This is a genomic window from Nocardia sp. NPDC060259, from assembly GCF_042728775.1.
In the GTDB taxonomy this organism is placed as follows: domain Bacteria; phylum Actinomycetota; class Actinomycetes; order Mycobacteriales; family Mycobacteriaceae; genus Nocardia.
The window spans coordinates 1-55858 of the sequence record NZ_JBHXAY010000013.1 but is presented as its reverse complement, the minus strand read 5'-3'; the positions used below and the strand labels follow the sequence as shown (position 1 = coordinate 55858).

Genomic DNA, 55858 nt, shown 5'->3' with positions numbered 1-55858 from the left:
CCGCGATACCGACCGCCGCGCCCACCTGCCGAGCGGTGGAGGTGATGCCGCCCGCGACTCCGGCCCGGTCGGCGGGCAGTCCGCTCACCGCGGTGTTGGTGATGGGCGCGTTGGCGAATCCGAATCCGATGCCGACGAGACCGAGGGCGACCAGGAGTACCGCCGTGTCCGTCCCTGCCGCGGCGGTCAACAGCCCACTGGCGGTGAGGAATCCGCCCGCCAGCAGCAGTGGCGGCCGGGCACCGACGCGCCCGACGAGCACTCCCGACAGCGGTGCGCACACCGTCGCGGCCACCGCCAACGGCAGCGTGATCGCGCCCGCCGCGACCGCGCTCATGCCCCGCTCGAGCTGCAGATGCCAGGTGCTCAACAGCAAGGTCGTCGTCAGCGCGACGAACACGACGACCGCGCCGGCCACCGCGGCGGTGAACGGCGGCCGCCGGAACAGCCGCAGATCCATCAACGGTTCGGCCGCCCTGCCCTCGACCCACACGAATCCGCCTGCCGCCACACCGATGCCGAGGTAGCCCAGCATCGCCGCGGTCGACGTCCAGCCGATCCGCGGGCCTTCGATGAGCACCGTGATCACCGCGCCGACGACCACGACCAGCAGCACCTGCCCCGCACCGTCGATCCGCCGCGGACGCTGCCCCCGGGATTCGGGCACCACCACCATCGTCAGCGCGAGGGCGACGACCACGACCGGCACCGCGATCCAGAACACCGATCGCCAGCCGAACCAGTCCACCAGCGCGCCACCGAGCGTCGGCCCGACCGCCATACTCAGCCCGAACACCGCTGCCCACACCCCGATCGCCCTGGCGCGCTGCCGCGGATCGGTGATCGTGGCCACCACGATCGCCAGCGCCACCGGGCTCAGCATCGAGCCACCGATGCCCTGGGCGATCCTGGCCGCGATCAGCACCTCGACCGTCGGGGCGATCGCGCACGCCGCCGACGCGACACCGAAGACGACCAGCCCGAGCCGGAATACGCGGCGCCTGCCGAACCGGTCGGCGAGCGCGCCGGAGGTGATGAGGAAGCTCGCCAGCGCCAGGGTGTAGGCGTCGACGATCCATTCCAGCCCCTGGGTGCCGACGCGCACGCCGTCGGCGATCGCGGGCAGGGCGACGGTGACGATGGTCGCGTCGAGCCCGACGACGAACAGGCTCAGCGAGCACACGGCCAGCACCGTCCAGGGGTGAACGGCGCCGACCGTGGCGCGCGTGCGGGTGTCGAGCATGGGCTGTCCTCCTCGGATGAAGGCCCGAGTATCGCCACCGCGCATGCGGATTGACCAGAATCGTTGCCGGAACAGCAAATTCGGCCGAACTTAGGCGGCCGCCGCGGCCACCTTCCCTTCCCGCAACGCCATCCGGTCCCCGGTGAACCGGCGCCGCAACTGCCGGTCGTGGGTGACGATCACCAGGGCGCCCCGAAAGTCGTCGAGCGCCTGCTCGAGTTCCTCGACGAGCGCCGGGGCGAGATGGTTGGTCGGTTCGTCGAGCAGCAGCAGGTCGGCGGGTTCGGTGACCAGGCGGGCGATCTCGATGCGCCTGCGCTGCCCGTGGGACAGCTCACCGACCCGCAGCGCGATTTCGGTGGGACGGAACAGGCCGAGGTCGAGCAGGGTGTCCGCGTGGTCGTCGGGGTGGCCCGGTCTGCCGGTGGCGAACGCGGTGAGGACGGTCGCCGACGCCGGGTAGCGGGGTGGTTCCTGCCGCAGCCAGCCCACCTTGCCGGTGATCCGCGCGGTCCCGGCATCAGGCTGCAAGTCACCGGCGAGTACTCGCAACAGGGTGGTCTTGCCCGCGCCGTTCGGCCCGGTCACGAGCAACCGCGCGCCGGGTTCGACGCGCAGCGCGGGCAGCGTGAGACGATCGTCGACGCGGACGCCGGTCAGCTCGGCGACCGGCCCCGTCGACGCGGCCTCGATCGTGGTCGGCACCGTCGCATGGAATTCCAGCGAATCGATCGGCGCCGGCACCGGATCGGCATGGAGCCGCGCTACCCGCTCTTTGGCATTGCGGATGCGCGACATCGCACCGTGCCCGCGCCCCCGCGCCCGGAACGGTCCGGCGGCGAACACGGCCAGCGGCAGCTTCCGCGGAATCGCTTCGAGCCGGATCACGTTCGATGCGGCCAGTCGCCTGCTGCGGGCCAGTTCGGCCCGCCAGTCCGCGTATTCCTGTGCGGCCCTGCGCCGTTGGGCCGCTTTCGCCGCCAGGTAGCCGGCGTATCCGTCACCGAACCGGGCCACCTGCCCGGCCTCGACTTCGAGGATGGTGCTGGTGATCCGTTCCAGGAACACCCGGTCGTGGGTCACCGCGACGACCGTGCCCCGATGCGCGCGCAGCTGCTGTTCGAGCCAGGCGACCGCGGCGTCGTCGAGGTCGTTGGTCGGTTCGTCGAGCAACAGCAGTTCCGGCGCCGAGGCCAGCGTCGCCGCCAGCGCGAGCCGGGCCTTCTCCCCGCCGGACAGGGTCGAGAGCGGGCGGTCCCGGTCGAGTCCGGGCAGCCCGAGCGCGGCCAGGGCGATGTCGACGCGTGCGTCGGCCAGGTAGCCGTCGCGTGCTTCGAACCGGGCGAGCAATGCCGCGTAGTCGTCGAGCAGTGCCGGATCCCCGTGTGCCAGTTGCTGTTCGGTGCTGCGTAGCTGTGCCTCGAGTGCCCGCAGGTCGGCCAGTGCGTGATCGATGGCCGCGGCGACGGTCGCGGTGCCGGGCAGTTCGAGTACCTGTGGGAGATAGCCGATGCCGCCGGGCGCCGAGACGATCACGCTGCCGTTGTCGGGCTGTTCGGCACCGGCGAGCAGCCGCAGCAGGGTCGACTTGCCTGAACCGTTCTCGCCGATCACGCCGACCGTTTCACCGGGTGCGATCGACAACGACACGGTGTCCAAAACGGTGGTGGCGTCGTAGCGCTTGGTCACGTCGTGGAGGGTGAGTTGGGCGGTGCTGGTCATGTCAGCTCCTGTTCTCGGCCCGCGCGAGGCCGCACGAAAGGCCCCGTGCCGGGGCTGGATCGAGGGAACGCACGCGGCCGAGCGGGGTGGCGTGCGGTGGCGGAACGCGGAGCTCAGCTCTACGCGTTCGGCGCGATCACAAGAACAGGAAACCGATACCCATGAGGTCTCCGACCATAACGACAGTCCGCTCGGTTCGCCATCCCTTTTTCCGTGGCTGGAAACACGAGTGCCGCGCAGCTGTGGAGCTGCGCGGCACTCGGTGAGCAGTCGATCAGTTGTAGGAGTTCGCGACTCCGTCGAGCAGGTGCTCGAGTGTGTCGTAGGCGGGTGCGTCGACCACGTCGATCAGATCGGCGGGCACCGGCACATTCCGTTCGGTGGCGATGGCCGTGAACTGGGCGTTGTCGCCGGTGCGGAAGCCGTGCTCGGCGGCCAGACGCCGCAGCTCGGGGTTCTCGGTGAGCAGCTTGCCGATCACGTCACCGGTGCCGGTCAGCGGGACAAGGGTGTGGCTCGACAGCACCGTCGGGGTCGGGTAGGTCAGCACCATGTCCGGCTTGATCCGGCCCGCACCCGCGGCCTCGACGAACTGGGCTTCGTAGATGCACACCAGCGGTGTCGGGCCCATCCCGTTGGTGAGGTACTGGGTGAACGGCCCTTCGCTGCTGTTGTCGGTGTAGCCCTGGGCGAGAAACAGTTTCGACAGGGCGGGCAGCACATGCTGCTCTGCGGTGGCGCCGCGCACGATGGTGTGGTCGTTGGCGACGTAGCTCGCGATCGACAGGTACATGGCGGCGGAGTTGGAGCTGCGCGGGTCGGTGGTCGAGACCAGGATGTTCTTGGCGACCGGGTAGGTGGTGTTGCCGGGCAGATCGTCCCACTGCACGCCGGTGCCCGCGAGTTCCAGGTACCGGTTCATGTCAAAGGTCGCGACCGGGCCGGGCTTGATCACCCCGGCCGCGGTCAGCAGGTCCGCGATCGGCCGATAGGTGGCGATCGCGATCGGCGAGGAGAACGGCGTGTACTTGGCGGTGATGTTGCGCTGCCGCTGGATCCGTTCGGCGGCGGGGCTGCTCGACGGGAACGCGAAGTCGTAGCGACCGAGGTCGACGGTCGTCGCGATCTGGCGCGACCCGGCCGGCTCGACCTCCACCTTCACCCCGTTGTCGGCGAGCACCTTCACCACGCGCTCATCCTCGAAGAACGCCATCTTCTCCGAGCCGACGACTCCGCGCACGGTGGTCGCGGCCGCGACGGGCGTCTCGGCGGCGGGTGCGTCCGCACCGCCCGGCAGCAGGATCACCCCGGCCGCGACCGCGGCGACGACGGTGACCGCACCGATCGACAGCGGTAGCACGCCACGCCTGCTCACCAAGCTCCTGCGCTCCCCGTCGGTTTCGGGCGCAGTGGCCGGTGCCGGGTCCGGGTCCGGGGTGGTGGCACGGACGGTGGTCGCGGGCGCGGGCACCCGGACGGTCGGATCGGGATCGGCGAGTTCGGTGCGCACGATCCGCTCGACCAGGATCGGCACGAACTCCCGGATCGGCTTGCCCGCGAACCGATGATGCGCGGCGCCCACCGCCGAGGTCACCTGGTCGGCGGGGACGTTATCGGACAGATCTTCGACCAGACTCTCGGTCATGCGCCGCATGGCCAGCTCTTCACGCTGGACGGTATCGGCGGCTTCGCCGGGGGTTACACGCGACACCACAATTCTCCTGGGCTCACATCGGGCTGCGGACGCGGCGCGCCGACCGGGCCCTCCCGTGCGCACGCCGCGGGCCACGCTACCGGCGCGCAGCACAGTTGCCCCAGCTGTGAACGGCCTGGCACGCAGAGTTCAGCACCCGCTCCGCTGCCCGCAACATCACGTTGTCCGGGCGTTCGCGTAAACATCGAATCCCGCACTGCCAGTGTGGGATTCGCTACTCTCTATTCGGTGGCGGCCGGTCGGTGGATCACCGCGGTTTCGGTCGGCGCCTGCCGTGCGGCGCGCAGTGCCGTGTTCAGCATCCCACCGGCGAGCAGTTCCAGCACGCCGATCACGAGCAGCGCGCTCCCGGTGACCGTGGCCAGCCCGGTGACGGTCTGGAACTTCATGGCGATCATCGTGACCCCGATCGCCGCCGTGCCGAGTCCGCAGATTTCGTGCAGCCAGCCGTCGGTGACGTCGGCGTCCCAGGCCGCGACCAGCGCCTGCACGATGCCGCGGACCGCCCAGCCGATCCCGATCCACAGTGCGAGCAGTTCGATGTTGCCGCCTTCGAAGGCCAGCATCGCCAGGATGACGGTGAGCGCGGCACTGACCAGAACCAGTCCCCGCAGCAGCAACGCGATCCGCGCCCGCAGCGCCAGATACACCTGCATAGCGGCACTGAGCAGCAGCGACGTGCCGAACAGGACGGCCAGCGTGGATTGGCTGCGGGCGGGCCACAGCAGTGTCGCGATGCCGAGAACGACCGAGCACCCGCCGGCGATCAGCATCGCCTGCCGGGTTCGGTCACGCGCCGTTTTCCCCTCCCCGTCATACACGGGCATGGCCCCACAATAGGCCCGCACCATCGGATAGCCGTAGATTCGCCCGGGCGCGCCGCCCGTCAGGTGTTCACGTCAACCGATCCCGCAGATAGGGCGCGGTCCGGCTGGTGGTGTCGGCCGCGACCTGTTCCGGTGTCCCCGAGCACATCGGCGATCGTGGTGTCGTGGCAGCGGATCTCGAGGGTGTCCGCGACTCCGCGTAGAGGGTGCCGAACGCCAGCGACGACTTGCCTGAACCGCACACACCGGTGAACGCGACCAGGGCATTCCTGGGCCTATCCGCATCGACATCACGCAGATTGTGGACTCGGGCGCCACGCACCCGAACCAAAGGATCGACCTCGCGCGAATCCACGGCTACCCACGCTACGCGTCCGGCACCGGGCACACGCTGCGTCTTTGCTGGCGCGTCAGAAGAACCAGCCGAGTTCGGGCGCGCGGTCGGTGGTGAACGCTGCGTCGAAGTCCCGCAGCGCGGCGGGCACATCGACCCGGATCCGATGCGCGGCGGCGAGGTTCCTGGCACGATGCGCGCCGAAGTACAGGGCGCCGAGCACGTTGATGTCGAAGCCGAGCTCGGCGGGCCGCGTGGTGGGTTCACATTCGGCGATGCCGTCGCGAATCCGCAGCGCGAAGGTGCCGCCCGCCGACCGGAACGGATCGTGCACCGACAGCACCGTGTCGACGTCGTGGCGGTAGGTGCGCGCGGTCAGGGCTGCGGGAACGTCCATGAGCCGCGCCCACAGCGCGTCCCCGCGATCGGTCATCCGAACGGCCCGTGGGTCGGTGAGCAGGTACGGCAGCGGATCGTCGTCGGCGATCTCGACTTCCACCGCGTCGATCAGGTCCATGCCGAGCAGCACCCGCCACAACGCGGCGTGGGCGTCGGGGGTGAGGGCCCGGTACTCCCACACGATCGCGACGGACCGCTGATCGTGGTAGCGCCGCCGGTACAGGGCGTAGCCGTCGGGGTGGATCAGCGCGAACAGCGAGGTGGCGCCGCCGCGCTGGCGCTCCACATCGGCGAAGAACAGGTCCCACTTGGGTTCGGGCCGCACCTGCGCGCCGGGCACCGTCCGCTGCCAGCGCTCGTACACCTGCTGGACATGCGGTGCGGCCTCGGCGAGCGTCACCAACGAGACACCGCCGGGATCGGGTGTGGTCGAACGGAATTCGGCCCGCCGCCGATCGATGGAGATTCGGGTGGCGAGGATCGCCGTGTCGTACCCGAACCGACCGTAGATCGTGCCCTCGCTGGCGGTGAAGATCGTCAGCGGCAGCCCGTCGGCCTCGGTCCGCTCGTGCTGCGCGGCATACAGTTCCCGCAGGATCCCACGCCGCCGATGCGTCGGCGCGACCGCCACCCCGGACACACCGCACGCCTGCACGGTGCGCTCCCCCGGCACGGTCACCGTCATCGTCAGATCGACAGTGTGCCCCACGATCCGATCACCGTCGACCGCGACCAGCGACCGCTCGACCGGAAACAACTTCCCCAGGAACCGGTGTTCGTCCTCTCCGAATCGCACCCCGAACCCGGCCTCCTGCAACCCGATGATCGCGGCCCGATCCTCGCCGGTAGCCGACCGCACAGTGAAGCTCTTCGCCGATGCCATCCCCGTACCATCCCACGCCCACCCACCCCCGCACATCCCATTTTCCGCCTAGCCGGCCACCGCCCGCACCACCTCGACCAGCCCCCACTCCTGGTCAGCCGACGCGACCGGCGCGGCAACCGAACCCACCACACCGGGTGTCGGCGCGACCGGCCTACGGCTGAAGCGCAATACGATTCCACCGACACAGACGTCAGTGCCGGTCTCATCGTCGACGGCGCCACGCATCTCGTCACCGGTTGACGGCAGCTTTGCCTGCCTGACCGCTACCGACGTGTCGACGCTGTCGCTGTGATGCTGTGCTTGGGCCGACACTCGCCCCGCCACGAGGTCGAGGACCGCACCGACCGCAACAGGATCACTCGCGCCGTCGTAGATCCAGCGACGACCGAGGACGCCGTGCTCGGCCGTCCCGAGCAGCGCACCGTCGCCACCGGGTATCGGGACACCGCGATAGGTGAGCGGAACGCTGTACAACACCGAGCCGGTTTCCGACTCGTCCCTCAGCAACAGGAACTCGATGCCCACCGCTCCATCGGCGTCGTCGAGCCGGAATCCGCCGGCCTTGCTGAGCTGGGGTGTCGTGCCTCGGTACCACTGCCGGCCGGGCAGCCACGCGGCGATGAGCTCGAGCTTGCTCGGGGTGAGGGTGGTCTGGTGGATGACTGCCATGGGTTCGCTACGTCCGTCCGAGCATGGCGCGCAGGTCCGGGAGGGTACCGATGCGCTGGGTGGTGGGGCGGCCGGGGGCTGGGGTTTGTGGTGAGCCGGTGGTGCGCAGGAGGGACCTGATCTGGTCCGGCGTGGCGCGGCCCGCACCGGATGCTCGCATGCCCTGATAGGCGGCGATGGCGCCGACGACGATCGGGGATGCGCTCGAGGTACCGCTGAATTCGTCGGTGTACCAGAGGTCTTCGTCGGCGCCGCCTTGCAGGTCGCCGTATCCGGTGGTGGTGACCTCACGGCCCCAGCCCTGGACATCCAGGCGGGCACCGTAATTGGAGAACGGGAGCCGGGAGCGGGCGGGGCCGTGATCGCGGCCGTGCAGGCCCGGTGGTGGGGCGCCCGCGCCGACGAGGACGGCGCCGGAGTCGGTGTCGCCGCCGCGGAACGGGTTGTGCCAGGTCGCGGGAAAGTCGCCGGGGCGCGCGTCGTAGACGGGATCGTCGAGGTTCTCGTTCCCGTTGCCTGCGGCCTCGACGACGACGATGCCGCGGCCGACGGCGTATCGGATGGCGGCGAAATCGTCGGGCCACCATTCGACGGCGATGTAGCCGCGCTGGTCGGGTTGACTCCGGTAGTCGAATCGGGGTCCGGGACGGTGCAGTTCGATGAGCAGGACGTCACCGGGGTCGAGGGCATCGGCCGCCGAGCGGATCGCGGTGGCCGAGCCGGTCCCGAAGATCGAGATCGCCCTGATGTGAGCTTCGGGCGCGATCCCGGTGACACCGAAGCCATTGTGATCGCCGCTGATCTCCCCTGCGACGGCGGTGCCGTGGTTGCGCCAGCCGATGTCGGCCGAGGAGGTTCCGCCGATCACGCCGCCCTGGTTCTGCCGCAGGTCTTCGTGGGTGAATCGCCAGGCACCCTCCACATCGATCACCCGCACCCCGGTGCCGAGCCCACCGGGCCGGGTATGGGCCCACGCCGCGTCGATCCCGGTCGGCGCGGCGTCCAGATAGCCCTGCCTGCTGCGGTAATCGGGTGTCACGGCAGGCGCGTCCGGTGCGACGGTGTTCTCGGCCAGTGGTGCGAGGGGCGGTTCGGCCGCGGGCTTCACATAGGCGGCGGCGACGGTGTCGTCGTGGCGAAGCCGATCCGCGAGTGCCGCGAGATCGCTCACCGCACCACGCACCGAGTAGTAGCTGAGGTACTCCCCGGCGACCGCGGCCTGCGGTGTGTCGGCCAGTCTCGCCGCCAGCCGGTTTTCCGGACCGAAGATCGGAACCAGGTGCGCGTCGGCGGGGAGCAGTTCGTCGACGTGGGTGCGCACGGAACGGTTCTCACGCAGCGCGATCGGCGTGATCTCGGTGGCGGTCGGCGTGGTGACGACGACCAGTTCGGCCGGCGAGACCGCGGGGCCGGGCACCCCTGGTCGCCGCTGCCTGCTGGGTCGAGCGGTGGAAGCCATGGCTACCAGTGAACAGTGCGCCGGGCCGAGCCGCCACCGTTGCGCCACAACCGGATTCGCGACACGCCCGACCCCCGCCGCGAACCTGGTCGCACCGAGCAGATCGGCCTCGATTCGCAGGCGTCGGTGGTCACTCGCCCGCAGGTTGTCGCGTCCGGCTCGCCAGCAGTTCGTCGAGTTGACGTTCGGCACGTTCGGCGCGCGCGAGGGTCTGCTGACGGGCGTCGTCCAGCGCGGCCGATCGTTGCGCGGTCTCGGTCCGCAGTTGGTCGAGCGCGGCCGCCGATTCGACGCGCCGTTGTTCGGCCTCCGCCGCGGTGGTGCGGCGAAGCTCGGCGAGCTCGGCGCGGGTGGTGTCGAGTTCGGTTCGGGTGGTGTCGAGTTCGGTCCGAGCGCGGCGCCATTCCTCGCGGGCTTCGGCCGCGGCTTCCACCCGTTCGGCGGTGGCTTGTTCGGCGCGTTCGGTGGCGCGGTCGGCGTCGGCGGCCCGTTGGATCGCCAGATCCCGTTCGGCGTTCGCGGCGGCGATCCGCGCTTCGGCATCCCGTCGTTGGTGCGCGACCTCGGCATCGGCCTGCTGCTGGACGCGTGCGATGCTGTCGGCCGCGTGCTGCCGTGCGGTATCGATCTCGTCGTCCGCTTTCCGTTGCGCGGCGCGCACTTCGGCTTCGGCCTCGCTGCGCGCGGCGAAGACGTCGTCGGCCGCCTGTTTGCTCAGCTGCTCCACCGAGGCCAGTACTTCATCCCTGGCGGCGAGCGCTTCCGTCACCGCCTGTTCGGCTTCTTCGGCGGCGAGCGCCGCCTCCTGCGCCACCGATTCGGCCAGTGCCCGCCCTTCCTCGGCGTCCCGTCGCGCCTGTTCGGCAGTGACGGTAGCCATCTCGGCCTCGGCGATCCGCCGCGCTGCATCCGCCTGCACCGCCTGGACCTGCGCTTCCGCCACCGACGGGTCCCCCAGTGTCTGCAGCTCCACGACTGCCGCATTGAGCGTGGTCCCCAATTGTTCGGCGAGCCCACGGAACTGACCGAGCAGCTCGTCGGCCCGCAACCGTGCCACCGTCACCGGCCCCTGAGTCGTCACAGTGACGGAATCCCCCGCACTCTCCGACTCCTGTTGCAACCGTTGCCGTTCACGCCAGGCGCGCCATCGTGTGTGGTCCGGGTGATCGCAGTACTCGGACGGACGACCCGGGCCACCGCCGCGGGTAATGGGACGGGCACAGCCCGGATAGTTGCAGACGCTCGACACGGGAGAATCGTAACGTTGGTTTCGTCGTATACCTACGAATTAGACGAAACGAAAACCGTGTCGGCCGTTGAGGACTCGAATCGCCAGGGTCGCCAGCTGACCGCCGATAAGTGAACATTATCGGCGGTCAGATACCTAGCTCGTTGCCGAACACCTCGGATTATTTCCGTTTCCGTTTGGTTGGCACCAACGCTACGTATCTACAACGGAAGGCCGCGGAAACTGTGCTCGGTGGTACGGGCGTCCACAACAGCGCCGACACGCAAGGCCTGGTACGGATGCCACACCTAACGCCAAACGCTGTGCGCTGACCACCGCGAGTGTCGAGACCGCGGTGCGGGTCATGGACGCCATGGACTACGACGCTCACTTGTTCACCGACGCTGAGACAGGCGAAGGCGCGATTGTCTATTGGGCTGGTCCGCTCGGTGTGCGCCTGGCACGCCAACATCGGAGCAGCCGCCGGCGGCGTTCCTCGACACTGACCACCGCCGTGTGCGGCAACTCCGGTGTTGTGGTGACCTACGAAGCCGACAGCATCGATCCCGTCCCACGCCTCGGCTGGTCGGTCATGGGCGAACATGGCTGCGCGGGTGTAGCTGACCCGCAAAACCGTCTACCGCCACCTCGACCGCCCACCACCATCCCCCGAGCTGATGGCCTGACCACTAACTACACCAAATCCGTTGTTTCCGCGCCGCTTCTACCGGAACCCCCGGGAGGCCTGATCCCCGACTCCAGTACTCGTGCTGTTCATCGGTAGACGTATTTGCCCAGCACCCTTTGCAATTCGATCAGGTCCGGATTCGAGAACAGCCATTGCCGCTCGTTCGGCGCGAACCGCACCACTATCGGGCACCCGCGGTAAGCGTCCCCGAGAATCACCTCGGTGCCCAGCAGCTTTGCCGACTTCGCCTCGTAGACCTTGGCAACGTATCGCCCACGGAACAGCGGTAACCGCTTATCCCCGGCGAATTCGCAGGCCTGGATCAGCTCGCCGCCGTCCTGGCTGGTTCCCAGACATACGACAAGCTGATATCTGAGCGGGTCCGACTGGTTCATCCACTCGGGAGGTTGCAGCGGCGTATTCCAGATCGCGCCGTACTCGTTGTCGAATACCGCGACCGGATGCGGTGCGGGACCGACGTAAGCGTCCGCCGCCGGATAGAAGCCTGGTTGCGGGAAGCACGGTTGGTTCAAGCTCCCGATGCCAAGCGGCTGTGCACTGACGGCCGTCGGGATCCCGGGCGCGCTGGTCGCCACACCCGTGGTTCCTCGAGACTCTCCACAGCCGACGAGTGCCATCACCACCGATGCCGCTACCGCCCATCGGAGGACGAATCGACCCTTCTTCGCTGTCACGCGCATTCTTGTGCTTTCTTGCTGCCACGCCGAGGTATTCCAAGTGGCAGGTTAGCCCCCGGGCGGTCGGCTGCGGCGCTCGGCTGAAACAGCACCCCGTCGCTTACCCCGACCCACCGCCGGTCGGCGCAGCCCCAACCACGCCACCCGATGGCACGATAACGCTGCCACCTGCATCAACGCCATATCCGCCCGAAAATCGGCCGATGCTACGGCATCCCGTGACGACGCATCGCACTGACACTTTCAGGTTCTGGCACCGGAAGCGTGAAGTGTCAGTCACAGGCGACATTCGAAGTCGGCCAGTTTCCCTGGCGATAGCCAGTCCCGCTCTTCGACGCATCGGGTGGGAAGGCTGACCGGAGAGTGCCGACGGCCAGGGGCGTTCCATATTTCGGGGAACGGAGGGCTCAGTGCGATGCGGTGAGCTCGAGCCGTGACCGCTGCCATATGTCGCCCGCACCGCGATTAGGATGTGCCCGTGGGTGATACAGGTTTGGACGAGGCATTCGGTCCCGCTACCTGGGCGAGGATCGAAGCGGCGTGGACGTCGTGGGGGCACCTCGATCAGGACGTCATCGCACCGTTGATCAACCCGGCCTTTATGGGCGGACCCGCCTGGCCCGGTTTGCGTCAGGCGCATTCGATCACTCGACGCACCGATGCGATCCTGCTGGCCAGCAGCGGTCTGGCCGACCCGACCACATGGGACGACGACGAGTCCACCAACGGCTTCGAGGTCGAGGTGTATGCGATCGCCTCCGATCTGCCCGTCGACAGCGACACGATGACTGTCGCGGGGTCCTGGCTTGGCAGAGTGGTGATGGCCGTGTCGAATCAGGTGGCCCACCTCGGATTCCGGTTCACCGACACCCTCGCGCAATCCGGCCTGCTCACCATGGCCCTGCCGTACGTGGAACTTCCCGACGTGCCGGACCCCTACATCGACAGTGACGATGGGGCGGTGGTGATGATCGGGTTGACCGACCCCGAGATCCCGGACGCGGTCACCGGCCCACTGTCCCCGATCCGGCTGGTCAACCTCAAACTGCTCACCCGCGCCGAAGGCCGCTTCTGCGCGAGTCACCCGGAAGGCAGCGACTATGCCCGCCGCGAGGTGGCGCGACGGCTCGTCGAACAGGGGCGCCCGCTCTACTCGGGCCTGGACCGGCCATCGGTCGTCTGACGTCCGACTCACGGGTGGGTTCCGGCGCCGGAAGCGTGAACTCCGCCGTCAGCCGACGAGTTCAGGTGGCACTCGTGCCGCGCTTTCCGCCCCTCGGACGGGCAAAACTCGACCTACTTCGCGCCCGGATCTGCTCTCAGCCGGAAATCGAACCCTGACGCTCCGCCTCGGATTTCACGCTTCCGGTGCCAGAACGAAAATGTCAGTGCCGCGACCAGGCGATACGTCGGTCGTGTCAGTGGAAGGCGTCACTGGATGTCAGTAGGTGAACGTCAGCTGGAGGTTGTTGGCGTCCACTTGTATTAGCGATCGCGCGGATCGCCATCCCTCCGCGCGATGCAACCGGCGGATCTCCGCCCAGTCCTCCACGTTCAGCCGCCGCGGCGGAACAGCACGCCTAGAGCGCGGACCCGGGCGGGGGCAGCCGCAAGGTCGCCATCGCCCCACCACCAGCGACCGGTTCGATAGTCGCCGTGCCACTGTGTAGTTCGGCGATCCAGGCCACCAGCGCCAGCCCGATGCCGCTGCCACGCCCACCGGTGACGCCACGTTCGAACGGATTCGACGACAGCTGTGGCGCCAGCCCGGTGCCGTGGTCACGCACGTTCACCCGCCCCTCACCGACGTACACCTCGACGGGCGCGCGCGGATTCACCGAGCCGTGGGTGAGCGCGTTTTCCACCAGATTGCGGATGGCCAAGCTCAGCAGGCTCGGATCACCCACCACTACAGTCGGATTCGCGTGCAGCACGATATTGGCACCGTCGAACTCGTCGATCACCGATTCGGTGAGCTGGTCGAGCAGCAATTGCACCCGTTCCATTCTGGTGACGCCGGACTGCATCCGGGCGCGCGTGAGCAGCCCCGCCACCACGCGCTCCATCCTGGCGCCGAGCGCCCTCGCGTTGTCCACCACCTGCTCGGTTTCCGCCGCCGAACGAGGGCGCGGCGCGGTGACGAGACGGTGGGTGGCCAGTGGGGTGCGCAGCTCGTGCGCGGCGTCACCGAGGAAGCGTTCCTGCTCGTCGAGCATCGCCAGCGCCTGCCGCATGCTCCGCCCCGACAGCAGATGCCCGGCCACCCCGGCCGCCATCGCCATGGTGACACCACCGACGACCAACGCCCACAGCAACAGTGCGCGCCCACGGTCCCAGCCATCGGGATCGCCGCCGGTGATCAGCACGGCCTCGCGATCGGAGTCCTCCCAGCCGAACGCGGCTGCGGCCAATCGCGCGTCGCGCCCAGCGCTGTCGATGGAGTCCCGATAGACGGTCTCGCCTTGCTCGCGCAGCGCGGCGTCGGCCATGGCGGCGATCCCGCTCTCCGCGGGCATGTGCGAGCGCAGATGGCCGTAGTGCACCGTCCACCCACCGGTGTCCTGCGGGGTCACCACCAGGATCGCGATCTTGCCGCCGACCAGCTCCTGGCCGGGCAGCTCCGAGGTGTCGACCTCGTCGTCATCGTCGAGATAGACCCGCGGCGCGAGCCCGGTCAGCACCCGGTCGAGCTCGCTGTCCAGGGCGTCGTCGCGGGAGCGCGCGTCGATCACCGCGGCGCCGACACTGAGCACGATGAGGCAGATGGCGGTGATGGCGGTGATCAGCAGGGTGAGCTGATTGCGGGTGCGGCGCAGACGTGCCACCGCGGGCCGCGGATCGGAGGTCGAGATCAGCGTGCGCATGCCGCCCCGCCGAGGACGAAACCCGCGCCGCGAACCGTTTCGATCACCTGCGGCGACCCCAGTTTACGACGCAGACCAGCCATGACGGCGTCCACGACATTGGAATTGGGCTCGGCCATCTCGTCCCAGCAGGCCTCGATCAGTTCCGACCTGGTCACCACCGTGCCCGCCCGCGCGGCGAGTAGCTCCAGCACCGCGAACTCCTTCGGTGTCAGCGTGCGCAGAATCCCGCCGCGCTGGACCCGGCGACGGGGCAGATCGATGTCGATGTCGCCCAGCACAACTCGCGTCGGCGCGGGATTGTCGCGGCGCCTGCACAGCGCCCGCACCCGAGCCGCCAGTTCGGCGAGTGCGAAGGGCTTGGTGAGGTAGTCGTCGGCGCCGTGCTCGAATCCCGCTATGCGGTCGGACAACCCGTCACGGGCGGTGAGCACCAGGGCAGGTACCCGGTAGCCCGCAGAACGATAGGCGGCGATCAACTGCACACCGTCACCGTCGGGCATACCCCGGTCCACGACGAGCACGTCATATCGATTCACCGAGATGTTCATATCCGCGTCGACGAGGCTCTGCGCCAGATCGACCGCGAATCCGGCTTTTCGCAGCCCGGTCGCGATCTGTTGACCCAGCTTCTCGTCGTCCTCCACCACCAACACACGCACGAGCAGCGACGGTAGCCCACCCCCCGCCGCATTTCCATCATGAAATTCTCATGGTCGATCACATGGAATGGGCTCAGCCCGGGAGCCACCGGGTTGGTACGAAAGGAAAGCCATGAAGATCAAGACCGCGATCGCCGCCTCCGCCATCGCCCTGGGCTCCATCGCCGCGGGTGCAGGGCTGGCCAACGCCGCCCCGCTGGCGCACACCGGCTGGGTCGGCAACTACGCCACTTTCGAAGCGTGCGCTGCCGACGGCAACTCGCCGATGACCGGCGGCTCGCAGTGGGAGTGCGTCGAGGTCATCGGCGGCTGGGATCTGTACACCTACTGATCCACCCCCGCTCACCGCGGCCCTCGATGTCGACTCCCCGAGACATCGAGGGCCGTTTGCCGTTGTCCCGGCCGCTCGTCCGGTCACGAAATTCTCACGATAGGTCCGGAAGTATCGCTACTGGATCAGGTGCGGCAGTTCTGGCTCACCGATCGAATGGACCCGACAACCCGCCGAGCTTCCTCGCACACGCCTGGCGGGTGCCGCATCACGAGCTGCCCTCGCGATGCGGACTCGTCCACAGCCACGCGCTGCCCGATACCGCCTGATCCGGCGCACCCGCCGTTACTTCCCGCCGGCGGGTGCGTCCCCTCCCCGATCGAATCGAGGACCACCGCCGCGGTCATCGACGTGCTGGTCCTCCAGCCCAAAATCCGGCGGGCATAGGCGTCGATCACGAAGGCCACGCACACCCAGCTCACGCAACTCCGGCGGATACCTCCCCGAACTCACGAACTTCAGACGATGAAGTCTCCCGACCCGCCGGGGCGATTCAGAGTGGCGCAAGACGCACGCGTGGGACTGATCTGCTCATCAGGCGGATCGCCAGCAGGGCAACCCAGATGCCGCCGGCGAAGATCCCGATTCGTTCGATGAGCCCGGCTGGTCCCCCGTCGACCAATTTGGCGATGAGGACGAAGACGACATAGGAGGTGGCGACCAGCAGGCCGGTGGCAACCGAATACCGGGACCAGCCGCGACTGTCGAGCGCCGCATCGCGCCGTGCCAGGATGAAGCAGGCCGCAGTCAGCGACGTGAACTGCACCAGACCTAGGAGAATATGAACGGCGCCGTGGATGGTCAGCGCTTCGGATGCTCCTGCTGGATAACCTAGCGACGGGTCGGGAAGGATGGGCCCGATGGCGAAGAAGGTGAAGCCATAGATGCCGAGCAGGATGGGCCCCCAGGTGGAACCACGTCCTGAACGCAGAACCTGCCTCATGCCGATGGCAAAAGCGAGCAGGAGCGTTCCGGTGACGATGTAGTTGGTTATCTGCATCCACCCACCTGGGCCCAGTTCGAGGTTGCTGTCGGGGACCACCCAGGGGTTGTAGTCAGGGCGTATAGCCCCGAGGACGAGAACGACAACTATGTTGAGCAGCGGAGCGATGACACCGCAAGCCAGCAGCAGTCTCGTCGCCGCTGACTTTTCTCCGATACGTGCTGGGGTTTGGGCGGTCTGTGGCTTCGCAGGGCGAACGGTGTCGGTCACGACACGTGTCCTCTCGTCGTCGATCGGGGTGAGGGTTCGAGTTGCGTTCGGCTCGCCGACCGCACTCGAGGTGATCACCACTATCGACCGATCGCTCACCCCGGAGATTGGAAAAATGTTCCCCAGGCCCGGTACCGATCCAGGGCGATGACAGGCAGGCTGTCCGCGTGCAGCGCCCCCGGTGTGCGGTCCGCGAAGATCGCCACATCCCGGCACAGATGAGCCTGATCGGTGTACCCACACACCGCAGCGACGTCGGCGGCGGGCCGCCCGGCCAGCAAACCGACGACCGCACACCGGAATCGGACCAGCATCGACGCCCGCTTGGGTGTCAGACCGATCTGGGATTCGAACCTCGCCCACAGCCGTTTACGGCTCCATCCGAGGGATTCGGCGAGCTCGCCGACCTTCACCTGGCCACCGGAGGCGAGGATGCGATGCCAGGCGGCGATCACCTCGGGATCCGGCGTCCGCGTCGGCCTGTCGCACTGCGCCAGAAACGAATTCGTCAGTGCGAACCGTTCCTCCCACGTCCCGGCGTCCGCGAGTCGCTCGCGTAGTCGCCGAACCTGCGATCCCCACAGCTCCTCCAACGGGACAACGCCACGGCCCAGATCGTTTGCGGCGATACCCAACAGGGAGTGCGCCCGGATCGGCGACATGCGAACCTCCACGCACTCGGCCTGCCTGCTCCGAATGCGCATGGCCGCCATGGGAAGTCCCACGACGAAACCGCCCAATGCTTGCCGCCCAGCAGCGTCGTCGACAATCAGGTCGCGACCCCCGAACTCGATCACCACGGCGACCGCCGTCGTCGCGGCAACCCGCAAGTCCAACCCGGCGCCACCCACATCGCGGTATCCGATGATCGCGGCACCCGACGGCGCGGCAGGGGACGGACCCGCGAAATCCCAACCAACACCGGGTCCACAGTCGATATCCGCAACTCCCACCTGGTCCAGGCTACGGAAACGTGAAAGCCCTGCGCAGCGCCGACACGATGACCAGCACCATCCGCCCGAGACCGATTGCGAACAGCTAGGTTGCCCACATGAGCACGCCAGAAACCGTGTTGTCTGCCATGGGAACCCGTCGTCGCCTGACCTACCCGATGTTCGCGCTGGTCGTGATCGTCTATCTCGCGATCATCCAGCTCGGCGGCCTGCTGATGACAGAGCTCACCGGTGCCGACGACTTCTTCTCCACGCGCGCGGTGTTCTTCGGCATGATCATCCCGCTGGGTGTGGCACTGGCCTTCACCTACGGCGTGATCGCCTACCTGGGCTGGTTGCGGCCGGTCTTGCACGACGACCGGCCGACCAGGTCGTGGGTGCGGATCGTGCCGATCATCTTCATCGTCGCGATCGTCTTCGGCATCAACTACAGCGCACTGGCCGACAAGGGACTGCTGTATGTGCTGGTGCTGCTGATCGCCACCCAGTTCGTCGGCTGGGGTGAGGAAGGCATGTTCCGTGGCATCGGCGTGCTGGTGTTGCGCGATCACGGGCTCACCGAGGGCAGGGTCGCTTTGTGGTCGAGCATCGTGTTCGGCGCGGTGCACCTGGCCAACGGGGTGACGCACGGTGTCAGCGCGCTGCCGCAGGCGATCATCGTCAGCCTGGCCGGGTATTTCTTCTATCTGACTCGCCGGGTCAGCCGCGGCAACACGGTCAACTCCGTGCTGCACGGCCTGTTCGACTTCACCTTGCTCACTGGAACGGTCATCCTCGCCGATCAGACCATGTATCCGGGCACCCTGCTGCCGATTCTGGTCTACCCGCTGCTGGCGATCGTGCTGCTCGTCAAGCGCCACAGCATCGAGCCGGCCACGGCTTCCTGACCTACGGAGCCGACGAAACCCGTTCCCGCGAACCGCCACTCGGTTGCGGGGGCCGGGTCTATCCGGCATGTTTGCGGGTAAGTGCGCCGGGGGATCCGGACGGCAACCGGCCGAAGCAACTCGACCAGGAGCGTCACATGCCCGGAGCAGTCCCCCACACCGCACTGACACACATCACTGTGGGTCTGGGCTGGGATCCCGTGCGCGCACCCAAGTTCCGGCGGCGCGCGAAAGACATCGACCTCAACGTGGCCGCGCTGTCGTTCATCGGAACACGCTTCGCCGACATCGCCTTTCACGAACAACTGACCTCGCGAGACGGCGCCATCCGCCACCTCGGTGACAGCCTGGACGGCGTCGGCGACGGAGACGACGAGATCATGGTGCTCGACCTGACCCGGCTGGCCCCGGATGTCACCACCGTCGTGCTCCTCATCACCTGCTACACCGGACAACGATTCGAGCAGATCGAGAACGCCTTCACCCGTGTCAGCGACAGCGTCACCCGCACCGAACTGGCACGGATCGACCTGGCCACCGCCCGCTCCCACACCGGCCTCGTCCTCGGCAAACTGCACCGCCCCCACAATGATTGGCAGTTCGCCCTCATCGCCGAGCCCATCTCGGCAGAACACGTCGTCGACGCCATCCCCCACCTCGCCGCCTACCTGAACTGAACCGCGACGGTCCTGGTCGCAGGCCGTCGCGCGGCGTGGGTCGCCCGCAAGCGTCTAGCAGTGGCACCGCCGACCCGACCGATGATCATTGTGTGATTTGGCAATCGGGGGGCTCGGGCCCATACACGGACCGTGGGCGGGGCAAGGTGCGCGTATGCGTCGCCGATGCGCCGCGTGCAAGTCACCGCTTCCGGTCGGGACAAATGCTGACCGGTCAGTGGTCGGCGAACAGCGCGTGCACCTGGTCGACGGCTTCGGTGCCGTAGGCCACGGCGCCCACCGGAACCGCTCCCTGGACCGCCTCGATCACCCGGGCGGTCCAGACGGGGCCGAAACCACCGCACAGTTCGATCAACTGCGCGCCGCCGTCGACCAGTCGCCGCGCTACGTCGACCACTTGGCTCGGATCGTTCACTCCGACGAATACCGAGCGGCAGCCGGGAGTTTCGACGACCGTTTCCCGAGCCGGATCACTGCCGGACGCGGTGTAGATGAATCCCCATGCGGTGAGCGCCATCTCGGTACCTCTCGTAGTGCGGTGGGGCCGCGCTAGGGCGCGACCCGATCGCTCTCCATCTGATCCGATCGCCGGGCGTCCTGTCCACGAGGCGGCACCGGATGAGCCTGTGGCGGAACCGCACACGCCAGGTCAGCCGCTATCTCGCGGTAGCGGGCAGCGGCGGAATCCGCGGTGTTCCAGACGAGGGCGTAGCGGATGCGGGCTGCCTCGGCGGCAAACGGAATCCACGACAACCCGTCGCCGGGGCGGACATCCCAGGCCGGGCGGAGAGCGAGGACATCGCCTCCGAAACCGAGTTCGGCGGTGAACAACGCTCGGCGCGGCGAACTCTCGCGAATCGCCGCGGGCTGCCAGCTTGCGCGCGTCCAGGATTCGCGGACGGCGTCGTGGTAGCCCGGCGCCGCCGAACGCGCGAACCACAGCAGTGCGCTGCCCTCGAGGTCGGTCCATCGCAGTGCCTGCTGCTGTGCCAGCCGATGCTCGTCCGCTACCACTACACCGAGCTCGACATCGGCGACGACCACATGCTCCAGTCCAGCCAGGTCGGCGGGCAGCAGGAGCACCCCGGCGTCGAGGGTTCCCGCCCGCAGCGCCGAAAGCTGTTCCGCGGTCTGCATATCGGTGATCTCGGCAACCGGATCACCCGCGGCCTGCCAGATCGCCGCCGCGAACTGGGGCGGCGCTCCGGGCGTCACAGCGACACGAAGAGCGTGGCTCTCCCGCACCGCACGCTGTGCCCGGCGCGTAGCGTCCACCGCTGCCTGCGCGTGCGGCACCAGTCGCAGACCGGCTGGTGTCACCGCCATTCCCGCCGCGGTGCGCACGAACAGTGCCACACCGAGCTCGCGTTCCAGCGCGATGATCTGCTGGCTCAGCGAGGTTGGCCGGATCCCGACCAGGTCGGCGGCCCTGGTGAGATTGCGCTCCTCGGCCACCGCGAGGAAATACCGCAACTGTCGCAACTCCACCCGACGACGCTAGCGCACTTCAGCGGCGGGGAATCGTGCTCCATCGCCCGCACGAGCAGGAACTCGTCGAGTTCCTCGAGTTCGAGCTGACCGGCCGGCCGCGATGCCGTGCAGCACCTTCACCGAGATGCCCTGCTGGAATCGATCGTTGAGCACGATCAGGCCCTCGAGGAGGTTGCGGCCGAGCCGGTCGGCCTCCTGCACAACGGGTTTCCGAACACCCGCGCCTGCGAGTCCGCCGTCGGCTGTGACTCTCAGCGATGAGGGGCGGTGTTCTCGCAGAATCAGGTGGCGCTGATCCCGACCTCGACGGCACTAGGGCGTGTCGAAAGTGGTGGTCCGGTGAGGTCGGGCTGTCGGTTGCGGTGGTGGAAGATGCGGCACTGGTGCGCGTGTCAGTGACCTGGAGCAGAAGAGGTCTCCGGTAGGAGGTTCAGCAGCCGAGCAGACTTGAAGTGCCGGAGATTTCGTGACCAGGGTGTCGGTCGCGGGGCGGGCGGATATGACCGATGCCGGTGGGCGCGGCTGGAACCGCTGCTGCATAAGGACGATGGACGACATCGGCCGGGTCGTCACCTCTGCCGGTCGGCGGTATCTTCCGGATCGGCCGGTGCCGACAATTCGCGACCGTGTATCAACAAGTCTGTCAGGAGTCCGGGGCAGAGCCGGGCGCGAATTGCCGAGTCCTCATGCAGGCACGTCAGCGCATCGAGCAGCATAATCGGGTCGGTTCCCCAGTAGGCGGCTGGGATCGTCCACTGCTCTTCGGGTCCTGGCCCGGGAAGTCGCCGACGCGCGGCGAGCCAACCGATACGTCGGTGGTGACGCACTCCTGTCTCATGGCAGGTGATAATGATGACATCACCCTCGGGTGTCTCCGCGATGCCGATCTCGATGATGCTGTCCCAGGCGATTTCCTGATCGGTGCCCAGTAACCGGACCCTGATCCAGTGTGGGGAGATCGTGAGCCGCACCAACACGCGAGAGACGACCATCATCGCGGCTATCAGTAGGAAGATCACGCAGAGGGGAATGCCGTACGCAACGGCTTCCCAGAGCCCTTGCAGCGAGCCGGCGATTACGGTGATACCGCCGAAAACCGCGCCCGCGGTCATGACCGCCAGCGCGCGCAGCGGGCGGTACCGCAGCACCACAGCATCGGGTTGCCGGGCGGGCAGAACCACCGGTGACAGTTCGGCACGCTCGGCGTAGCGATCGACCAGTCCGATCGCGCCGAGCGGGGCCAGAACCAAGCTGAGCGTCGCGATCGTCGAGTCGTCGATCGCGAATCCGATGACGGCGCACGCCAGGCCGACGACGACCGCCGTTGCCGACGCAGCGGTGCGATAGAAGTGTTCGTCGAATGCCGTTAGCCGCAACGGTAGGGGCACTGTGGGATCGACCTCGGCTTCCGGGGATCGTAGGCCGCCTCGGAGCAGGCGCACCTCGATCCCGATCGTATCCGGGACGGAACTGTCTGCGCCGCGACAAAAGCGGGCCGCCTTGAGTCGCCGACGCCGAGCATGTTCCACTCGGTGAGAAACCAGGGGAACATCGAGCACGACCATGCCGGACTAGCCTGTGGCACCGAATCTCCCGGCTTCTCGCCAGGCGTTGTCGACCTCATCCGGACGTCGGTGACCGCACTCGAGTTCGGTACCGGTTCGATCCCTGACCTTCGGAAGGCCAGAGGCCGCCCACACCCGCAATCCGTCGTCTTCCCACTGCACCAGGAACTGTCCGCCGTCGGCTCCGATGACGCCCGCGGCGTAGTCGCCGTCGTCGAACTCGACGGTGAAGTCCTCACCCGGATACATCCAGTAGTCCTCGCCCCGAGGTTCGAGCCAGAGAGTCAACATCCTGTCCGAGTGCGAGTTGGACAGGGTGATTTTGGGCACCGGCCGATCCTATGCACTGACGGCTCCGGCGATCATCATGGGCCGCTTGCTCGACACGTCAACAAAAACAAAGTGAAGGCTACCGAACGCACTCGGCATTTTCAGGGCAGTCAGATCGATCGAGCGTTCGAGTCGCCCGCCACGGTCGCAGTGTCTCGCCAACGATCGTTCGCGAGACATTCTGCGGCGAACCAGGTTCCCGCAGGTCGCCTCTGTAACGCTTGCCGTGTACAAACGGAACCTGCGCCGGGTCTAGCGACGTGCCTGCCGCTGGACCCGGGCACGGCCTGCAGGTGTTCAGTGGCCGATACTCTCCAGGTCGGCCACGTCCTCATCGGAGAGGGAAAGCCCAGCGCCGACGATGTTCTCACGCAGATGGGCTGTCGATGACGTGCCGGGGATGAGCAGGATGTTCGGTGAGCGCTGCAACAGCCAGGCCAACGCGACCGACATCGGCGTCGTCCCAAGCCGGGCCGCGACTCCCGAGAGCGCATCGGACTGTAGCGGCGTGAAGCCCCCCAGCGGGAAGAACGGCACGTAGGCAATGCCGTCGGCGGCGAGCCTGTCGATGAGGTCGTCGTCGTGGCGGTGGGCGAGGTTGTACAGGTTCTGCACGCACACGATGGGGGCGATACCGCGCGCCTCGGCGACCTGCTCGGTGGTGACGTTGCTGACACCGAGGTGACGGATCAGTCCCTCGCGCTGGAGTTCGACGAGCGTCTCGAACGCCTCGGCGAGCGAACCAGGCTTGGGGCCTTCGGCATCGCCCATACGCATGTTGACCAGATCGAGGGTCTCGACCCCGAGGGACTGGAGGTTCTCGTGGACCTGCTTGCGCAGATCTTCGGGTCGCCGGGCCGTGGGCCAGCCGCCTTGCGCGTCTCGGTTCGCCCCCACCTTGGTAGCGAGGAACAGCGACTCCGGGTAGGGATGCAGCGCCTCACGGATCAGCTCGTTGGTGACGCGCGGTCCGTACGCGTCGCTGGTGTCGACGTGGGTGATACCGGCCGCGACCGCCTCGCGCAATACGGCCAGGGCGCCGTCGTGGTCGGCGGGAGGCCCCATGACCCACGGGCCGGCGAGTTGCATCGCGCCGTAACCGAACCGGGTGATGGTCGAGTTGCCCAGTGTCCAGGTGCCGCCGGGAAGTGATGTGGTTGGCGCGTTCATCGTTGTGCCTTTCGCGTTTCGCCGTGGGTGGCGTTTCGGCCTTCCTGGACGAGTATTGAAGAGGTACTTCCCGTTGGGAAGTAGGCACTCTGAAGTGCGTAACTCTCCCACAGGTGAAAGTTGAGATCAGTGAAGCCAACGAAGGCCGCCCAGAGGGCGCAGGCCAAGACGGAGTACAACGCGTTTCTGGCGGTATGCCCCAGCCGCCAGCTCCTCGACCGGATCTCGGACAAGTGGGTCGTGCTGATCCTGTGCGCACTTGGCGGCGACGCAGCAGACAAATCCGACCAGCCCCGTGCATCGGATGCCGCACGAGCGATGCGCTACTCCGAGATCTCCCGCCTGCTGACGGGAGTCAGCCAGAAGATGCTGACCCAGACCCTACGAGCACTCGAACGCGACGGCCTACTCACCCGCACCGTGACGCCAACCGTCCCCGTCACCGTCACCTACGAGCTGACCGACCTCGGCCTCTCACTCCACCACCTGACACGCGACCTCAGGCACTGGGCACAGATCCACATGGATCAGGTCCTTGCCAACCGAGACAAGCACGACGCTCGCACTTCCTGACCCGACACAACCAACCGACCCCGACACCGCCACGCGGCACACCCTCGATTGCGATGAGCCACTCATGGTGCCGCGTAGTTGGCTTCCTGAGGATCCGGGTCCGGTTCCAATCTGGACCGGACCCCGGGAGTGGCTCGTTTCAGGATGCGACCCATCCCCACGGCCGTTGCCCCTGGTACCCGTGTATGCAGGCCAGTGGGTAGTCGGCTTGGCGGCGGGCATGGTCGGAGACGGCGGCGTGGCGTAATGCGAATAGGCACAGCTCAAAGGATCGGACGTCTCGCCCCGGTGTGCGTGCTCACCGACACCGTCGTCATACGTGGCGTTTGGCTCGAATTCGATCGTCAAGGAATGACTCCTATTGAGGACCAGCGCGGGTGGTGCCCGGCTCCCATTGCATCTCGGCGTCGAGCTCGGCGAGGCTGCCCGATGGGGTCCCGTTGGATAACCGCCGGCGTCGGCGGATGCAGCTTGCGCCGGCGGTCGCGCGAGATCGACTCGCGCGGAGTCTTGTTCGCTCTGTGGCCGGCCGAAGCAGTGGGCAGAACGCGCGCCTCGAGCGGCTGCTGGCCCGACCCGGAGCTCGAGAAGGACGCGCTGCGGGAGATCGCCGACGGAAATGGTGAGCGCGGGATCTGACATAGAAACCCGCTCCCACCGTGGTGGGGGCGGGCTTCTAGTTCTCTGCCTGGCCTCGAGGCTATGTCAGTGAAGCGGTTTTACGATTTCGAATCCACACGCTGAAAGAAGAAGCGCTTTCCTTGCGACGGAGACTGCGTGGGTTTCAACATGATCGGACTCCCCGGTGCAGCCGAGTCCAGAGACCAACACTGCGCAGGGACGGTTCCTCTGGCTGTTTCGATCGTGTAGCCGCCATCCGAGGAGGGCTGAATCCTCCACAGCTGCCCGAACTCTTTATGACCGATGATGCGGTCATTGGCATTATTTTCGCGTGCAGCCAGCCTCGACGGCAAGGCCCACAGCCTGTAGTGGCCTTGTATATCTGGATCTTCCTCGATCAACCATGCCTGATCGGCGACGACCTGACCGAAGACGGGCCCTGCCCCGAAGGGGTTGCCCATACCTATTGTCGGGTAGCTGAGAAGCTCGTCATAGATCTGATAGGTGCCTGGCTGCAGTGGTGGCATCTGCTGGAATGAGGCAGGTGTGGTGTCCACCCAGATCTGCGCAGCGGGACCGGCTTCCGTCGTCCAGTTGACTCCACCTGTTCCAGCGCTGGTCAAGTAATCGCCGTCGGATTCCAGAACACCCACTTGGGGTACCGCGTTCTCTTGCCCGTTGGCCACGACAAAGATATGCATCGTGCCACCGGTCGATGCCACGGGCATCGTCATGGTGATCTGGGTACTGCTGTTCACCGTGAACTGCGCGTCCCACTGCTTGAAGTTCACGTTCTCAACGAAGACCCGGCTGACCCCGGTGAAACCCGACCCGGTGATGACCATCTGAGCACCGCTATAACAGTTGACCGATCTGGGGGTGACGCTGGTGATTATGGCCTGCTTAGCCATTGCCCTGTACCTCCCATCATGTCGAACTACCATGTGTCGGGACACAACTAGCGTGGCAGCCCGCACGGTGCGATGCAAGCACGTAGCCGTACACGCGGGCCAGGGCGTCGTCGGAGATCTTCTCGCCTTTGATGATCTCGACCAGAGCGGATGTACTGATCTTGGTGTGTGAGGGTACTGTTGGTCGGCAGTCCTGGCCGCGGCGCCCACGTGACGAATTAGCGGCGGGGTCGGTGTCCCGAAATCGCGGTTTCGGCGGAAGTAGGTGAATACACCCCGCCGTTGCCCCGACCGTTGAGGAGCTATCCCGTCATGACCGGACACCGCAGCGAACCCGACCCGCCCTCGACCGACCGTTACCGGCCGGTCGTGGTGCCACTGGACCGGAACGGATCGACTACTGGCGTGGGGTCGTCGCCGACTGGGAACCCCTCGACCGTGCCCAACTCGACGGCATAGCCGCCATCCTCGACCGCGTCCGGGCACGGAAATGGGCATCAACAACAACAGTAGCGACCCGCACCGGTACCCGAACGCTGCCTGACGGCCCTCCTCAGGCCACAGAAACCCCGGCCCCGGTGCCAGCGTCACCCGCGACGCCCGCCCCGGGGCCGTCCTGCACCCAGGGCACGGTGCCGGGGCCGGACGGGGTCGGGGTTTTGTCCACGATCCGAGACGAGTCGAACACCGGTCCCGCCTTGGTGACCCGGGTCGATCTCTCATCACCCACCCGCGACACCCGCGCATAGATGTCCAACAACAAACCATCACCGGCCGCTACTGCGGTTTTGCCATGGCATTCACTCCCATGTGGGTAGGGGGCCACCAATCACATGGGAGCCCCGGCGAGCAGGGCCGACTCTGCATTCCCAAGGCCCGGAACAGCCCGCGCGATCAGCGGCATTATCGAGTGTCCCCGGGCTGCTACCTATGGGTTTGGTATCGGCCGTCGGCGGCCTCGGTGAGTCGGCTGGCCAGGGCGCGTACGGCGTCGTTGAGTGTGTCGGGGTGCTCGATGATGAACGGGCGGTTCAGGCCGGCGAGCAGCGCGGGAATCCAGTCGAGTTGTTCGGCGCGGATTCGGATCCGGACCCACGGGTTGGTGTCAGCGGGCTGCGAGTCGATTTCATGCACGGTCGCGATCGTCGCAGGGAGCAGCGGGCGGACCTGGGTGAGTGTGCCCTGGACTCGGATCGATACCTCGTGCCGATAGGGCGCGTTGGCTAATGCGGACAGCAGATGAGCGGCCGGCTCGAATCCGGTGGGCGGAGCGAACGTTCCGGGCTGTGTGCTCACCGCGGTGATGCGGTCCAGCCGGAACTGGCGTAGTTCGTCGCTGTTGCTGTCCATCCCTGTCAGATACCACCGGCCGGAGTGGTCGACGAGCCCGTAGGGGTGCACGGTCCGTTGGCTGGACCGCCCGTTTCGGTCGGTGTACCCGATTTCGACCGGTCGGTGCTCGCGGGTGGCCTCGGCGAGCCGGAGCAGGACGGCAGTCTCGACAGCCACTTCCGGGCGCGCGTCGGCGGTGAATGCGACGGTGTTGATCAGTGCGTCCAGCCGGGCCGTCAGACGTGGGGGTAGGACGCGGCGGAGTTTGGCCGTCGCGCTGTCGGCGGCGCGGGCGGCCGCTGTCGGCCGGTCGGCGCCGCGGCTGGTGAGGAGCCCGAGTAACACGGCCACCGCCTCGTCGTCGGTCAGCATCAACGGTGGCATTCGGTATCCGGGAGCGAGCCGGTATCCCCCGTAGCGGCCCCGCACCGATCGGACCGGGATATCCAGGTCGGTGAGATGGGTGACGTATCGCCTGACGGTGCGTTCATCGACGCCGAGCCGTCCGGCGAGTTCGCCGACGGTATGAGTACCGCCGGTCTGCAACAGCTCGAGCAGGGCCAGCACTCGGGCGGTGGGGCGCGTCATCGGGAAATTCTCGCATCCATACCGGGCGGAAACTGTCCGGTATCGGCTCTACCGTGGCGTGCGGCGGTGGAACCTCCGCCTCATCCGACAGCAGGAGCACACAATGAAGCTCGTCTCGATCCGTCTGATCACCGACGACATCCGGCGGCTGGTCAGTTTCTATCGCCACGTGACCGGTGTCGAAGCACACTGGGCTACACCGGATTTCGCCGAAATCGTCACACCAGCCGGCACCCTCGCGATCGGAAGCACCCGCACCGTGGCCCTGTTCGCTGCGGGCAGCGCGCACCCAGCCGACAATCACTCGGCGATCATCGAATTCCTGGTCGCCGACGTCGATGCCGATTACCGGCGGTTGCGAGCGACGGTCGAGGATTTCGTCAACGAGCCCACGACGATGCCGTGGGGGAACCGGTCGTTGCTGTTTCGCGATCCCGACGGCAACCTGATCAACCTCTTCACCCCGGTCACCGCGCAGGCCGCCGCGAAGTTCGCCGGTTGAAATCCGCTCATCGGCATCTCAGGATGCTTATACCGACATCGAGATCCTTTACCGGACAACGAAATTCGTATCCGTGGGTGAAGTCGAACACCCACCTGAGGGTCTTACCCCGGGATATTCTGGAGGTATGAGCACCTCGGAGGCGGTCCCGCACCCACCGGTCGCTGTTTTCCGCGAACCGAGGGCTGGGGGAACCGTCCCGAATCTGGACGTTCGTATACAGGCTGAGGCGCAACGGACTGCGATGGCATTGGACGAGGTCCCCACCCATGCCGGTCCGGTCGAGCGCACCACAGCGCTACAGCGGGCTGCTGCCGCGGCCGGCGGGCTGGTCGAGGCCATAGCGGCGGAGACCGAGATGGTGGTTGGCGAGGATTTGCCTGCCGAGTCGGTGAGTCAGTCGTTCTTCCGAGTCCGTGAGGTGGACTTGTCCGATCAGCAGGCAGCTCTGCACGGTGCCCTCGTCATCCATCGCGGTGTGCGGGACCTGAGCAGAGCCCCGCTCTCGGGTGCCGATCTGGCGGTAGAGACCGCGGGTATGCGGCAGGCCGTACTCGATCTCACCGGCGCCGCAGGGGATGACGGACCGTCCCTTGACTTCTCGACCAGTCCCGAGATTTCTGACGGAATTTCGCTGGAGGACGAGTGGACAGCCCGTTGGCTCGTCGGGCACCAGGTCCACGTTCTGTTCAACATCTGCGCAGCGGTCGCGGTGACCGACGCCGCGCATCATCTGCGCCACGGGGCGGGCGAGGCTGCACTGACACGGCTCGCACACGCGACCACCTACGTGCGTGGGTTTCCCGCTGCGATGATCCATGCCAGCACGATTCCGGTGGACTACTATCTGGCGGCTGTCCGCCCCACCATGCAGCCGCGAGAGGTCGCGACCCCGCTGAGTGGCCGACAGCACCGCGGCTACAAAACGTTCCGCGCCGCGATGAGAGACCTGCTCAAAGCTGTACCCGACACCTACGAGCAGTTGGTCGCGCGCGATCCGGCACTCGCCGACGCCCGGGACGCGCTGCTCGAGGCCGACCTCATCGACAGCGAACGCCATGTCACCCTCGCGTATTCGATGGTCCGGCTACGCCGCTCCATCGCGCAGCTGCCGACCGGCCCGGACAACGCAGTCGGCGAACTCCGGCTGATGCGGCACCGGCGGGCTGCCCAGTACGCACCGTTGATCCGATTCGGGGACCATTACATCGCCGACGCGGTGTCTGCCCTACGGCACGGATGACAGTCCTGTGCGCTGCGCCACCTCGATCTGAGAACAGTTGCCCTGCCGCTGATGTGCTGAACCGGGAGAGAGCGTCGATGCACGAAATCGCTGACACCGTCGACTTCGCGGACCTGGAGTTGACTCCTGCTGATACAGCCGAGATCGACCGACTCGCTCGAACCCTGTGCACGGGAGACCACGACCGGGTGGACGACCCTGCGTGGGTCGCGCGGGCACGTCATTCCTGGGATGCGTTGCCGCTGAGGCTGCGTCGCGGCGTTCGGCAGTTCCGCCGGCACTCGGGACCGTTGGGGTCACTGGTGATCCACGGCCTGCCGGTCGACGAGACGATGCTGCCCGCCACACCCTCGACATCGGATTCGGTGCAGCGTGCGGCGATCGTCTCCGCTGCCGTACTCACCATGGTCGCCTGCGGGGTCGGTGACCCAGTCGCGTATCTGGCCGAGAAGTCCGGTGCCCTCGTGCAGGATGTCGTACCGGTGCGTGGCAAGGAATCCTTCTCGGGAAACGCCGGTTCGGTGTTGCTGACCTTCCACAACGAGAACGCCTTCCACCTGCACGAACCCGACTATGTGCTGCTGCTGTGCCTGCGCGCCGACCACGACCGGGTTGCCGGTCTGCGTACCGCCTGCATTCGGCAGGTACTGTCCTTGCTCAGCGTAGCGACCCGGGAAACGCTGTTCGCACCAGAATTCATCACCGCACCGCCGCCCTCCTTCCCCTCGGACAACACCGCGCGCTCACCCCAGCCGCTGCTTTCCGGCGCCATCGACGACCCCGACATCCGGATGGCCACGATCGCGACAACCGCGCTGACACCGCGCGCCGAGGCAGCACTGACCGAATTCGGCCGAGCCTGCAACTCTGTCGCCCGCACCACGGTACTCACACCCGGTGACCTGGCCCTTATCGACAATCGGGTCACTGTCCATGGCCGCACCGCCTTCCAACCTCGCTACGACGGCGCCGACCGCTGGGTGCAACGCACGTTCGCCATCGCCGACCTGCGCCGCTCCCGCGACCACCGGCCACACGACGGATACATCCTCACCCGCTGATCAGAGGGCGAGCATGGCGGCAGCGACCTGGTCGGCCGCGGCAACCCGCAGGGCGGTACCCATGTCGTCGAGGACGAGCAGTCGCGCCGCGGGGATTTCGGCGGCGAGGACCTTGCCGTTGCCGACCGGGAAGAACGGGTCGGCGCGACCGTGCACCACGAGCGTGGGGACGTCGAGCTCACCGAGCCGCTCCCGCCATCGGGGGGTGCAATCGATCCGGGAGAACACCATCCCAAGCTGGTTCGCCTGGTGCACCGTGGGATTGCTCGACGGCGTCCGGTCCCAGATTCGGGCCGCCATCGCCTTCGCTTCCTCCGGATCGTTGCCCATCGCCTCGGCACCCTCGGCGGCGAACGCCGCGACGGCATCCCGGTCGGTCCAGTCCGGCCGCGGGCGGGAGAACAACGCGGCCATGACCGTGGCGTCGTGGTCCGGCAGGTCCTCGTCGACCGGGCCCGGCGCCACCGGCCGGGTGCCCACGAGGGTCAGTGCGGAGAACACGTCCGGGTGTTCCAGCGCGGCGACCTGGGCGACCATCCCGCCGACGCCGACCCCACCGAGATGTGCGGTCTCGGCACCGAGCACCCCAACCAGTGCGGCCGCGTCGGCGGCGAGATCCCGCAGGTCGTAGGCCGGATTCTCCGGGTCGAGGGTCGTCGACGCGCCGGAGTCACGCAGGTCGTAGCGGACCACGCGCCGCCCGCCCGAGGCGAGCCGCTCGCACAGCGCGTCGGGCCAGGACAACATCGTTGTGCCGCCGACCAGCAGGACCAGCGGATCGTCCGCACGGCCGAAATTCTCTACGCCGTGATCCACACCGTTCGCCCGTACCAAGGTCATGCCTGGACTCCTGTCTGTCGATATCTCCAGAGGTATCGACGACGGATACACCCGAAAGTCATCGGTGCAGCCGAAATCACGTTGCACCCGAAGCTACTTTGCACCTCTGGCAACGGACCGTAGTCCGGCATCGTCTGCACGCGTGACGGTGGGGACCGCTGCCCGGTACGACACAGCAGGCTCAGGCGCGCAGCAGTGCGGCTTGGACCTGGCGCAGGCGGTCGACATCACCGCGGAAGCCGGCCACGGCGTCGTTGTACAGGAATGCTTCCCAGAGCCTGACCAGTGCGTAGGCCAAGGTGGCGCGTTCGATCGGCGGGCGATAGCCCTGTTCCTCGGCGCGCTCGATGAGGCCTTCCACGACGGCGACCGCGGCTTGGTGGACGGGACCGTCGCTGCGGGTGATCAAGCGCAGCGCCCCGGTCGACTCGTTGTCGAAATAGGTGCGCAGCGAGTCGTCCTCGACCAGCCAGTGGATGCAGCGATCGAGGATCTCGTTGAGGCGTTCGGCACCGGTGGTGTCACTGGTGCGATCGGCGTAGGCGACCATCCGCTCGAGCTGGCGGGCGATCGCCGCGCCGAGCAGCCCGTCGCGGGAACCGAACCACCGGTAGATGCTGGTGCGGCCGAGGCCGAGCTGGGCGGCGATGGCGTTCACGTCGACGCGATTGCCGGACAGGAAGACCTCGACCGCGGCTCGCAGCACGTCGTCACGGCTGGCCGCGGCAGGGCGTCCCGGCGCTCTCGTCCCCTCTGCTCGCGTCACATCGCACAGCATAAGCGCTCCTTCGCGGCTACCATTTGATACATACGCATCTCTGTGTAACATACTCGACCATGCAACTGGCACTCACCGAGGACGAGCTCGCCTTCCGCGACGAGCTACGTGCTTTCTTCCGGGACGAGATCCCCGCCGACATCCGTAATCGAGCCAGGCACATGGCCGAACTCAGCAAGGACGACATCGTCACGACCCAGCGCATCCTGCATGCGCACGGGCTGGCTGTGCCGCATTGGCCGGTCGAATGGGGTGGCCGCGACTGGACCCCGATCCAGCGCCACATCTGGCACGACGAAATGCAGCTCGCGTCGGTCCCGGAGCCGCTCACGTTCAACACCAACATGATCGGGCCGGTGATCGCGCAGTTCGGCTCGCAGGAGATGAAGCAGCGCTTCCTGCCCGCCACCGCGAACCTCGACATCTGGTGGTGCCAGGGCTTCTCCGAGCCCGACGCCGGTTCCGACCTGGCCTCGTTGCGCACTGTCGCCGTTCGGGACGGCGACGAGTACGTGATCAACGGCCAGAAGACCTGGACCACCGCCGCCCAGAGCGCGGACTGGATGTTCTGCCTGGCCCGCACCGACCCGGACGCACCCAAGAAGCAGGCAGGCATCTCGATGCTGCTGTTCCCCCTGGACTCCCCCGGTGTCACCGTCCGGCCGATCGAGCTGATCGACGGCGGTTTCGAAGTCAACGAGGTGTTCCTGGAGAACGTGCGGGTGCCGGCGGATCAGCTCGTCGGCGTGGAGAACCAGGGCTGGACCTACGCCAAGTTCCTGCTCGGCAACGAGCGCACCGGCATCGCCGCCGTCGGGCAGACCAAGGTGCGGCTGTGGCTGGCCAAGGAATACGCCAAGCAGACCCGGCTCGACACCGGCACCCTGCTCGACGATCCCGTCTTCGCCGCCCGCATCGCCGACCTCGAAAACGAGCTGCTGGCACTGGAACTCGTCCAGATGCGGGTTGTCGCGGGCTCGGCCGACGGCGCCCCGAATCCGGTGTCCTCGATTCTCAAACTCCGCGGCACCGAACTGCAGCAGGCCGTCACCGAACTGTTCGTCGACATCGCGGGCCCGGAATCCCTCGCCGCCGAAGCCGACACCCCGGACTGGGCGCGCCGCAGCACCGCCACCTACCTGAACTACCGCAAGACATCGATCTACGGAGGATCCAACGAGGTGCAGCGCAGCATCATCGCTTCGACGATCCTCGGACTGTGAGGCACCGCCATGGATTTCGAACTCAGCACCGAACAGACCATGCTGCGCGACACGGTGCGCAGCGTCCTGACCCGCCACTACACCCCCGAACGCCGCCGCGAGGTCATCGGCGGTGAGCTCGGCTGGGACCCGCAGGTGTGGTCGACCTTCGCCGAGATCGGCCTGCTCGGCCTGACCATCTCGGCCGAAGACGGCGGCATGGGCGCCGGCCCGATCGAGACCATGCTCGTGCTCGAGGAACTCGGCCGCGCCTTGGCACCGGAACCCGTCCTGGACTGCGCACTCCTGCCCGCCGCGATCATCAGCCGGGCCGGTACCGAGACCCAGCGCAAAGAACTCCTGCCCAAGATCGCCGACGGCGAGTTGCGACCGGTCTTCGCTCACGCCGAGCCCGGCACGCGGTGGCCCTCCACGCGCATCGGCACGCAGGCGTTGCCGCACGGTGACGGCTGGCAGCTGGCCGGGCGCAAACACCCTGTCGCCTACGGTGACAGCGCCGACCGGCTCATCGTCAGCGCGGCTCTGCCAGGCGGCGGCACCGCACTGTTCCTCGTCGACCCCACCGCACCGGGCGTGACCAGGACCGGGTTCCGCACCCACGACGGCAGGCACGGCGCCGACATCGAATTCGACGGCGCGGCAGCCGAACTGCTCGGCACACCGAACGACGCCGGCGATCTCATCGCCGACGCGATGATCACCGCGCAGGCGGCACTGGGCGCCGAAGCGGTCGGGGCGATGGCCGAAGCGCTGCGGCTCACCACCGACTACCTCGGCACCCGCAAGCAGTTCGGGGTCGCGCTGCGCAGTTTCCAGACCCTCACCCAGCGCGCCGCCGACATGTACGTCTCGCTGGAGCTGGCACGCAGCATGAGCCTGTACGCGTCGATGTCGCTGGCTGACGGTGTCGCCGATCCCATGGTCGCGTCCCGCGCGAAACTGCGAATCGGGCGCTCGGGCAGGCACATCGGGCAGGAGGCCATCCAGATGCACGGCGGCATCGGCATGACCGCCGAATACCCCGTCGGGCATTACACCGCACGCCTGACCGCCATCGAGCACACCCTCGGTGACTCGAGCGATCACCTGCGCTACCTGGCCGGGCACGTCGCCGACCACCAGCTGGCCGAAATCTAAAGGGCACTGCTCGACATCGCCGCCGCGGCGATGTCGAGCAGTTCCCCGATCAACCCCGGACCGCGACCGCGTCCACCTCGAACAGCATCCCCGGCAGCGCCAGCGCGGCAACGCCCAGCAGGGTTTGCACCGGCGGCCGCTCACCCCAGATCTCGGCGATCTTCTTCCCGAGGATCGTCAGCTTGTCGAGGTCGTGATCGACGATGAACGTCCGCAGCTGCGCGACATCGCCGTAGTCGAGCCCGGCCGACCGCAACGCGATCCCGAGATTGCCGAACGCCCGCTCGACCTGCCCCGCGAAATCCGTGGTCGTCGTGTGCCCGTCGCCGTCGGAGTCGTACTGACCCGCGATCAGCACGAGTTCCCCGGTCACCCGCGCGACGTGGCTGTAGCCGAACCCCGTCGGATCGTGCAGCTCGGCCGGATTGATGATCTCCACAGACACGTGTCTCTCCTGTCGTCGCGAACGGTTCGCACTGAGGTGACGACGCAGGCATCGCGAGTGTGACAACACGGTGATCGGAGAAACTTCGCGCGCCCGCGAGTGACGCACCCGCCAGGCCGCAGGCTCAACGCACGGCTAGGCGTAACACCGACCGAGGAACCGCACCACACCTGAAGTCCCACAAGCATTTCCGACGTTGGCGCCCGTCTCAGGTGCATGGGTAGTGTCACAGCGTGAACGTCTCGGAGCCGGTGAACCGCGAGATCGACAACATCGTCGGCGAGTTGACCCGCCAAGACCCCTTCCGCGTGTGGAGGACCGCCGTCGACAACCACATTGCCGCCGCGGATCCGGAGTTCGTCGTCGCCCTCGCCCGTGCGTCCGCCCCGAAAGTCGATCCCGACCTGGGCCGAGCGTTGCTCGACTCCGCGTTCCGGTCTCTCCTCGGCGCACAGGTACCCGGAAAGGTGACCGCCGCACTGCACGTCGTCGCGGTGATGCGGCCGACGAAACGCCGGGTCCGGCACCTCGCGGCCCTGCTCGCCGGACTGCTCGACGCCGACGATGCGGTCACGGCCTTCCTCCAGGCCGGTGCGGCCGGGCCGATCGCGGAGGAACTGCGCGCCTGTCTGCTGCACGAGCTCCTCTTTCGTGGCGTCACCGTGACGGAACTCGACCCCATCGCGCGGTGGACCGCCTCGCCGCACTGGGCACGCCATCCCCTTCGCCCACTTCCGCTGCAGCGCACAGACTTCGAACACGATCTGCCGATTCGCCACTACAGCGGAAACGGGTCGTCGGTTGCCCTGCCGTTCGACACCGATCCGACCCCGGCGCTGAGCAGACATACCCGCATCGCCCTCCCGAGGGCCCGTGAGACAACGACCCCGGAATCGACCGAACAGCTCGAGCAGGCCGTCGCCAACTGGAAAACCCACTCCAACGGCCGCATCGAAGCCCGCACCTTCGCGCTCACCAGCATTCCCGATCCCGCTACGGCCGCCGCAGTCCTCGAAACCCTCCCCCTCGCCTGCCTGCAGGCCCGTCACCCCGCCGCGACCGACCTGGTGGTCACCCCGTCCACCCCCGCCCGGGTCTGGCGAATCCTGTTCGCCGCGGCGGCCAACGGCGGCGCCTACAACAGTGGCGAGGGCGTCGGATACGGCCGGCTCGCCGCCTGGCAATCCCTCGCGGCTCTGTGCGGCGCCACCGACATCGACACCATCGCCGCCATCACCCGCCGCGCGAACGACGCCCGCTGGTTCACCTTCTCCGCCGACACCCCGTGGTTCGAACGAATCGCCTGGGACCTGGGCGTGTTCGCCATCACCCCCGACCCGTCCGTGTCGGTCCTCGCCGCCACCGACACCGACTGACACCGGCATGGCAGCATCGCCGTCATGCCCATGACCGAAGATCCGCTCGCCGCCACCCGCGCGGCTCCGCCGTCGACCTGCACCGACTGCCACACTGCAGGATCGGCCTGCGTGGCGGACCATAGGGCGGTGGATCAAGATCAAATCAAGAGCCGTGCGGCTGAACTCGCCAAGGCACTCGGAGTTCGAGCACCGCAGGTGAAATCAGGCACGCTGCCACGGTGGTGGTTCCCCGACGGTGTGTGGATTCGTGCGCTGGTGTGGAACCCCGTCATCGTGATCGGAGCGGCGTTCGACGATCTATCGGCGAGTGAGCGTGATGGCGTGCTCGCCGCGGCGGCGGTGCGCGCGGAGATGCTCCGTAAGGCCATGTTCAAGTACGTCATAGTTTTCGCGATCGCTATCGTGCCGATCCTGGCGCTCGAACTGGCCTTCTTCGAGCTCGGCGTTTCGTTCGCGCCGGCCATGACGCTGGTGTTCACACTGTTCCCGGCCCTGTATCTGACGTCCGTCATCCTCTGGTCCCGCCGCTTGGTCTTTCGCTCGGACGCGCGGCTCGCCGACGTGATGGGACGTGAGTTCGTCGAACCACTGCTCGATCTCGATCGCCGGGTGCGTTATCGGCGCAGGGGCGTGATCGGTATGGTGTTCGATCTGGCCTGCCCCGCCGAAACCCGCCGCGCCGAAGCCATCTCGTATGCGGATTCGAGCCGACCGGCGCAAGCTGACCACAACATCGCGAAGGCTGACAACTGACATGACCCCAGGCACACTGACCGTCGATCCCGATCAACGTCAGATCCGGCGCTACGAATGCCCGTGCTGCGCCGAGCCGGTCGAGCGCACGTGGAACATGGTCAGCCGCGACGGTATCGCCTATGCCGCGTACTTCGCGAACAGCTACCACCATGCAGACCAGGACCACGACACCTGGATCGACGTCATTATCGGCACCTGGGGTGAGGACTCCATGACCGACCATGTCACCTTCGGCTGCCGGGTCGGACCGGTCAAGAACAGCCCCGCCCCCGCCGCGACCCTGGTGGCAGCCTGCCAGGACGGATCTGCGAGCGAGCTCCATGGCGTGGTGCTCTCACGCGAGGACGGCCTCGTCCACCCACGCCTCCCGGAATTCTGGAGCGTCGTCGACTACGTGCTGGCTAACGACCCAACCGTCAACTCCCACCTCTACGGGTAGGACCGGTCAGGGTCGGCCACCACTATGGTCAGCCGAGTGGGCTGTGGCCCAACAGGACCCGGCCGCTGAAGCGAGTCTGCTTTGCCCTCGGCAGCGGGTGGAACTGGCAGCCGTGGATATCGCGGTAGAGGCGTTCGAGGTCGCATGAGCGCGAGTAGCCCGCGCCGCCGGTCGTCTCGATCGCCAGACGCACCGTGGTGATGAGGGCGTCGGCGGCGACGGTTTTGCGGCTCAGGGTCCGGCCGGCGTACTCGTCGGTGTTGGCGAAACCGAGGTTGTCGGAGTCGGTGAACATGGCGGCGACGAGGTCGGCGGCGGTGGTGTAGGCGTTGAGCATCTCGCCTGCCGACTGCAGCGTGTGCGGTTCGGCACGGCCTGCCAGCAGTCGCGCGGTGAGCTCGACAGCGGAGTCGGCGACACCGAGGTAGGCGGCGAGCACCAGGGGAAGTGCCGCGCCGATCACCACGTTCAGCACCGGCGGCCACACCCCGGCGGGACGAATCAACGACACCGCCGCATCGGGGACGAACACGTCGTCGAGGACCACGGTATGTGAGCCGCTGGCCCGCAGGCCCAACGTGTCCCAGGTCTTGTCGATGCTCACCCCGGGCGCGGTCATCGGGATCGCGCAGTGCAGCACCTGCTCGCTCTCGCCCTCGAAACGGACGCTGGTGACGAGCACATCGCCCACCTCACAACCGCTGGCAGGCGCTTTGCGGGCACTCACCCGATACCCGCCGTCCACGCGCACGGCCGCACCGTTGGAGTCCACCCAGTCCGAAGCGCCGGTGCTCACCAGGATCGCGCCTGCCGCCACCTTCGCGAACACCGCCGAGGCGTCCACGCCGTGGTTGTGCCGCCACACCTGGGCGGCGACGAGATGAGAGTGCATCGCGAACGCGACAGCGGTCGACGGGTCGTGCCTGCCGAGTTCTCGCAGGATCTCTCCCATCTCCTGGTGGCTCGCGCCGCCGCCCCCGAACTCGGTGGGCACGAGCGCGGCGGACAGGCCGCTGGCCCGCAACCGGTCGAATGCGACGGCGGAGATCTCGCCGGTGCGGTCCCGCTCGGGCACCTCGGGGCGCAGCGATTCACCGATCTCGCGCGCCAGGGCAACGCGGTCGGTGGTGGGCGTGGTGTCGGTAAATGTGGAAGTCATGTTTCGAAGGTAGGAACCGCCGCGATAACCAGATAGTCCAGAAAGTGGACTCCCCCGGTCCTGAAAGTGGACCCCGTCGGTGAGGTGACCATGACGACTACGACCGCAGGCTACGGCCAATACTGCCCCATCTCCCGCGCGCTCGACGTGCTCGGCGAACGCTGGTCGCTGCTGATCCTGCGCGACCTCTACCTCGGCACCACCCGCTTCAACGACCTCGCCCGCGGCCTGCCCGGCCTCTCGCGCAGCCTGCTCGCCAAACGGCTGCGCCAGTTCGAACGCGCCGGGCTGATCGAGAAGATCGGCACCGAACACCTGCTCACCGATGCGGGCACCCAACTCCAACCGATCCTGTTCGGACTCGGCGAATGGGGCGCACGCTGGACCTTCGGCGCACCCCGCGACGAAGAGCTCGACGCGGCACTGCTCGTCTGGTGGATGCACACCCGCGTCGACACCGCGAGCCTTCCCGGCAGACGGAACGTCCTGCAGGTCCGGTTCACCGACGACGTGCGGCGATTCTGGATCGTCGTCGAAGGCGCAACGCCCTCGGTGTGCGAAACCGATCCCGGCTACCCGGTCGACGTCACCATCGTCGCGGACGTGGCAACGCTCTACGAAGTGTGGCTGGGCCGGATGCCCCTGAGCCATGCCCAGCGCACCGGCCAGGTGGTGTTCACCGGCCCACCCGCGCTCACCCGCAGGATGTCCACCGTCCTGCGACTGAGCCCCGTCGCCGGATACGTCCGCGAATCGGCCATGGCCGAGGACGCGACCGCCCGTGCGTCCTGACTCGCTCAGGAACTCGCATCGCCCGGCCGATCGGCGATCTCCATCGCCCACGCGTACAGCCCTGCCGGATCGCCGACGGTTTCCCGCACCGCCGAACTGACCAACGTGCCGATCCCCGCGCTCAGCAGATCGTAAAGGCCCAGGTGCACCCACTCCCACAGCATGCTGTCGATGTTGTAGGCGAGCATGGCGCGCTCGACCCGGCCGCGAATCTCGTCGACTTCCGCGGGCGACACCCCCGCGCGGCGCAGCCGATCCAGCGTGGCGCGGACATCGTCGGGATCGAAGGAGGTATCGAGGAACGGTTCGAGCAGGTCAGCCCAGACATCAGGCCTTCGCCGCACCGGAATACCGTGACGGGTGGCGAAGTCATCGAGCTCGGAGCGCTGTGCGGCGAGGACGAACAGTGTCTCGCCGCGCACGGTACGCACCTCCGGCGGCGTCGCCCGCGGATCGACATCACGGATCTCCGCGAGACCGATCGCCCCACTCGGGTAGACCGTCGCGCCGGGGAACTCATAGCTCGCGAAACGGATCTCCGTGTCGGCGAAGACGGCGTCCATCGGTCCATGATGGCGGTCCAGAGACACATGCCACGGCCCGATGATCCACCAAATGAGAAAACGTGGCAGTTATCACTACCGGGCCCGCCATGTTGGCAACGGCCGTAATCAAAACGTTAGGGTTTCGTCATGGTACGTCACGGAGCAGCGCACACCGACACGGACGTGCCGAATGTTCCTCTCCCCCAGCAACATCCGGCACATCTCGAACTCGTCGGCGATTCCACCAACGTCGCCGAAACGCCGTCAGGCCAAGTCGATGACCATTTTCCGCGACTCGGTGACACCAGTTTCCTCACCACCGCGGCCCGGCACCGGCTCGCCGCCTACATCCACACCAAGCTCGCCGAGCTGGCGGAGATGCCGTGATCGCGTCCCGATGACCTAGGCTCGAACGCCAGGAGCATCGGCGACAGACTGATTCGCGCGAGGAGTGGCGACGTGAGCGGCAGCGACGCAGCGGTCGTCCTTCCCGAACAGGTACGGACCGAACTGCGCCGCGGCGTGCGCAGCGTCCTCGTCGACACCGCCGCCCTGCGCCTGGTCCGCGAACGATTCGACGACGTCCAGGCCGTTTCCCTACGCCGCTACCTCGAAGCCTCCCAGTCGGCGAACACCCTGCGGGCCTACCGCACCGACTGGATAGCCTGGGCGGGCTGGTGCGCGGCCGAGCAACGCCAGGCGCTGCCCGCCGACCCACTCGACGTCGCCGTGTATCTCGCCGCGGCCGCCGATGCCCGCCGCGACAGCGGCGCCTGGGCATTCAGCCCCGCGACGCTGGACCGCAAGTCCGCCGCCATCGCCGCAGTCCACGCCGCCAACGGACTCCCCTCGCCGACGCGTTCTGATGTCGTCCGGCTCACGCTGCGCGGCATCCGGCGCACCCGGCGCACCCCGCCGACCCGCAAACGGCCGGTCCTGCTGCACACCCTAGATCAACTGCTCGCCGAACTTCCCGAACCCGGCTGGCCCACCGAACCAGCCCGTCGTCGCGATGCTCTCGCACTCCTGGTCGGATTCGCCGGCGCGCTGCGGCGCAGCGAGCTCGCGGGCCTGCGAATCAGTGACGTCCACGTACGCACCGATCACACCACCGGCGAGCCACTGCTCGTCGTACACCTGCCGACCACGAAGACCGACCCCACCGGCGTCGCCGAACAGCGCATCGCCCTGCCCCGCGGCAAACACCCCCGGACCTGCCCGATCTGCGCGTTCGCCGATTGGGTCCGGCTACTGGAGGTCCACGCCGACGCGGGCGATCCCGGCACACGGTCGTGGGCGGCCGAACACCCCGTGCACGACACGACGATCCATCGCTGCCACGGCTTCACCGGCACACCGCTCAGCACGGACACCGAACGCCCGCTGTTCCCCACCATCAACCGGCACGGTTCCATCGGCGCAGCCCCGCTGTCCGGGCGAGCGGTCGCCGAGCTGGTCAAACGCTATGCCGCTCGGGCAGGCCTCGACCCCGACCTGTTCTCCGGCCACTCGCTGCGGGCAGGCTTCGCCACCCAAGCCGCACTCGGTGGAGCCAGCGACCGCGAGATCATGCGCCAGGGCCGCTGGGCGAACCCGCGCACGGTGCACGGCTACATCCGCACCGCGAACCCGCTCGAGGACAATGCCGTCACCAAGCTCGGTTTGTGACGATCAGCTGATCCGGTCCAGCCGGAAGATGCGGAACTCGCGGCCGCCGGAGAGTTCGAACTCCATCTCGTAGCCGGGCCAGAACTCCACGACCTGATCCCAGACGCGCTTTCGCTCGACACCGGTGATCTCCGTGACCGTCACCGGGAACGACGAACTGCTGTTATAGCGAACCGAGGCGGTGCGTGCCGCGCGCAGGTTCGCCGACCACGCCGGATGTTGCGGCTTGCCCCAGTTCGAGCCGACGAGATAGAAGCCGTCACCGTCCGGGACACACAGCAGTGACGTGGTCCGCGGCTGACCCGACTTGCGACCGACCACGGTGACCTCGATCGACGGGAGGCCGGCCAGGTCGAGAACTCCCCACCGGCCGCCGCTGAGCCTGCGCAGCAGTCGTTCGGCCGGTAAGACGACGCCAGAGCCACGCATCACCCAGGGCTGTGTGGCGAACTCGCGTGCGAGGGCAGGTAAGGGATTCCACGCCATCCTCGAATCCTGGCTCGAGGGAAACGGATCCATCGACTCAGGACGGTCCCTTGAGAGGCAACTCACTCGACTTCCCGGAGTGCCGTCGCGACATGCGGAGACTGCCCCTTTCCTCGTCCGTGCTGGTGAGTTGTCGGAAAGTGAAGAGTTCGTTCCTACCGGTGGTGGGCGTAGGTGGGATGGTGAAGGTATTGCATAAGTAGATGCGCATATCTACGTATGGACATGTTCAAAATTGACCTTCGAGTTCGTTCGCCGCCGCACCGACCTGATTCCCGGAATCCACCTGCCCAATGCCGCACACTGAAACACTCCCCTCCCCTTTCATGCCAGGAGTGAGTGTCATGCCCTCCCCCAGTGGTCGCCGATTCCTTGTCACGGTCGCCTTGGCCGCCGCGGCGCTGCTCCCGGCCAGCCTCTCCCCCGCCCTCGCTCGACCTCCCGCACCCGCTCAGCTCGCACCCCTCGGACCCGATTTCCTCTGGGGCGTAGCGGCTTCCGGCTTCCAAGCCGAAGGCGATGCGCCGGACAGCAATTGGCGCCGGTACGCCGAGTCGGGCGCCACCGACGACCCGTACCTGAATTCGGTCGACTTCCGCACGCGCTACCGATCCGACATCGCCCTCGCCGCGGATCTCGGTGTGCGTGTGTACCGCATCGGCATCGAGTGGGCGCGCGTGCAACCGCAACCCGGCGTCTGGGACGAGAGCGCACTCGCCTTCTACGACGATGTCGTACAGGCGATCACCGAGGCGGGCATGCGACCCATGCTGACCCTCGACCACTGGGTGTACCCGGGCTGGGCCGCGGATCGGGGTGGCTGGCGCGATCCCGAGATCGTGACGAACTGGCTGGCCAATGCCCGGCGCGTTGTCGACCGCTTCGCCGGCGTCGACCCGCTCTGGGTGACCTTCAACGAGCCGACGTTCTACCTGGTCAACGAACTGCGCCGGGGCGGTATCGGCGCGACGGACGCGCTCACCATGGGCGAGCGAATCACGCAGGCGCACAACAGCATCTACGACTACATCCATGCCGTGCAGCCCGGCGCCCAGGTCACCAGCAATGTCGCCTACATCCCCGCCGCCGACGACGCGGTCAGCGGCCCACTGCTCGACCGGATCTCGGCCCGCCTGGACTACATCGGCATCGATTACTACTACGGCCTGTCCCCCACCCAGCTCGCCGTCCCCGATTTCGACCGGCTCTGGACGATCCCACTGCAGGCCGAAGGCATCTACTACGCACTCGACCACTACGCGCGCCGCTTTCCCGGCAAGCCCCTCTACATCGTCGAGAACGGCATCCCCACCGAGAACGGGCTGCCGCGCACGGACGGCTACACCCGCGCCGATTCGCTGCGCGACACCGTCTACTGGTTGCAGCGCGCCGTCGCCGACGGCATCCCGCTGATGGGCTACAACTACTGGAGCCTCACCGACAACTACGAATGGGGTTCCTACACACCACGTTTCGGCCTCTACACCGTCGACGTGCTGACCGATCCCACCCTTACCCGCAAGCCGACCGACGCCGTCGCGGCCTACCGGGCGATCACCGCACTGGGTGGTGTCCCTGCCGACTATCGACCGACCCGCGGGCCCGTGCCGTGCTCCCTGGTCGACGCGCTGACGAGCTGCACCGATCCCGTGTCGGTCCCGCGGTAGCGGTTTCGGGACCCGCCGGGTGCTCTACACTCGGGCGGGTGTCGAGCGCAACGTCACGCCCCTCCAGCGCCGTGAGCGGCAGACAAGCCCGATGGCAGCCGCACAACGACAGCCGCCGGGAGCGGATCGTGCTGTCGGCGGTCGAGTTGATCGAGCAGGCGCCCGCAGGCGTCGAGGTCCCGATCGTGCAGATCGCCGAGAACGCCGGCCTCGCGAAATCCGTGGTCTACCGGCAGTTCGCCGGTCGTGACGAGCTGGATCGCCGGATCAGGAGCGAGATCGCCGACCGGTTCGTCGCCGACATCGAAGACGCCCTCGATATCGGCGACGGGTCCATCCACGAAATCCTCGTGCGCACGGTCGGCGGCGTGGTCACCTGGATCGAGGAACATCCACGGCTGCACGAGTTCCTGCGCACCGGCCCGTCGGAGACCGATCCCGATGTCGACGCGATGAGCGCGCTGATCGGGACCATCGCTGCGTCCACCAGGGCGCTGGTCACCGGTCTCGCCGGTGTCGTCGGCGTGACCGACGACAGCTCGGCCGACACGATGACCTTCGCCATCGTGTCGATGACCGAAGCCACCGTCACCCGCTGGGCCAACGACCCGAACCCAGTGCTGACCAGGGAGCAACTGATCGAGGAGGTCGCCTCCTACGCCTGGCACGTCGTCGACGGCGTCGCCCGGAGGCACGGCCTCACCCTCGATCCCGATCAGCAGCTCGTCGAGATCATTTCCCAGCTGGCCGCCGGTGACGTCGGCTGAGCCACCGCCACCGACCGACATTCACGCGATCCGGCGTGTACCGCGCTCGGGCTCGCTGCGATACCGCGAGGCCGGGCCGTCGACGCCGAGTGCCCGCCACATCCGGCGCGCGGTCGGGTTCATCAGGCCCAGGTCGTCGGCCAGTTTGCGCATGTCGCCGAAGTAGCCGGACAGGATCTTCTGGGAGTGCTCGGACTTCCAGAACGCCTGCTCGATCACCTCGTGCGGAATATCGAATTCACGCTCGAACGACCGCGGCGGCGCCATGATCTCCCCGGCCAGCCAGCGCATGGCGATCGGGAACGCCACCGAACACGCGCCACGGTTGAACTTGCCCATCCGCCCGATGTGCGCGGCGAGGAATTCGCCGGCGAAGGAGATGTGGCGCGCTTCCTCGGCGATGTGGATCTCCATGGTGCGCAACACCATCGGCGGCATCGACGCGCCCTCGCGGATCACAGCTTTCTGGTAGTGGTCGATCGGTTCCTCGCCGCCGAGGATGCCGATGAACAGGATCGTGTGGGCGTAGCCGCCCGCGACACCGATCAGCGGGGAGAGCGCCTTGAACAGCGGCCGCATGCCCGGCACGTCGATGCCGATGCGATTCACCAGTTCCTGGAACATCTGGATGTGGTTGCACTCTTCGGTCATCTCGTGCAAGCAGTACCGGAACTCGGGCGAGCCGTTGGGCAGCTTCATGATGTACTGCATCATTCCGCGGATCAGGATGCTCTCGAAGGCAGCGCCGACCTTGATGACATTGGCGGTGCGCCACTTGCCGATCGCGATCTGCTTGTCGAGCGGCTGGTCGCGGTACCACTGGGTCGCGCCCAGCGGATCGACCTCGGGCGAGAGCACCCAGCGCACATCGTTCGGATCAAGGGCGAGCTCCGGCGAATCCCAGTCGATATCGAGGTAGGGATCGAAATGCCGGTCGACGGACCCCTGCGAAAGGGTCGCCAGCGCATCTCGGTACTCCTCGGTGATGAGTCCGCCACGGCTCGATTCGGTCAGCGTCATCGGTGCCTCCTCGGTTCGCGTCCGGCGCAGGCACTGTAAGCACCATCACACCGGCTGCCCCGAGAATAACTGAGACTTCCAGTCCCACACAACCCACCGCGCCGACTTGTGACCGTCGTATGCGGGGCCCGCTGAATCAAGTGGCGAATTGGGGGAACCCCTGGCGTCGCTCGTACGTATGACAAGGCATGGAGATGTTCAACCGCAGACGTCGAAAGTCCAAACGCCGGAAGAAGTCAGACGCCGACGTGGTGGAGGACGGCGGAGTGGTGGCCGACGTGATCGTCGAGTCGGCGCCCTTCGTGGTCCGCATGTTCGGCCGTCTCGTGTCGGCGATCGCGCACGCGCTCACCTGAGCCTGACTGCGGGGGCATCGAGACAGGTGCGCCTGCCGGAGGGTGCGCTGGCCCGCTCGTCGATCGCCAGGTCCGACGAGCGTGACCGGCTATTCGACGAGGATGACGACCAGTTGACGGGCCAGTTCGGCGTCGGCGGGACCGCCCAGCCAGACCAGAGGGCGTCGAGGGTCAAGTCGGTCGAGGGCGTCGGGGAGGGAGCCGAATACCCGGTCGGCGCGGACTACGCAGACTTGCGGGATCACTTCGGAGACGGCGGGACCACCGTCGACGTCCAGGGCCAGCGAACCGGTCGACGCGTCGCCCGCGACGGCGTCGCGGACCACCGCGTCACCGGTTTCGGTGGTGCCCGGGCCGCCGTGCACGACCCGGTGACCCGGTGCGCTCGCCCAGTGATCGAGCCAGGCCGGGCCCGGTTCGACAGCCGCCAGGACCGAGCTCGCGCTCATGCCGAAAAGCACATCGGCGACAGCGGCGGGCAGACCCGCGATGTCGACGGTCCGCACGAGGGAACCGTGTTCACGCAACCGCTCGGCGAATCGGGTGAGTACGGCGGCCCGTTCGGCCGGATCGACGTCGTCACCGTGGCCCGACGTACGGCGCATCGGCACCCGACGCTCGTCGTCGGGCAGGTCGAGCAGCCCGTCACGGACTCGGCGCAAGATCTCCTCGCGAGAATTCACTCGGGCACTCCCGTTCGTTGGCGACACCGGTGGACATCGCCGTTCACACATCTCTCACCCCACATACCGCGGGAATCACCTCGTTCGCTACCGTACCGACCGGTCTACGGTAGGCGGTCCGACGCTCCGAACCGAATGGCTAGTTTGTGGCAACCTGCGTGAAGCCGAGCATCCGCAACAACTGGTCGACCTGCACGTCGAACACTTCGGCCCGATCGGCGAAGGTATCGCGGCCGTACATGTCGAAAACGTCGAAGTTCACGGCACCGAACAGGGTCGCCCAGGCGGTGAGGGCGACAGCGATCAGCCAGTCCGGGGCGGCAAGGCCGAATTGCTCACGAATAGCGGAGAAATCGCCCGTGGTGGATGGTGAGATCACCGGTTCCGTGGCGGGGGCGCTGAGCTGCCCGGCGCGGTAGGCGCTATCGACGATGCCGAGCAGCGTCGCGATCACCCGCACGCCGGGCGCTTCGGTGTCCTCGGCGGGCGCGGCATAGCCGGGCACGGGTGTGCCGAAGAGCAGGCCGTACCAGGCGGGCTCGGCCAGCGCCCATGCTCGGACCGTCCGCGCCACCGTCCGGAAGCGGGTCGCCGGGTCGCCGGGTGCGCCGGCCAGCGCGGCGTCGACCGCGTCGCCGAGCGCGTTGTAGCCGTCGACCACGAGCATGGTCAGCAGTTCGTCGCGGCTTTTCACGTATCGGTACACCGCCGAGGAGACGACGCCCAAATCACGGGCGACCGCGCGCAACGACAGCGCCGCGGCGCCCTGCGACGCGAGATGTTCCCGGCCGATCCGTTTGATGTCGGCGATCGTCTGGGCGCGAGCCAGTGCCCGCGGCCCTGGTCGGTCGGTACTCATCGACCGATCATCGCGCACCGGCGGCGCCGTGCAGACGGCGACGTTCGGCCGTGTCCTCGACCGGGTCCACCGAACCCGCCGCGCGTTCGATCTCCGCGGCGAAGGTCGCGCCGCCGACCTCCCAGGCCATGGCGAGGAACTGGTCGCGGAAGCGGCTGAGGTCGACGCCGATGTCCTCCCCGCCGTACCCCGTGCCCGCTGCGGCGCGAACCGTGCGCACGACATCGTCGGCGAGGTCGGCGATCCGTTCCCGGATCAGCGTGCGCAGCACACCGCTGAGGGTGATGTCTGTACCGACGTCGTAGAGCACGAGCGCGCCCTTGAGCATGGGGCGGTCGGGGACGAACCAGCTGTCGCCGCGACGTTCGAGGTAGCCCGCCGCGATCAGTTCGGCGAGGACGTCGGTGCCGCGGTCGCCGAGCAGTCCGGTCAGTTCGGCGTCGTCGACCAAGACCGCGCGCTCCCCCGCCTGCGCGGCGCGCGGATCGAACAGCGTCCGCCAATCACCGGCGCCGGGCGACGGTTCGGCGTCGAACACCTCGCGGATGGCGTCCAGACGCAACCCGCGGGCCTGCATGGCGACGATGTCGCGCAGCCGGTCCAGGTGCGCGTCGGAGTACACGACCTCCTTGCCCGCGCGGCCGGGTTTCGGCAGCACGCCGAGCGAGTGGTAGTAGCGGATCGTGCGCGCCGCCACGCCGCTGATGTCGGCGAGTTCCGCACGGGTGTATCGAGGCACCCGACCAGCATAGGGCCGATCCCGGCGAACTTTGACAGCTCTGGCTGTCGACGTTAGCGTTACCGACGTCACTGTCGACACCCTTCGAGGAGCCCTCGTATGTCCGATCGCACCACCGACTTCGACGTCTTGATCGTCGGCTCCGGCTTCGGCGGCAGTGTTACCGCACTGCGCCTGGTGGAGAAGGGATACAAGGTCGGCATTCTCGAGGCCGGCCGCCGATTCACCGACGACGAGCTACCAAAAACCAGCTGGGACCTGCGCAAATTCCTATGGGCGCCCAAGCTCGGCTGCTTCGGCATCCAGCGCATCCATCCCCTGCGCGACGTGCTGATCCTCGGCGGCGCCGGTGTCGGCGGTGGTTCGCTGAATTACGCCAACACCCTCTACGTGCCGCCGGAGCCGTTCTTCCAGGACGCCCAGTGGCGCGACATCACCGACTGGCGCGCCGAGCTCACCCCATACTACGAGCGGGCCAAGAAGATGCTCGGCGTGGTGCAGAACCCGCACATGACTCCCGCCGACGAGATCTTCAAGGCCGTCGCCGAGGACATGGGCGTCGGTGACACCTTCGTGCAGACCCCTGTCGGCGTGTTCTTCGGCGAGCCGGGCAAGACCGTGGCAGACCCGTACTTCGGTGGCGTCGGCCCCGAGCGCACCGGGTGCGTGGAGTGCGGTGACTGCATGGTCGGCTGCAAGTTCGGCGCCAAGAACACCCTGGTCAAGAACTACCTGTACCTCGCGGAAAAGGCCGGGGCGCAGATCATTCCGATGACGACGGTCAACGCGCTGCGGCCGCTGCCCGACGGGACCTGGGATGTCGCGACCGAGCGCACCGGTGCCTGGGTCCGCAAGGACCCCAAGACCTTCACGGCCAAGCAGGTCGTCCTCGCCGCGGGCACCCTCGGCACCCAGAAACTGCTGCACTCGATGCGCGATCAGGGTGTGCTGCCGAATCTCTCGGACAAGCTGGGCCTGCTGACCCGCACCAATTCCGAGTCCATCGTCGGCGCGGCGACCAAGACGCTGGCGCCCGGTCAGGACTTCACCAAGGGTGTCGCGATCACCTCCTCGATCCACCCGACCCCCGACACCCACATCGAGCCGGTCCGCTACGGCAAGGGCTCCAACTCGATGGGTCTGCTGCAGACCCTGATGGTCGACGGTGGCGGCAAGGTCCCGCGCTGGCTGCGCTTCCTCGGCGTCGCGCTGATGCATCCACTGCTGCTGGTGCGCTTCCTGAGCGTGAAGAACTGGAGCGAGCGCACCATCATCTCGCTGGTGATGCAGCACCTGGACAATTCGATCACCACCTACACCAAGCGCGGACTGTTCGGCGGGCGCAAGCTCACTTCCAAGCAGGGCCACGGCGAACCGAATCCGACCTGGATTCCGGCGGGCAACGATGTCACCCGCCGGGTCGCGGAGAAGATCGGCGGTGTCGCGGGCGGCACCTGGGGTGAGGTGTTCAACGTCCCGCTGACCGCGCACTTCCTCGGCGGTGCCGCCATCGGCGCCGACCGCGAGCACGGCGTGATCGACGCCTACCACCGTGTGTTCGGTTACCCCACACTGAGTGTCGTCGACGGCGCCGCCGTCTCGGCGAACCTGGGCGTGAACCCGTCGCTGACCATCACCGCGCAGGCCGAGCGGGCCGCTGCCTACTGGCCGAACAAGGGCGAGGTCGACACCCGCCCCGAGCAGAGCGCCGGCTACACCCGGATCGAACCGGTGGCCCCGCAGCAGCCCGCCGTGCCCGCAGGCGCGCCCGCCGCGCTGGTGCTGCCGATCGTGGAGATCCGCAGCAAGGAACAGACCGCGGGCTGAGATCCCAGAAGAGGCCCCGGACACTCGGTTTCGCACCGTGTGTCCGGGGCTTCTCGGTTTTCGCCACGCGGTCTCCATTCGGCCTGAGCACTACGCAGCGGCGACGGTCTCCGGTTGCGCACCTGCGGTTTTCGCGGGCATCGCCGGCCACCAGACCTTGTCACCCAGTAGCTCGAACAACGCCGGAACCACCAGCGTCCGCACCACGAAGGTATCGAGCAGGATGCCGACGCCGACGACGATGCCCAGCTGAGTGAGCGTGATCAACGGCAGCACGCCCAGCACACAGAACACCGCGGCGAGGACCGCACCGGCGCTGGTGATCACCGCTCCGGTCGAGGCGACGGCGCGAACCATCCCCTGGGTGGTGCCGTGCGCGGCCGCCTCCTCGCGCGCTCTGGTCACCAGGAAGATCGTGTAGTCCACGCCGAGGGCGACCAGGAACAGGAAACCGAACAGCGGAACGTTGGTGTCCAGCGCCGGGAACCCGAACACCGTGTCGCTGATCCAGCTGCCCGCACCGAGCGCGGCGAGCGCGCTGAGCACCGTCACACCGACCAGCAGAACCGCCGCGGGGACCGCGCGCAACAGCGCCAGCAGGACCAGCAGCACTACGGCGAGGATCAGCGGGATGACCATCGCCTGATCGCGGCGGGCGGCGTCGCGGATGTCGAGTGCCTCGGCATCGGAACCACCGACGAGCGCGTCGGCATCGGGTACGTCACCGACCGCGGTCCTGATCGCCTCGACCGTGCTGAACGCCTCCACCGAGCCGGGTGGCGCGTCCAGGACGACAGACCAGCGCGTGGTGCCGCTACCGGAGGTGCCGGTTCGCGTGGCACGCGAAACACCCTGCACTCCTTCAAGTTCCGACTGCACCGTGTCGGCGGCGGTGGTGCGCGCGATCACTACAGCGGGATCGGCGGAGCCGGAGGGGAAGTGCGCGGCCATGGTCTGCAGCCCGTCGACGGATTCGGCCTCGACCCGGAACTGCTCGGTGCGGGAGAGCCCGATGTCGGTGGTCGCGAGCCCGGTCGCGAAGACGACCAGGACCGCTGACGCGGCGCCCGCGACGACGGCAGGGCGGCGAACCACCCGCATCGCCACGGCCGCCCAGAGGCCGTGCTCGGCCGGATCACGACCGTCCGCGCTGGGCACGAACGGCCAGAAGACGCCCCGCCCGCACAACGCCAGGGCGGGTGGCAGGGCGAAGAGCACGAAGAGCACCGCGACGACGAGTCCGGCCGCGGCGAACGCACCCAGACTGCGCGTATTGGGCAGTGCGGCCAGCAGCAACGTCAGCAGGGCCAGCACGACGGTGATGTTGCTGGCGACGATGGCGGGCGCGGCATGGCGCACCGCCGCGCGCAGGGCGTCGCGATGGTCGCGATGCCGATGCAGTTCGTCGCGGTACCGCGAGACCAGCAGCAACGCGTAGTTCGTGCCTGCGCCGAAGACCAGGACGCTGGTGATGCCGGACGTCGAACCGTCGAAGGTCAGGCCGGTGAGCTGGGCCAGCGCGGTACCCACGCTGGTGGCTACGCGGTCGGCCAGGCCGACGACCGTCAACGGGACCAGCCACAAGATCGGTGAGCGGTAGGTGACGATCAGCAGCGTCATCACCACCAGCGCCGTCACGATCAGCAGCAGCGTGTTCGCCCCGGAGAACGAGTCGGCGATATCGGCCCCGAAGGCAGGACCACCGGTCACCTGCACCCGCAGCTGTTCGGGCAATCCGGTGGTGACGGTGGCACGCAGCGCGTCGATCCGGTCGGTGAGCGCGAAACCGTTGAGGTCAGCGGACACCGGAATCTGGGCGATGGCGGCGCGACCGTCGGGCGCCGAAACGAGACGGGGACTGCCGGTCGAAGGCACATCGGCCCGGACGAGCGCGTCCTCCAGCGCCGCCATGTCGGGAGCTGTCAGTACGCCGTCGTCGGTGCGAGTCGCCACCATGATCGCGGCGGCTTGCCCCGCGTCCGGGAAGTCCGCGGCCGCCGCGGCGGCCCGGGCGGATTCCGCCGACGACGGTAGCGACACCGGGGCCTGCCCAGCACTGTCGTTGCTGCCCGCCAACGCCATGACGGCCATCGCGGCCGCGAACACCACCAGCAGCACCGCCCACGATCGCCGTCCGGTGACCAGCCGGGCGAACCGGTCCCATCCCTGTCCACTACTCGCTCGCATCACGCGGGAAACTATTTCAGAAACTTAACTACCTGGCAATGCCGACCCCGCGGAGCGGATAAGCTCGCAGCCGGACCGAAAGGAGACACCGCGTGGACGAGGACACCGCGAACACCGATCCGGCCCTCGACCGGACGGGGCTGGAAACCGAGATCGCCCGGGATCTGCGCGCGCTGACCGCGATCTCCGAACAGATCGGGCACGTCTTCGCGCGGTCGAACGACCTGCGCCCGAACGACTTCCGTGCCCTCATGCACGTCGCGACCGCGGACGCCGAAGGCGCACCGCTCACCGCGGGCCAGCTGAGCAAGCTCATGGGCGTCTCGGCACCCGCTGTCACCTACTTGGTCGAGCGCATGATCGAATCCGGACATCTCGAGCGCGTCCCCGATCCCACGGACCGGCGGCGCGTCCACCTCGGCTACACCGACCACGGGATGTCCGTGGCGGCCGGGTTCTTCGGCCCCCTCAGCGCGCGCACCCGGGCGGCACTGGCCGACCTGCCCGACGCCGACCTGGCCGCCGCCCACCGGGTCTTCGTCGGGATCACCGCCGCCCTGCGCGATTTCTACGGCGAACTGCCGGGAGCGACCGCCGGCTAGGCAGTGTTTCGAAGTGGTAGATGGTTGCCGAACGCCGCTCGCTGGGTCAGCAACCGAATGGCCTGGCTGTCCACCGGCGAAGGGCCGAGCTGTCGGAGGGTTCTGGCACTGTGCACGACTGACTGCTCGCCAACCAGGCACTTGCTCATGCGGAGGGTTCTTGTCACCGATGTCCATCGATCACTACCTCGCTCAGTTCGGCGCCACCGACCGCGCGCAGCTGGTTCCACTGCTGCAGCAGGTCAGACGGTCGCACCTGTCCGAACGGCGCAGCGCACTCGCCGCCCTCGCCGAAATCGGCTGGCACACTATCGAACCCGCCGACCTCGCATTGCTGCATCGGTTCATCATGGCCAAGCTGGCACGCGAGCGGCCCCAACCCCTGCGAGCAGCGGAGGATTGCTTGTGGTGGGCGCTGCCCACCGATGACCAAGCCGCGGTACTCGACGCGTTCGGGCTGTCGGATCCGGTCCCGGCAACCGTCGCGATGGGCACCGTTGTGGCCTTGGAAAACCGACGACATCCGATCGAGGAGTGTGAACGGGTCTACGTCAGCCCCGTTCTCGATGGCTGGACGCTCGTATTCGGGGATCCGGCTTCGCACTACCCCCGTGACGACCGGCGGATCCAGGAGGCGCAGGAATCCTACGTCTGGGAGACGTTCATGGAGAACGAGTCCGATGACGTCAAACAGGCATGGCTCACCAGCATGTCGCGCCCGTCCAGGAATGAACGTTGTGCCGAGCTGAGCGGTCGATTCGGCGCAGCACACTGGTACAAGGAACCGGGCGACTACGAATGGGGTGGTTGGGGTATCGCCGAAAACGGCGAAATGATACGCGGGGCCGGCCTCGATGATCGCGTTCACGAGGACCCGGCGTTGTCTGGCGACCCCCACCCGTCCGAGCTGGGTCTGCGTGCCGAGCCGGTGTCGGAGTGGTTGCGCGACCACGGCTTCGCACCCGACGCCTGGGACGACATCGTCTCCGGCATCCTGTTCGGCCGGATCGGAGATCGGTCCGGCGGTGCGGATTTCACCGAAATTCGGGACTCGCAATGGGTGGAGTTCCAGCATCGGACAGGAATCCCGGATGCGATGACCCCCTTGCGTATCGCTGAACGGGCATCTGTGGGTCCGCTCACCCTGGGTCCGCAGACCCGGATGGCGGGCCACGGGGTAGTCGCGCTGACCGAGCGTGGGCGGCAAGGCGGCGGACACCGCGGCGCACTACCCGTTTGATCGAGCAGAGAATCCCCGGTGGCCCGTCACCGCCGGTGCGGTCACGAGGTCTCCGGTATGCAGTTGAATCTTGGTCGATCCACCAACTACCGGAAACCTCGCCACTGTCAAAGACACCGCCCCTCAACCAGTCTCACACCTGCGGTGTCATTTCGAGACACGCCCAGGCCCGACCGCGCGCTGACCCCCGCACCGATAATCAGACCGAGGCCGTCCTCGTTCGCGACGGTTGGATATCGGCTCAATTGAGCCGAGTGTCGGCGAAGACCACCATCGCGTCGCGGTAGTACTGCGCGAGCCCGGGAGCGATCCGGTCGAAATTCACCGTATGAGCCGGATCGTCGAGGTACGTCCGGGCCAACTTCTTGAACGCGTCGGCGTCCGGATTCCAGGTCGGGCGGATCAACTGGTACGCGACGTCGATCTCGGCCTGAACGGAGCGGTCGCTCACCACCGTGCCGGATGCCATGAGCTCGGCCATACGAATCATCGCCGCTGTCGTTTCCCGTTGCATCCGCACTGTTTCCTCGGCGCTCAGCGAGTCGGTGAAGCGCTTCGACCGCTCCCGCGCCTGCTGCTGGTCCGGAAAATCGTCCAGCACCTCTGATTCGTACCGGCTCGGGTCGAAGCCTTCGAAAAGGTTCTCCGGCCTGTTGATCTCGACCATGCCCGCTGTTCCTTCCTGTCTCTCGAGCTCCTCGATGGTGCGGGCAAGGGTCTGCGCGACGCGAGTAAGGCGATCACGCTCGCGGATCACCCTCGTGTAGTGGTCGCGCAGAGCCTGCACGCGGTCGGTCTGCCGGTCGAGAATCGCTGCGATGGCGTCGAGCCCCAGGTCCAGCTCCCGCAACACGAGGATCTGCTGTAGCCGCAGGAGTTGTTCCTGCTCGTAGAAGCGGTAGCCGTTGCTACGGATGCCCGCCGGAGGGAGCAGCCCTCTTTCGTCGTAGTGACGAAGCGTCCGCGGCGTCACTCCAGACATGCGAGCTATCTCGGCGACCGACCAGGACACGCCCACACCTCCCGTTCAAACTCGGCCGGCCTGTCCGGCACCTCGACGTTAAACGTTGACGCAACGTGAACCTCAAGGCCCGGACCTGGGACAGTTGTCGGCCGCGGCCTCGACCAAGTCGAAACAGTGGCTGCGGATTGGTCGACGCCACCTGTCCGACCACGATGCCGGTCGTGGCGAAGGCGAGCAGGACCGTCGCGACGATCATCGCTTGCGCATGTTCCAGCTTCTTGGCTCAATTGCACGATCCGCTGTAATCGAGCAAGGACCCACCGAGGTGCGACCAATCGCCGCACCCCGGTGAAATTGCCTCAGGCCTGGGCGTATTCAGCTGCGACGTCAAGGATCCAGGTGACACCGAAGCGATCGCGCAGCATCCCGAACCCGGGCGCCCACTGCGCCGGGCCGAAC

The 55858-nt window shown here is 67.4% G+C and carries 57 protein-coding genes and 1 pseudogene (1 of these 58 cut by a window edge); 23 read left to right on the top strand and 35 right to left on the bottom strand.

Annotated features, from left to right (window positions below; translation table 11 throughout):
• The 9 genes from ACFWF2_RS08245 to ACFWF2_RS08205 form a co-directional block, all read right to left on the bottom strand.
• On the bottom strand, positions 1-1243 hold the 5' portion of the coding sequence (locus tag ACFWF2_RS08245; protein WP_379305904.1) for an MFS transporter. Its footprint begins 125 nt before the window's first position; only the first 1243 of its 1368 coding nucleotides appear in the window; the start codon lies at positions 1241-1243; its stop codon lies beyond the left edge, outside the window.
• Positions 1244-1333: 90 nt separating this feature from the next.
• Entirely contained in the window at positions 1334-2965 is a 1632-nt protein-coding gene (locus ACFWF2_RS08240; RefSeq protein ID WP_379305901.1) for a TlrC/CarA/OleB/SrmB family ABC-F type ribosomal protection protein, read from the bottom strand.
• Positions 2966-3239: 274 nt separating this feature from the next.
• Entirely contained in the window at positions 3240-4676 is a 1437-nt protein-coding gene (locus tag ACFWF2_RS08235; protein ID WP_379305899.1) for a three-helix bundle dimerization domain-containing protein, read from the bottom strand.
• 224 nt (positions 4677-4900) lie between these two features.
• On the bottom strand, positions 4901-5506 hold the full coding sequence (locus ACFWF2_RS08230) for an HdeD family acid-resistance protein (RefSeq protein WP_379305897.1): 606 nt from the start codon (positions 5504-5506) through the stop codon (positions 4901-4903).
• 67 nt (positions 5507-5573) lie between these two features.
• Positions 5574-5861 carry a hypothetical protein gene (locus ACFWF2_RS08225; protein ID WP_379305994.1) on the bottom strand — a complete coding sequence of 96 codons (288 nt, stop codon included), beginning with the start codon at positions 5859-5861 and terminating at the stop codon, positions 5574-5576.
• Positions 5862-5916: 55 nt separating this feature from the next.
• Entirely contained in the window at positions 5917-7122 is a 1206-nt protein-coding gene (locus ACFWF2_RS08220; protein WP_379305895.1) for a GNAT family N-acetyltransferase, read from the bottom strand.
• A 48-nt stretch (positions 7123-7170) separates the two neighbouring features.
• Positions 7171-7794 (bottom strand): 1,4-alpha-glucan branching protein, encoded by a 624-nt coding sequence (locus ACFWF2_RS08215; RefSeq protein WP_379305893.1) that lies wholly within the window; start codon positions 7792-7794, stop codon positions 7171-7173.
• A 7-nt stretch (positions 7795-7801) separates the two neighbouring features.
• Positions 7802-9253 (bottom strand): S8 family peptidase, encoded by a 1452-nt coding sequence (locus ACFWF2_RS08210; protein WP_379305891.1) that lies wholly within the window; start codon positions 9251-9253, stop codon positions 7802-7804.
• 130 nt (positions 9254-9383) lie between these two features.
• A complete protein-coding gene (locus tag ACFWF2_RS08205; protein ID WP_379305889.1) occupies positions 9384-10334 on the bottom strand; it encodes a hypothetical protein in 951 nt (316 codons plus the stop codon).
• Between the two features lie 463 nt (positions 10335-10797).
• On the opposite strand from ACFWF2_RS08205, the pseudogene ACFWF2_RS08200 reads away from it, so the two are divergent.
• Positions 10798-10953, top strand: a pseudogene (locus ACFWF2_RS08200) (sigma 54 modulation/S30EA ribosomal C-terminal domain-containing protein); the annotation flags it as partial.
• A gap of 302 nt (positions 10954-11255) precedes the next feature.
• On the opposite strand, the gene ACFWF2_RS08195 reads toward ACFWF2_RS08200, so the two are convergent.
• Entirely contained in the window at positions 11256-11765 is a 510-nt protein-coding gene (locus ACFWF2_RS08195; protein WP_379305887.1) for a hypothetical protein, read from the bottom strand.
• A 580-nt stretch (positions 11766-12345) separates the two neighbouring features.
• On the opposite strand from ACFWF2_RS08195, the gene ACFWF2_RS08190 reads away from it, so the two are divergent.
• A complete protein-coding gene (locus ACFWF2_RS08190) occupies positions 12346-13050 on the top strand; it encodes a hypothetical protein (RefSeq protein ID WP_379305885.1) in 705 nt (234 codons plus the stop codon).
• A 397-nt stretch (positions 13051-13447) separates the two neighbouring features.
• On the opposite strand, the gene ACFWF2_RS08185 is transcribed toward ACFWF2_RS08190, so the two are convergent.
• Both ACFWF2_RS08185 and ACFWF2_RS08180 read right to left on the bottom strand, forming a co-directional pair.
• Entirely contained in the window at positions 13448-14731 is a 1284-nt protein-coding gene (locus ACFWF2_RS08185; RefSeq protein WP_379305884.1) for a sensor histidine kinase, read from the bottom strand.
• Positions 14719-15393: a response regulator gene (locus ACFWF2_RS08180; protein WP_379305882.1), complete on the bottom strand. Its 675-nt coding sequence runs from the start codon at positions 15391-15393 to the stop codon at positions 14719-14721. The genes ACFWF2_RS08185 and ACFWF2_RS08180 overlap by 13 nt, the downstream gene beginning before the upstream one ends.
• 112 nt (positions 15394-15505) lie before the next feature.
• On the opposite strand from ACFWF2_RS08180, the gene ACFWF2_RS08175 reads away from it, so the two are divergent.
• The gene (locus ACFWF2_RS08175) at positions 15506-15724 is read left to right on the top strand and encodes a hypothetical protein (RefSeq protein ID WP_379305880.1); all 219 of its coding nucleotides are present in this window, start codon (positions 15506-15508) and stop codon (positions 15722-15724) included.
• 493 nt (positions 15725-16217) lie between these two features.
• Here ACFWF2_RS08175 and ACFWF2_RS08170 read toward each other — a convergent pair whose 3' ends face one another.
• On the bottom strand, positions 16218-16937 hold the full coding sequence (locus tag ACFWF2_RS08170) for a DUF998 domain-containing protein (RefSeq protein ID WP_379305878.1): 720 nt from the start codon (positions 16935-16937) through the stop codon (positions 16218-16220).
• A gap of 95 nt (positions 16938-17032) precedes the next feature.
• The gene (locus ACFWF2_RS08165; RefSeq protein ID WP_379305876.1) at positions 17033-17890 is read right to left on the bottom strand and encodes a helix-turn-helix domain-containing protein; all 858 of its coding nucleotides are present in this window, start codon (positions 17888-17890) and stop codon (positions 17033-17035) included.
• 98 nt (positions 17891-17988) lie between these two features.
• On the opposite strand from ACFWF2_RS08165, the gene ACFWF2_RS08160 reads away from it, so the two are divergent.
• Together ACFWF2_RS08160 and ACFWF2_RS08155 are read left to right on the top strand one after the other, a co-directional pair.
• Positions 17989-18777 carry a type II CAAX prenyl endopeptidase Rce1 family protein gene (locus ACFWF2_RS08160; RefSeq protein ID WP_379305874.1) on the top strand — a complete coding sequence of 263 codons (789 nt, stop codon included), beginning with the start codon at positions 17989-17991 and terminating at the stop codon, positions 18775-18777.
• Positions 18778-18914: 137 nt separating this feature from the next.
• Positions 18915-19454: a TerD family protein gene (locus tag ACFWF2_RS08155; RefSeq protein WP_379305872.1), complete on the top strand. Its 540-nt coding sequence runs from the start codon at positions 18915-18917 to the stop codon at positions 19452-19454.
• 214 nt (positions 19455-19668) lie between these two features.
• Here ACFWF2_RS08155 and ACFWF2_RS08150 read toward each other — a convergent pair whose 3' ends face one another.
• The 6 genes from ACFWF2_RS08150 to ACFWF2_RS08125 form a co-directional block, all read right to left on the bottom strand.
• Complete coding sequence (locus ACFWF2_RS08150) at positions 19669-19971, bottom strand: DUF6506 family protein (protein WP_067838848.1); 303 nt, start codon at positions 19969-19971, stop codon at positions 19669-19671.
• 32 nt (positions 19972-20003) lie between these two features.
• Positions 20004-20942, bottom strand: a complete 939-nt coding sequence (locus tag ACFWF2_RS08145; RefSeq protein WP_379305870.1) for a LysR family transcriptional regulator — start codon at positions 20940-20942, stop codon at positions 20004-20006.
• A gap of 9 nt (positions 20943-20951) precedes the next feature.
• Entirely contained in the window at positions 20952-21146 is a 195-nt protein-coding gene (locus tag ACFWF2_RS08140) for a hypothetical protein (protein ID WP_379305868.1), read from the bottom strand.
• Positions 21147-21514: 368 nt separating this feature from the next.
• A complete protein-coding gene (locus tag ACFWF2_RS08135; RefSeq protein WP_379305866.1) occupies positions 21515-22510 on the bottom strand; it encodes a hypothetical protein in 996 nt (331 codons plus the stop codon).
• A gap of 6 nt (positions 22511-22516) precedes the next feature.
• Positions 22517-22840 (bottom strand): hypothetical protein, encoded by a 324-nt coding sequence (locus ACFWF2_RS08130; protein WP_379305864.1) that lies wholly within the window; start codon positions 22838-22840, stop codon positions 22517-22519.
• 297 nt (positions 22841-23137) lie between these two features.
• Positions 23138-24010: an aldo/keto reductase family oxidoreductase gene (locus ACFWF2_RS08125; RefSeq protein WP_379305862.1), complete on the bottom strand. Its 873-nt coding sequence runs from the start codon at positions 24008-24010 to the stop codon at positions 23138-23140.
• Between the two features lie 129 nt (positions 24011-24139).
• On the opposite strand from ACFWF2_RS08125, the gene ACFWF2_RS08120 reads away from it, so the two are divergent.
• Positions 24140-24583, top strand: coding sequence for a winged helix-turn-helix transcriptional regulator (locus ACFWF2_RS08120; protein WP_379305860.1), 444 nt, complete (start codon positions 24140-24142; stop codon positions 24581-24583).
• Between the two features lie 719 nt (positions 24584-25302).
• Here the strand turns inward: ACFWF2_RS08120 and ACFWF2_RS08115 are convergent.
• From ACFWF2_RS08115 to ACFWF2_RS08105, 3 genes are all read right to left on the bottom strand, one after another.
• Positions 25303-26115: an IPT/TIG domain-containing protein gene (locus ACFWF2_RS08115; protein ID WP_379305858.1), complete on the bottom strand. Its 813-nt coding sequence runs from the start codon at positions 26113-26115 to the stop codon at positions 25303-25305.
• A gap of 553 nt (positions 26116-26668) precedes the next feature.
• On the bottom strand, positions 26669-26803 hold the full coding sequence (locus ACFWF2_RS08110; RefSeq protein ID WP_379305856.1) for a hypothetical protein: 135 nt from the start codon (positions 26801-26803) through the stop codon (positions 26669-26671).
• A gap of 236 nt (positions 26804-27039) precedes the next feature.
• Positions 27040-28035 (bottom strand): helix-turn-helix transcriptional regulator, encoded by a 996-nt coding sequence (locus ACFWF2_RS08105; protein ID WP_379305854.1) that lies wholly within the window; start codon positions 28033-28035, stop codon positions 27040-27042.
• 103 nt (positions 28036-28138) lie between these two features.
• Between ACFWF2_RS08105 and ACFWF2_RS08100 the strand changes: the two genes are divergently transcribed.
• The 3 genes from ACFWF2_RS08100 (at position 28139) to ACFWF2_RS08090 (ending at position 30841) form a co-directional block, all read left to right on the top strand.
• Entirely contained in the window at positions 28139-28537 is a 399-nt protein-coding gene (locus ACFWF2_RS08100) for a VOC family protein (protein ID WP_379305852.1), read from the top strand.
• A gap of 244 nt (positions 28538-28781) precedes the next feature.
• Positions 28782-29780, top strand: a complete 999-nt coding sequence (locus ACFWF2_RS08095) for a hypothetical protein (RefSeq protein WP_379305850.1) — start codon at positions 28782-28784, stop codon at positions 29778-29780.
• A gap of 77 nt (positions 29781-29857) precedes the next feature.
• Positions 29858-30841, top strand: a complete 984-nt coding sequence (locus ACFWF2_RS08090; RefSeq protein WP_379305848.1) for a TauD/TfdA family dioxygenase — start codon at positions 29858-29860, stop codon at positions 30839-30841.
• Here the strand turns inward: ACFWF2_RS08090 and ACFWF2_RS08085 are convergent, their stop codons facing one another.
• Positions 30842-31681, bottom strand: a complete 840-nt coding sequence (locus ACFWF2_RS08085) for an alpha/beta fold hydrolase (RefSeq protein WP_379305846.1) — start codon at positions 31679-31681, stop codon at positions 30842-30844.
• 181 nt (positions 31682-31862) lie between these two features.
• Positions 31863-32447: a QsdR family transcriptional regulator gene (locus ACFWF2_RS08080; protein ID WP_379305844.1), complete on the bottom strand. Its 585-nt coding sequence runs from the start codon at positions 32445-32447 to the stop codon at positions 31863-31865.
• Between the two features lie 71 nt (positions 32448-32518).
• Between ACFWF2_RS08080 and ACFWF2_RS08075 the strand changes: the two genes are divergently transcribed.
• Positions 32519-33682 (top strand): acyl-CoA dehydrogenase family protein, encoded by a 1164-nt coding sequence (locus ACFWF2_RS08075; protein WP_379305842.1) that lies wholly within the window; start codon positions 32519-32521, stop codon positions 33680-33682.
• 9 nt (positions 33683-33691) lie between these two features.
• Positions 33692-34819 (top strand): acyl-CoA dehydrogenase family protein, encoded by a 1128-nt coding sequence (locus ACFWF2_RS08070; RefSeq protein WP_379305840.1) that lies wholly within the window; start codon positions 33692-33694, stop codon positions 34817-34819.
• Positions 34820-34868: 49 nt separating this feature from the next.
• Here ACFWF2_RS08070 and ACFWF2_RS08065 read toward each other — a convergent pair whose 3' ends face one another.
• Positions 34869-35264: a RidA family protein gene (locus tag ACFWF2_RS08065; RefSeq protein ID WP_379305838.1), complete on the bottom strand. Its 396-nt coding sequence runs from the start codon at positions 35262-35264 to the stop codon at positions 34869-34871.
• Between the two features lie 233 nt (positions 35265-35497).
• Here ACFWF2_RS08065 and ACFWF2_RS08060 point away from each other — a divergent pair, with 233 nt between their 5' ends.
• Genes ACFWF2_RS08060 through ACFWF2_RS08050 form a run of 3 tightly spaced genes read left to right on the top strand, consistent with a single transcriptional unit; the run spans position 35498 to position 37838 of the window.
• Positions 35498-36640 (top strand): DUF6183 family protein, encoded by a 1143-nt coding sequence (locus tag ACFWF2_RS08060; protein WP_379305836.1) that lies wholly within the window; start codon positions 35498-35500, stop codon positions 36638-36640.
• A gap of 24 nt (positions 36641-36664) precedes the next feature.
• Positions 36665-37396, top strand: a complete 732-nt coding sequence (locus ACFWF2_RS08055; protein WP_379305834.1) for a hypothetical protein — start codon at positions 36665-36667, stop codon at positions 37394-37396.
• Position 37397: 1 nt separating this feature from the next.
• Positions 37398-37838, top strand: coding sequence for a hypothetical protein (locus ACFWF2_RS08050; protein WP_379305832.1), 441 nt, complete (start codon positions 37398-37400; stop codon positions 37836-37838).
• 28 nt (positions 37839-37866) lie between these two features.
• Here ACFWF2_RS08050 and ACFWF2_RS08045 read toward each other — a convergent pair whose 3' ends face one another.
• Positions 37867-38997 (bottom strand): acyl-CoA dehydrogenase family protein, encoded by a 1131-nt coding sequence (locus ACFWF2_RS08045; RefSeq protein WP_379305831.1) that lies wholly within the window; start codon positions 38995-38997, stop codon positions 37867-37869.
• 90 nt (positions 38998-39087) lie between these two features.
• On the opposite strand from ACFWF2_RS08045, the gene ACFWF2_RS08040 reads away from it, so the two are divergent.
• Positions 39088-39789, top strand: a complete 702-nt coding sequence (locus ACFWF2_RS08040; RefSeq protein WP_379305830.1) for a winged helix-turn-helix transcriptional regulator — start codon at positions 39088-39090, stop codon at positions 39787-39789.
• Between the two features lie 5 nt (positions 39790-39794).
• Here the strand turns inward: ACFWF2_RS08040 and ACFWF2_RS08035 are convergent, their stop codons facing one another.
• Positions 39795-40352, bottom strand: coding sequence for a hypothetical protein (locus ACFWF2_RS08035; protein WP_379305829.1), 558 nt, complete (start codon positions 40350-40352; stop codon positions 39795-39797).
• Between the two features lie 165 nt (positions 40353-40517).
• Here ACFWF2_RS08035 and ACFWF2_RS08030 point away from each other — a divergent pair, with 165 nt between their 5' ends.
• Both ACFWF2_RS08030 and ACFWF2_RS08025 read left to right on the top strand, forming a co-directional pair.
• Entirely contained in the window at positions 40518-40721 is a 204-nt protein-coding gene (locus ACFWF2_RS08030) for a hypothetical protein (protein ID WP_379305827.1), read from the top strand.
• A gap of 72 nt (positions 40722-40793) precedes the next feature.
• Positions 40794-42002: a site-specific integrase gene (locus ACFWF2_RS08025; protein WP_379305825.1), complete on the top strand. Its 1209-nt coding sequence runs from the start codon at positions 40794-40796 to the stop codon at positions 42000-42002.
• A 3-nt stretch (positions 42003-42005) separates the two neighbouring features.
• Here the strand turns inward: ACFWF2_RS08025 and ACFWF2_RS08020 are convergent, their stop codons facing one another.
• Complete coding sequence (locus ACFWF2_RS08020; protein ID WP_379305823.1) at positions 42006-42488, bottom strand: nitroreductase family deazaflavin-dependent oxidoreductase; 483 nt, start codon at positions 42486-42488, stop codon at positions 42006-42008.
• 344 nt (positions 42489-42832) lie between these two features.
• Between ACFWF2_RS08020 and ACFWF2_RS08015 the strand changes: the two genes are divergently transcribed.
• Positions 42833-44155 (top strand): family 1 glycosylhydrolase, encoded by a 1323-nt coding sequence (locus ACFWF2_RS08015; protein ID WP_379305821.1) that lies wholly within the window; start codon positions 42833-42835, stop codon positions 44153-44155.
• Between the two features lie 38 nt (positions 44156-44193).
• The gene (locus ACFWF2_RS08010) at positions 44194-44922 is read left to right on the top strand and encodes a TetR/AcrR family transcriptional regulator (RefSeq protein WP_379305819.1); all 729 of its coding nucleotides are present in this window, start codon (positions 44194-44196) and stop codon (positions 44920-44922) included.
• Positions 44923-44943: 21 nt separating this feature from the next.
• Here ACFWF2_RS08010 and ACFWF2_RS08005 read toward each other — a convergent pair whose 3' ends face one another.
• Entirely contained in the window at positions 44944-45942 is a 999-nt protein-coding gene (locus ACFWF2_RS08005; protein WP_379305817.1) for a diiron oxygenase, read from the bottom strand.
• 188 nt (positions 45943-46130) lie between these two features.
• Here ACFWF2_RS08005 and ACFWF2_RS08000 point away from each other — a divergent pair, with 188 nt between their 5' ends.
• On the top strand, positions 46131-46298 hold the full coding sequence (locus tag ACFWF2_RS08000; protein ID WP_379305815.1) for a hypothetical protein: 168 nt from the start codon (positions 46131-46133) through the stop codon (positions 46296-46298).
• Between the two features lie 89 nt (positions 46299-46387).
• On the opposite strand, the gene ACFWF2_RS07995 is transcribed toward ACFWF2_RS08000, so the two are convergent.
• The 3 genes from ACFWF2_RS07995 to ACFWF2_RS07985 all read right to left on the bottom strand — a co-directional run bounded on the left by ACFWF2_RS07995 (position 46388) and on the right by ACFWF2_RS07985 (position 48579).
• Positions 46388-46981 carry a hypothetical protein gene (locus ACFWF2_RS07995; protein WP_379305813.1) on the bottom strand — a complete coding sequence of 198 codons (594 nt, stop codon included), beginning with the start codon at positions 46979-46981 and terminating at the stop codon, positions 46388-46390.
• Between the two features lie 139 nt (positions 46982-47120).
• Positions 47121-47840, bottom strand: coding sequence for a TetR/AcrR family transcriptional regulator (locus ACFWF2_RS07990; RefSeq protein WP_379305811.1), 720 nt, complete (start codon positions 47838-47840; stop codon positions 47121-47123).
• A 7-nt stretch (positions 47841-47847) separates the two neighbouring features.
• Positions 47848-48579, bottom strand: a complete 732-nt coding sequence (locus ACFWF2_RS07985) for a MerR family transcriptional regulator (RefSeq protein ID WP_379305809.1) — start codon at positions 48577-48579, stop codon at positions 47848-47850.
• A 99-nt stretch (positions 48580-48678) separates the two neighbouring features.
• Here ACFWF2_RS07985 and ACFWF2_RS07980 point away from each other — a divergent pair, with 99 nt between their 5' ends.
• The gene (locus ACFWF2_RS07980; RefSeq protein ID WP_379305807.1) at positions 48679-50406 is read left to right on the top strand and encodes a GMC oxidoreductase; all 1728 of its coding nucleotides are present in this window, start codon (positions 48679-48681) and stop codon (positions 50404-50406) included.
• 90 nt (positions 50407-50496) lie between these two features.
• On the opposite strand, the gene ACFWF2_RS07975 is transcribed toward ACFWF2_RS07980, so the two are convergent.
• On the bottom strand, positions 50497-52593 hold the full coding sequence (locus ACFWF2_RS07975) for an MMPL family transporter (protein ID WP_379305992.1): 2097 nt from the start codon (positions 52591-52593) through the stop codon (positions 50497-50499).
• 92 nt (positions 52594-52685) lie between these two features.
• Here ACFWF2_RS07975 and ACFWF2_RS07970 point away from each other — a divergent pair, with 92 nt between their 5' ends.
• Entirely contained in the window at positions 52686-53195 is a 510-nt protein-coding gene (locus tag ACFWF2_RS07970; RefSeq protein ID WP_379305805.1) for a MarR family winged helix-turn-helix transcriptional regulator, read from the top strand.
• Positions 53196-53364: 169 nt separating this feature from the next.
• A complete protein-coding gene (locus tag ACFWF2_RS07965; protein ID WP_379305803.1) occupies positions 53365-54435 on the top strand; it encodes a hypothetical protein in 1071 nt (356 codons plus the stop codon).
• Positions 54436-54676: 241 nt separating this feature from the next.
• Here the strand turns inward: ACFWF2_RS07965 and ACFWF2_RS07960 are convergent, their stop codons facing one another.
• The gene (locus tag ACFWF2_RS07960) at positions 54677-55447 is read right to left on the bottom strand and encodes a MerR family transcriptional regulator (protein ID WP_379305801.1); all 771 of its coding nucleotides are present in this window, start codon (positions 55445-55447) and stop codon (positions 54677-54679) included.
• Positions 55448-55858 lie beyond the last annotated feature (411 nt).

What these genes read in the sequence shown, in the direction of transcription:
- ACFWF2_RS07990 (WP_379305811.1), bottom strand. Translation starts at nt 47,840, where the DNA reads ATGAGTACCGACCGACCAGGGCCGCGGGCACTGGCTCGCGCCCAGACG.
- ACFWF2_RS08160 (WP_379305874.1), top strand. Translation starts at nt 17,989, where the DNA reads ATGAGCACGCCAGAAACCGTGTTGTCTGCCATGGGAACCCGTCGTCGC.
- ACFWF2_RS08150 (WP_067838848.1), bottom strand. Translation starts at nt 19,971, where the DNA reads ATGGCGCTCACCGCATGGGGATTCATCTACACCGCGTCCGGCAGTGAT.
- ACFWF2_RS08135 (WP_379305866.1), bottom strand. Translation starts at nt 22,510, where the DNA reads ATGGTCGTGCTCGATGTTCCCCTGGTTTCTCACCGAGTGGAACATGCT.
- ACFWF2_RS08155 (WP_379305872.1), top strand. Translation starts at nt 18,915, where the DNA reads ATGCCCGGAGCAGTCCCCCACACCGCACTGACACACATCACTGTGGGT.
- ACFWF2_RS08015 (WP_379305821.1), top strand. Translation starts at nt 42,833, where the DNA reads ATGCCCTCCCCCAGTGGTCGCCGATTCCTTGTCACGGTCGCCTTGGCC.
- ACFWF2_RS07980 (WP_379305807.1), top strand. Translation starts at nt 48,679, where the DNA reads ATGTCCGATCGCACCACCGACTTCGACGTCTTGATCGTCGGCTCCGGC.
- ACFWF2_RS08210 (WP_379305891.1), bottom strand. Translation starts at nt 9,253, where the DNA reads ATGGCTTCCACCGCTCGACCCAGCAGGCAGCGGCGACCAGGGGTGCCC.
- ACFWF2_RS08240 (WP_379305901.1), bottom strand. Translation starts at nt 2,965, where the DNA reads ATGACCAGCACCGCCCAACTCACCCTCCACGACGTGACCAAGCGCTAC.
- ACFWF2_RS08000 (WP_379305815.1), top strand. Translation starts at nt 46,131, where the DNA reads ATGGAGATGTTCAACCGCAGACGTCGAAAGTCCAAACGCCGGAAGAAG.
- ACFWF2_RS08045 (WP_379305831.1), bottom strand. Translation starts at nt 38,997, where the DNA reads ATGACTTCCACATTTACCGACACCACGCCCACCACCGACCGCGTTGCC.
- ACFWF2_RS08230 (WP_379305897.1), bottom strand. Translation starts at nt 5,506, where the DNA reads ATGCCCGTGTATGACGGGGAGGGGAAAACGGCGCGTGACCGAACCCGG.
- ACFWF2_RS08040 (WP_379305830.1), top strand. Translation starts at nt 39,088, where the DNA reads ATGACGACTACGACCGCAGGCTACGGCCAATACTGCCCCATCTCCCGC.
- ACFWF2_RS08185 (WP_379305884.1), bottom strand. Translation starts at nt 14,731, where the DNA reads ATGCGCACGCTGATCTCGACCTCCGATCCGCGGCCCGCGGTGGCACGT.
- ACFWF2_RS08050 (WP_379305832.1), top strand. Translation starts at nt 37,398, where the DNA reads ATGACCCCAGGCACACTGACCGTCGATCCCGATCAACGTCAGATCCGG.
- ACFWF2_RS08070 (WP_379305840.1), top strand. Translation starts at nt 33,692, where the DNA reads ATGGATTTCGAACTCAGCACCGAACAGACCATGCTGCGCGACACGGTG.
- ACFWF2_RS08215 (WP_379305893.1), bottom strand. Translation starts at nt 7,794, where the DNA reads ATGGCAGTCATCCACCAGACCACCCTCACCCCGAGCAAGCTCGAGCTC.
- ACFWF2_RS08085 (WP_379305846.1), bottom strand. Translation starts at nt 31,681, where the DNA reads ATGACCTTGGTACGGGCGAACGGTGTGGATCACGGCGTAGAGAATTTC.
- ACFWF2_RS07975 (WP_379305992.1), bottom strand. Translation starts at nt 52,593, where the DNA reads ATGCGAGCGAGTAGTGGACAGGGATGGGACCGGTTCGCCCGGCTGGTC.
- ACFWF2_RS07965 (WP_379305803.1), top strand. Translation starts at nt 53,365, where the DNA reads ATGTCCATCGATCACTACCTCGCTCAGTTCGGCGCCACCGACCGCGCG.
- ACFWF2_RS08100 (WP_379305852.1), top strand. Translation starts at nt 28,139, where the DNA reads ATGAAGCTCGTCTCGATCCGTCTGATCACCGACGACATCCGGCGGCTG.
- ACFWF2_RS08095 (WP_379305850.1), top strand. Translation starts at nt 28,782, where the DNA reads ATGGCATTGGACGAGGTCCCCACCCATGCCGGTCCGGTCGAGCGCACC.
- ACFWF2_RS08090 (WP_379305848.1), top strand. Translation starts at nt 29,858, where the DNA reads ATGCACGAAATCGCTGACACCGTCGACTTCGCGGACCTGGAGTTGACT.
- ACFWF2_RS08055 (WP_379305834.1), top strand. Translation starts at nt 36,665, where the DNA reads ATGCCCATGACCGAAGATCCGCTCGCCGCCACCCGCGCGGCTCCGCCG.
- ACFWF2_RS08115 (WP_379305858.1), bottom strand. Translation starts at nt 26,115, where the DNA reads ATGGCTAAGCAGGCCATAATCACCAGCGTCACCCCCAGATCGGTCAAC.
- ACFWF2_RS08020 (WP_379305823.1), bottom strand. Translation starts at nt 42,488, where the DNA reads ATGGCGTGGAATCCCTTACCTGCCCTCGCACGCGAGTTCGCCACACAG.
- ACFWF2_RS08125 (WP_379305862.1), bottom strand. Translation starts at nt 24,010, where the DNA reads ATGAACGCGCCAACCACATCACTTCCCGGCGGCACCTGGACACTGGGC.
- ACFWF2_RS08005 (WP_379305817.1), bottom strand. Translation starts at nt 45,942, where the DNA reads ATGACGCTGACCGAATCGAGCCGTGGCGGACTCATCACCGAGGAGTAC.
- ACFWF2_RS08175 (WP_379305880.1), top strand. Translation starts at nt 15,506, where the DNA reads ATGAAGATCAAGACCGCGATCGCCGCCTCCGCCATCGCCCTGGGCTCC.
- ACFWF2_RS08105 (WP_379305854.1), bottom strand. Translation starts at nt 28,035, where the DNA reads ATGACGCGCCCCACCGCCCGAGTGCTGGCCCTGCTCGAGCTGTTGCAG.
- ACFWF2_RS08035 (WP_379305829.1), bottom strand. Translation starts at nt 40,352, where the DNA reads ATGGACGCCGTCTTCGCCGACACGGAGATCCGTTTCGCGAGCTATGAG.
- ACFWF2_RS08075 (WP_379305842.1), top strand. Translation starts at nt 32,519, where the DNA reads ATGCAACTGGCACTCACCGAGGACGAGCTCGCCTTCCGCGACGAGCTA.
- ACFWF2_RS08220 (WP_379305895.1), bottom strand. Translation starts at nt 7,122, where the DNA reads ATGGCATCGGCGAAGAGCTTCACTGTGCGGTCGGCTACCGGCGAGGAT.